Source organism: Shinella sp. GW821-FHT10F02, assembly GCF_058809275.1.
The window spans coordinates 281849-337417 of record NZ_JBXASL010000001.1 but is presented as its reverse complement, the minus strand read 5'-3'; the positions used below and the strand labels follow the sequence as shown (position 1 = coordinate 337417).

Annotated in this window: 57 protein-coding genes (2 of these 57 only partly in view); 31 read left to right on the top strand and 26 right to left on the bottom strand. The window is 64.3% G+C overall.

The window, feature by feature from the left end:
- The 4 genes from AC1RWL_RS01590 to AC1RWL_RS01575 all read right to left on the bottom strand — a co-directional run.
- On the bottom strand, nt 1–824 hold the 5' portion of the coding sequence (locus tag AC1RWL_RS01590) for an NAD(P)-dependent oxidoreductase (RefSeq protein ID WP_493093551.1). The gene continues 109 nt to the left of window position 1, outside the view; the window shows 824 of its 933 coding nt (coding positions 1–824); it begins with the start codon at nt 822–824; its stop codon lies off the left edge, out of view.
- Nucleotides 825–871: 47 nt separating this feature from the next.
- A complete protein-coding gene (gene tcuA, locus AC1RWL_RS01585; protein WP_493093552.1) occupies nt 872–2395 on the bottom strand; it encodes an FAD-dependent tricarballylate dehydrogenase TcuA in 1524 nt (507 codons plus the stop codon).
- A 273-nt stretch (nt 2396–2668) separates the two neighbouring features.
- Nucleotides 2669–3298, bottom strand: coding sequence for a TetR/AcrR family transcriptional regulator (locus AC1RWL_RS01580; RefSeq protein ID WP_493093553.1), 630 nt, complete (start codon nt 3296–3298; stop codon nt 2669–2671).
- 74 nt (nt 3299–3372) lie between these two features.
- A complete protein-coding gene (locus tag AC1RWL_RS01575) occupies nt 3373–4050 on the bottom strand; it encodes an SDR family oxidoreductase (protein WP_493158262.1) in 678 nt (225 codons plus the stop codon).
- On the opposite strand from AC1RWL_RS01575, the gene AC1RWL_RS01570 reads away from it, so the two are divergent.
- The 3 genes from AC1RWL_RS01570 (at nt 3967) to AC1RWL_RS01560 (ending at nt 6639) form a co-directional block, all read left to right on the top strand.
- Nucleotides 3967–4194 carry a hypothetical protein gene (locus AC1RWL_RS01570; protein ID WP_493158268.1) on the top strand — a complete coding sequence of 76 codons (228 nt, stop codon included), beginning with the start codon at nt 3967–3969 and terminating at the stop codon, nt 4192–4194. The genes AC1RWL_RS01575 and AC1RWL_RS01570 overlap by 84 nt on opposite strands.
- A gap of 160 nt (nt 4195–4354) precedes the next feature.
- A complete protein-coding gene (locus AC1RWL_RS01565) occupies nt 4355–6142 on the top strand; it encodes an adenylate cyclase (RefSeq protein WP_493093858.1) in 1788 nt (595 codons plus the stop codon).
- A gap of 35 nt (nt 6143–6177) precedes the next feature.
- Nucleotides 6178–6639 (top strand): hypothetical protein, encoded by a 462-nt coding sequence (locus AC1RWL_RS01560; protein ID WP_493093555.1) that lies wholly within the window; start codon nt 6178–6180, stop codon nt 6637–6639.
- Between the two features lie 13 nt (nt 6640–6652).
- On the opposite strand, the gene AC1RWL_RS01555 is transcribed toward AC1RWL_RS01560, so the two are convergent.
- From AC1RWL_RS01555 to AC1RWL_RS01545, 3 genes are read right to left on the bottom strand one after another with little or no spacing between them, the layout of a single operon-like run.
- Entirely contained in the window at nt 6653–7684 is a 1032-nt protein-coding gene (locus AC1RWL_RS01555) for a DUF2955 domain-containing protein (RefSeq protein ID WP_493093556.1), read from the bottom strand.
- Complete coding sequence (locus AC1RWL_RS01550; protein WP_493093557.1) at nt 7674–8780, bottom strand: HlyD family secretion protein; 1107 nt, start codon at nt 8778–8780, stop codon at nt 7674–7676. Before AC1RWL_RS01550 ends, AC1RWL_RS01555 begins: the two co-directional genes overlap by 11 nt.
- A gap of 35 nt (nt 8781–8815) precedes the next feature.
- Nucleotides 8816–9097, bottom strand: a complete 282-nt coding sequence (locus AC1RWL_RS01545; protein WP_493093558.1) for a hypothetical protein — start codon at nt 9095–9097, stop codon at nt 8816–8818.
- A 396-nt stretch (nt 9098–9493) separates the two neighbouring features.
- On the opposite strand from AC1RWL_RS01545, the gene AC1RWL_RS01540 reads away from it, so the two are divergent.
- From AC1RWL_RS01540 to AC1RWL_RS01530, 3 genes are all read left to right on the top strand, one after another.
- Entirely contained in the window at nt 9494–10738 is a 1245-nt protein-coding gene (locus AC1RWL_RS01540; RefSeq protein ID WP_493093859.1) for an alpha/beta hydrolase, read from the top strand.
- Between the two features lie 47 nt (nt 10739–10785).
- Nucleotides 10786–12936 carry a mechanosensitive ion channel family protein gene (locus AC1RWL_RS01535; protein ID WP_493093559.1) on the top strand — a complete coding sequence of 717 codons (2151 nt, stop codon included), beginning with the start codon at nt 10786–10788 and terminating at the stop codon, nt 12934–12936.
- 69 nt (nt 12937–13005) lie between these two features.
- On the top strand, nt 13006–13653 hold the full coding sequence (locus AC1RWL_RS01530) for a MarC family protein (protein WP_439623602.1): 648 nt from the start codon (nt 13006–13008) through the stop codon (nt 13651–13653).
- 50 nt (nt 13654–13703) lie between these two features.
- Here the strand turns inward: AC1RWL_RS01530 and AC1RWL_RS01525 are convergent, their stop codons facing one another.
- A complete protein-coding gene (locus AC1RWL_RS01525; RefSeq protein WP_435269242.1) occupies nt 13704–13946 on the bottom strand; it encodes a hypothetical protein in 243 nt (80 codons plus the stop codon).
- Between the two features lie 344 nt (nt 13947–14290).
- Between AC1RWL_RS01525 and AC1RWL_RS01520 the strand changes: the two genes are divergently transcribed.
- The 7 genes from AC1RWL_RS01520 (at nt 14291) to AC1RWL_RS01490 (ending at nt 20971) form a co-directional block, all read left to right on the top strand.
- Nucleotides 14291–15910, top strand: a complete 1620-nt coding sequence (locus AC1RWL_RS01520) for an FAD-dependent oxidoreductase (protein ID WP_493093560.1) — start codon at nt 14291–14293, stop codon at nt 15908–15910.
- Nucleotides 15907–16230: a 4Fe-4S binding protein gene (locus AC1RWL_RS01515; RefSeq protein ID WP_493093561.1), complete on the top strand. Its 324-nt coding sequence runs from the start codon at nt 15907–15909 to the stop codon at nt 16228–16230. The genes AC1RWL_RS01520 and AC1RWL_RS01515 overlap by 4 nt, the downstream gene beginning before the upstream one ends.
- A gap of 111 nt (nt 16231–16341) precedes the next feature.
- Entirely contained in the window at nt 16342–17364 is a 1023-nt protein-coding gene (locus tag AC1RWL_RS01510) for an ABC transporter substrate-binding protein (protein WP_493093562.1), read from the top strand.
- Nucleotides 17365–17379: 15 nt separating this feature from the next.
- A complete protein-coding gene (locus AC1RWL_RS01505) occupies nt 17380–18453 on the top strand; it encodes an ABC transporter substrate-binding protein (protein WP_493093563.1) in 1074 nt (357 codons plus the stop codon).
- Between the two features lie 70 nt (nt 18454–18523).
- The gene (locus AC1RWL_RS01500; protein ID WP_493093564.1) at nt 18524–19390 is read left to right on the top strand and encodes an ABC transporter permease; all 867 of its coding nucleotides are present in this window, start codon (nt 18524–18526) and stop codon (nt 19388–19390) included.
- Between the two features lie 10 nt (nt 19391–19400).
- Nucleotides 19401–20198: an ABC transporter permease gene (locus tag AC1RWL_RS01495; protein ID WP_493093565.1), complete on the top strand. Its 798-nt coding sequence runs from the start codon at nt 19401–19403 to the stop codon at nt 20196–20198.
- Nucleotides 20183–20971 (top strand): ABC transporter ATP-binding protein, encoded by a 789-nt coding sequence (locus tag AC1RWL_RS01490; protein WP_439623617.1) that lies wholly within the window; start codon nt 20183–20185, stop codon nt 20969–20971. Before AC1RWL_RS01495 ends, AC1RWL_RS01490 begins: the two co-directional genes overlap by 16 nt.
- Before the next feature lie 11 nt (nt 20972–20982).
- Here AC1RWL_RS01490 and AC1RWL_RS01485 read toward each other — a convergent pair whose 3' ends face one another.
- The 5 genes from AC1RWL_RS01485 to AC1RWL_RS01465 form a co-directional block, all read right to left on the bottom strand.
- The gene (locus AC1RWL_RS01485) at nt 20983–21330 is read right to left on the bottom strand and encodes a hypothetical protein (RefSeq protein WP_493093566.1); all 348 of its coding nucleotides are present in this window, start codon (nt 21328–21330) and stop codon (nt 20983–20985) included.
- A 102-nt stretch (nt 21331–21432) separates the two neighbouring features.
- Nucleotides 21433–23487 (bottom strand): prolyl oligopeptidase family serine peptidase, encoded by a 2055-nt coding sequence (locus tag AC1RWL_RS01480; protein ID WP_493093567.1) that lies wholly within the window; start codon nt 23485–23487, stop codon nt 21433–21435.
- 200 nt (nt 23488–23687) lie between these two features.
- Nucleotides 23688–24269: a TetR/AcrR family transcriptional regulator gene (locus AC1RWL_RS01475; protein WP_493158260.1), complete on the bottom strand. Its 582-nt coding sequence runs from the start codon at nt 24267–24269 to the stop codon at nt 23688–23690.
- A gap of 141 nt (nt 24270–24410) precedes the next feature.
- Nucleotides 24411–24662, bottom strand: a complete 252-nt coding sequence (locus AC1RWL_RS01470) for a DUF1488 family protein (protein WP_435269251.1) — start codon at nt 24660–24662, stop codon at nt 24411–24413.
- A gap of 292 nt (nt 24663–24954) precedes the next feature.
- The gene (locus AC1RWL_RS01465; protein ID WP_493093568.1) at nt 24955–25740 is read right to left on the bottom strand and encodes an ABC transporter permease; all 786 of its coding nucleotides are present in this window, start codon (nt 25738–25740) and stop codon (nt 24955–24957) included.
- 112 nt (nt 25741–25852) lie between these two features.
- On the opposite strand from AC1RWL_RS01465, the gene AC1RWL_RS01460 reads away from it, so the two are divergent.
- A complete protein-coding gene (locus AC1RWL_RS01460) occupies nt 25853–27949 on the top strand; it encodes a 4Fe-4S binding protein (protein ID WP_493093569.1) in 2097 nt (698 codons plus the stop codon).
- Nucleotides 27946–28821, top strand: a complete 876-nt coding sequence (locus tag AC1RWL_RS01455; protein WP_493093570.1) for an FAD:protein FMN transferase — start codon at nt 27946–27948, stop codon at nt 28819–28821. Before AC1RWL_RS01460 ends, AC1RWL_RS01455 begins: the two co-directional genes overlap by 4 nt.
- Nucleotides 28822–28823: 2 nt before the next feature.
- Here AC1RWL_RS01455 and AC1RWL_RS01450 read toward each other — a convergent pair whose 3' ends face one another.
- Nucleotides 28824–29720: a substrate-binding periplasmic protein gene (locus tag AC1RWL_RS01450; RefSeq protein WP_493093571.1), complete on the bottom strand. Its 897-nt coding sequence runs from the start codon at nt 29718–29720 to the stop codon at nt 28824–28826.
- Nucleotides 29721–29726: 6 nt separating this feature from the next.
- Nucleotides 29727–30413 carry a cytochrome c-550 PedF gene (gene pedF, locus AC1RWL_RS01445; protein ID WP_160862047.1) on the bottom strand — a complete coding sequence of 229 codons (687 nt, stop codon included), beginning with the start codon at nt 30411–30413 and terminating at the stop codon, nt 29727–29729.
- Between the two features lie 245 nt (nt 30414–30658).
- Here pedF and AC1RWL_RS01440 point away from each other — a divergent pair, with 245 nt between their 5' ends.
- From AC1RWL_RS01440 to AC1RWL_RS01415, 6 genes are read left to right on the top strand one after another with little or no spacing between them, the layout of a single operon-like run.
- A complete protein-coding gene (locus tag AC1RWL_RS01440) occupies nt 30659–31750 on the top strand; it encodes an ABC transporter substrate-binding protein (protein WP_493093572.1) in 1092 nt (363 codons plus the stop codon).
- A gap of 1 nt (nt 31751) precedes the next feature.
- Nucleotides 31752–32717 (top strand): YVTN family beta-propeller repeat protein, encoded by a 966-nt coding sequence (locus tag AC1RWL_RS01435; protein ID WP_493093573.1) that lies wholly within the window; start codon nt 31752–31754, stop codon nt 32715–32717.
- Nucleotides 32718–32738: 21 nt separating this feature from the next.
- Nucleotides 32739–33197: a cupredoxin domain-containing protein gene (locus AC1RWL_RS01430; RefSeq protein WP_493093574.1), complete on the top strand. Its 459-nt coding sequence runs from the start codon at nt 32739–32741 to the stop codon at nt 33195–33197.
- 7 nt (nt 33198–33204) lie between these two features.
- Nucleotides 33205–33918 (top strand): ABC transporter ATP-binding protein, encoded by a 714-nt coding sequence (locus AC1RWL_RS01425; protein ID WP_493093575.1) that lies wholly within the window; start codon nt 33205–33207, stop codon nt 33916–33918.
- Entirely contained in the window at nt 33915–34757 is an 843-nt protein-coding gene (locus tag AC1RWL_RS01420; protein WP_493093576.1) for an ABC transporter permease, read from the top strand. The genes AC1RWL_RS01425 and AC1RWL_RS01420 overlap by 4 nt, the downstream gene beginning before the upstream one ends.
- Nucleotides 34758–34781: 24 nt before the next feature.
- Complete coding sequence (locus tag AC1RWL_RS01415; RefSeq protein WP_493093577.1) at nt 34782–35330, top strand: tetratricopeptide repeat protein; 549 nt, start codon at nt 34782–34784, stop codon at nt 35328–35330.
- On the opposite strand, the gene AC1RWL_RS01410 is transcribed toward AC1RWL_RS01415, so the two are convergent.
- Both AC1RWL_RS01410 and AC1RWL_RS01405 read right to left on the bottom strand, forming a co-directional pair.
- Nucleotides 35270–35950 carry an ABC transporter ATP-binding protein gene (locus AC1RWL_RS01410; RefSeq protein ID WP_493093578.1) on the bottom strand — a complete coding sequence of 227 codons (681 nt, stop codon included), beginning with the start codon at nt 35948–35950 and terminating at the stop codon, nt 35270–35272. The genes AC1RWL_RS01415 and AC1RWL_RS01410 overlap by 61 nt on opposite strands.
- Nucleotides 35922–36896, bottom strand: a complete 975-nt coding sequence (locus AC1RWL_RS01405) for an ABC transporter substrate-binding protein (protein WP_493093579.1) — start codon at nt 36894–36896, stop codon at nt 35922–35924. Before AC1RWL_RS01405 ends, AC1RWL_RS01410 begins: the two co-directional genes overlap by 29 nt.
- A gap of 191 nt (nt 36897–37087) precedes the next feature.
- Between AC1RWL_RS01405 and AC1RWL_RS01400 the strand changes: the two genes are divergently transcribed.
- The 10 genes from AC1RWL_RS01400 (at nt 37088) to pqqE (ending at nt 46823) form a co-directional block, all read left to right on the top strand.
- Nucleotides 37088–38854: a PQQ-dependent methanol/ethanol family dehydrogenase gene (locus AC1RWL_RS01400; RefSeq protein WP_256115325.1), complete on the top strand. Its 1767-nt coding sequence runs from the start codon at nt 37088–37090 to the stop codon at nt 38852–38854.
- Nucleotides 38855–38968: 114 nt separating this feature from the next.
- A complete protein-coding gene (locus AC1RWL_RS01395) occupies nt 38969–39655 on the top strand; it encodes a response regulator transcription factor (RefSeq protein ID WP_256115326.1) in 687 nt (228 codons plus the stop codon).
- 82 nt (nt 39656–39737) lie between these two features.
- Nucleotides 39738–40889, top strand: a complete 1152-nt coding sequence (locus AC1RWL_RS01390; protein WP_493093580.1) for an FIST N-terminal domain-containing protein — start codon at nt 39738–39740, stop codon at nt 40887–40889.
- Entirely contained in the window at nt 40886–43078 is a 2193-nt protein-coding gene (locus tag AC1RWL_RS01385) for a PAS-domain containing protein (RefSeq protein WP_493093581.1), read from the top strand. The genes AC1RWL_RS01390 and AC1RWL_RS01385 overlap by 4 nt, the downstream gene beginning before the upstream one ends.
- Nucleotides 43079–43154: 76 nt before the next feature.
- On the top strand, nt 43155–43601 hold the full coding sequence (locus AC1RWL_RS01380) for a pseudoazurin (protein ID WP_493093582.1): 447 nt from the start codon (nt 43155–43157) through the stop codon (nt 43599–43601).
- Between the two features lie 98 nt (nt 43602–43699).
- A complete protein-coding gene (gene pqqA / locus AC1RWL_RS01375; RefSeq protein WP_319316463.1) occupies nt 43700–43801 on the top strand; it encodes a pyrroloquinoline quinone precursor peptide PqqA in 102 nt (33 codons plus the stop codon).
- On the top strand, nt 43773–44699 hold the full coding sequence (gene pqqB / locus AC1RWL_RS01370) for a pyrroloquinoline quinone biosynthesis protein PqqB (protein ID WP_493093583.1): 927 nt from the start codon (nt 43773–43775) through the stop codon (nt 44697–44699). The genes pqqA and pqqB overlap by 29 nt, the downstream gene beginning before the upstream one ends.
- On the top strand, nt 44696–45466 hold the full coding sequence (pqqC, locus tag AC1RWL_RS01365; RefSeq protein WP_493093584.1) for a pyrroloquinoline-quinone synthase PqqC: 771 nt from the start codon (nt 44696–44698) through the stop codon (nt 45464–45466). The genes pqqB and pqqC overlap by 4 nt, the downstream gene beginning before the upstream one ends.
- Nucleotides 45463–45735, top strand: a complete 273-nt coding sequence (gene pqqD / locus AC1RWL_RS01360; protein ID WP_493093585.1) for a pyrroloquinoline quinone biosynthesis peptide chaperone PqqD — start codon at nt 45463–45465, stop codon at nt 45733–45735. Before pqqC ends, pqqD begins: the two co-directional genes overlap by 4 nt.
- Nucleotides 45732–46823, top strand: coding sequence for a pyrroloquinoline quinone biosynthesis protein PqqE (pqqE, locus tag AC1RWL_RS01355; protein WP_493093586.1), 1092 nt, complete (start codon nt 45732–45734; stop codon nt 46821–46823). Before pqqD ends, pqqE begins: the two co-directional genes overlap by 4 nt.
- Before the next feature lie 37 nt (nt 46824–46860).
- Here the strand turns inward: pqqE and AC1RWL_RS01350 are convergent, their stop codons facing one another.
- The 9 genes from AC1RWL_RS01350 to AC1RWL_RS01310 all read right to left on the bottom strand — a co-directional run.
- Nucleotides 46861–47964, bottom strand: a complete 1104-nt coding sequence (locus tag AC1RWL_RS01350) for an ABC transporter ATP-binding protein (protein ID WP_493093587.1) — start codon at nt 47962–47964, stop codon at nt 46861–46863.
- A 2-nt stretch (nt 47965–47966) separates the two neighbouring features.
- Nucleotides 47967–49010, bottom strand: a complete 1044-nt coding sequence (locus tag AC1RWL_RS01345) for an NAD(P)-dependent alcohol dehydrogenase (RefSeq protein WP_493093588.1) — start codon at nt 49008–49010, stop codon at nt 47967–47969.
- Between the two features lie 15 nt (nt 49011–49025).
- Nucleotides 49026–49838: a carbohydrate ABC transporter permease gene (locus AC1RWL_RS01340; protein WP_256115338.1), complete on the bottom strand. Its 813-nt coding sequence runs from the start codon at nt 49836–49838 to the stop codon at nt 49026–49028.
- The gene (locus AC1RWL_RS01335; protein ID WP_493093589.1) at nt 49835–50698 is read right to left on the bottom strand and encodes a carbohydrate ABC transporter permease; all 864 of its coding nucleotides are present in this window, start codon (nt 50696–50698) and stop codon (nt 49835–49837) included. Before AC1RWL_RS01335 ends, AC1RWL_RS01340 begins: the two co-directional genes overlap by 4 nt.
- A 65-nt stretch (nt 50699–50763) precedes the next feature.
- On the bottom strand, nt 50764–52041 hold the full coding sequence (locus AC1RWL_RS01330; protein WP_493093590.1) for an ABC transporter substrate-binding protein: 1278 nt from the start codon (nt 52039–52041) through the stop codon (nt 50764–50766).
- Between the two features lie 186 nt (nt 52042–52227).
- On the bottom strand, nt 52228–53205 hold the full coding sequence (locus tag AC1RWL_RS01325) for an AraC family transcriptional regulator (protein WP_493093591.1): 978 nt from the start codon (nt 53203–53205) through the stop codon (nt 52228–52230).
- Nucleotides 53206–53502: 297 nt separating this feature from the next.
- On the bottom strand, nt 53503–54105 hold the full coding sequence (locus AC1RWL_RS01320; protein WP_493093592.1) for an FMN-binding negative transcriptional regulator: 603 nt from the start codon (nt 54103–54105) through the stop codon (nt 53503–53505).
- Nucleotides 54106–54115: 10 nt separating this feature from the next.
- The gene (locus AC1RWL_RS01315) at nt 54116–55243 is read right to left on the bottom strand and encodes a zinc-dependent alcohol dehydrogenase family protein (protein ID WP_493093593.1); all 1128 of its coding nucleotides are present in this window, start codon (nt 55241–55243) and stop codon (nt 54116–54118) included.
- A gap of 116 nt (nt 55244–55359) precedes the next feature.
- Nucleotides 55360–55569, bottom strand: the end of a protein-coding gene (locus tag AC1RWL_RS01310) for an amidohydrolase (protein WP_493093594.1). Its footprint extends 939 nt past the window's final position; the window shows 210 of its 1149 coding nt (coding positions 940–1149); the start codon falls outside the window, past its right edge — the gene reads right to left on this strand; it ends in the stop codon at nt 55360–55362.

Here is a 55569-nt window from a genome sequence, read left to right as displayed (position 1 = left end):
AGCTGAAGGCAGGCATGACCGAGCGTGGCGGGAACCTCGCAGGCATCGGCCACGTCCATGGCGAGCTTCAGGTCCTTGACCATCAGCTCCAGCGCGAAGCCGGAATCATAGGCATTGTTGAGAACATACTGCTTGAATTTGTTTTCCGTGCTGTTGTTTCGCCCCGTGGAGGCGTTCAGCACATCGATGAGAACCTCGCCGTCGACGCCGAAGCGCTGCGCGACGAGGAGCGCTTCGGCCGCCGCCGCGAGACCAGCGGCCGAAACGTAATTGTTGAGAACCTTGACCGCATGGCCCGAGCCCAGTGGCCCGATATGAAAGCGCTTGCCCATCATCGCGAGAAGCGGATCGAGGTGATCGGCCAGCGCACGATCGCCACCCACCATGATCGACAGCTTGGCGGCAATCGCCCCCTTCATGCCGCCGGAGACCGGGGCATCGAGCAGGGCAACGCCGAACGCGTGGAGATCCTCTCCAAGCGCCCGTGTGCCCACCGGTGCCGACGAACTCATGTCGACGATCGTCGTGCCCGCCCGCAAACCGTGCACTAGGCAGTCGCCCCCGGCACCGTCACCGAGGGCGACGTTACGGACGATCCTGCCATCCGGCAGCATCAGCACGACCACGTCCGACCGCTCGCCAAGCTCGGCGAGCGAATGGGCGCTGCCGCATCCGTGCTCCGCCGCGAAGGCATCCGCCTTCTCGCGGTCCACGTCATAGACCGTAAGCTGCCAGCCGCCGGCAATCTGATTGGCCGCCATAGGCCGGCCCATGTTTCCGATGCCGACGAAGCCAACCTTCGTCGTGCCCTTTGAAGCGGTCAACGTTTTCCTCCCTTTCACAAGCTTTTGCCGACGGTTCAGTGCCGGAATTACATGGCCGAGACCTTTGCTGCCCTGATGCTTTCCTTGCTGGCCTGCGCCGCGATGGCGGCGTTGCGCCCGGCGATGCGGCCGAAGACCGCGCCGCTCATGAGGCCCGTCGCGCCGGGATAGTTGAAGTAGAACAGGCCGCCGACCAGCTCGCCCGCCACATAGAGGCCGGGGATCACCTGCTCGCCGCCGTCGATCGCCTGGGCGTCGGTGGAGATGCGCAGGCCGCCGAAGGTGAAGGTGATGCCGCAGGTCACGGCATAGGCTTCGAATGGGCCGGTCTCGATGGGGTTCGCCCAGTTTGACTTGGGAATATCCAGGCCGTCGGTGCGCCGCCCGTCCTTCACGGTCGGGTCGAAGGGCACGTCGCGCGTGATGGATGCATTGTAGTCGCGCACCGTCTTCAGGAAGGTTTCGCGGTCGACATCGCCCATCTTGTCGACCAGTTCCTCCAGCGTATTGGCGACCACGCGGGTGACGCGACGGGTCTTGTATTCCGGCCGCAGGAGATGGACGACGGTGGAATCGAAGATCTGCCAGGCGAACTGCCCGGGCTGTTCGAGAATGACCTTGCCGTATTTCGCATAGGTGTAGTTGCGGATGTCCGCGCCCTCGTCGAGGAAGCGCTTGCCGGTGGCGTTCACCATGATCGACCAGGGATAGCTGTCGCGCTCGTAGTCGCCGGTGACGGAGAGGTCGCCGAAGTCCTCAGCGTAGCGCTCCCAGCCCACGGCATGGCAGCCGGACCAGTTGCCCTTGGGCTGCGCGCCGACTTTCAGCGCCATGTCGAGCCCGTCGCCGGTGTTGAACTTGCTGCCGCGCACCTTGGCGAGATCCCAGCCCGGGCCGAGATATTTGGTGCGCCATTCGCTGTTTGCCTCGAAGCCGCCGCACGCCAGCACCACCGCCTTCGCCCGAACCTGCTGCGTCACGCCGTCGAGCTTGACGACGACGCCCTCGACGCCCGCATCCGAGCTGATGAGCTCGCGGACCCACGCATTGTAGCGCACGTCGATGCCCGCCTTCTTCACCGCCGCATAGAGCGAGTCGACAAGCCCCTGCCCGCCGCCCCAGGCAGCAAGCGTCGCGCCGCCCCAGAACTTGAACTTTCCATCGACCTTGAAGGACTGGCGGCCGAACTGCGGATAGAACTTTACCCCCTGCTTCGCCATCCAGTGCATGGTGGCGTTGCTCTGGCGCACGAGGATTTCGCAGAGATCGGGATCGGTGCGATTGTGCGTGATGCGCGCCATGTCGTCGAAGAACATGTCTTCGGTGTAGCTGCCGAAATCGCTGTCCATTTCCTCGGGCGTCAGGTCCGGGGACAAGGCCCGGATGTCATCCGAACCCGTATAGGCAAAGCGCATCAGGCCTTCGGTATAGGAACTGTTGCCGCCGCGCTCGCCTTCGGGAGCACGTTCCAGAACGAGCACGCTGGCGCCAGTCTCCCGCGCCGACAAAGCCGCGCAAAGCGCCGCGTTGCCCCCTCCCACAACCAAAACGTCATACTCAATCTCACTCATCGGCCGCTCCATGACTCCATCCTCGCGAACTTTCGTGCTGGGTCATTCCTAGCAAAGACGCTGCCGGAATTATCAGACTATCTGGTGCTTCTAGTATTCCGGAGGAGCATAGTGAGAGGAGGAACGGCCAGATTGGCCGAGACAAGCGAAGCTTGACGGAGCGCGCGGATCGGCACTGGCTTGGGACGGCGTATCGAGCGTCACGCGCCGCAGCGTGCCCGGCCTTTTGCCCTGCAAGCTTGAATCAGGCAGATCTCAGATGGATGCCGAACATCAACCGGCCGGCCAAACGAGCATGGCGGCATCGATGATCATGTTGAGCTTCTCGGCGGACGCGCCGTCACGCGCCTGGATCGACAGCCCTTCCAGAACCGTCGTGTAAAAGGCAGCAAGCCGGTCGACGTCGGCGGAAGACGTGAGGTCACCCTCTGCAATACCGCGCGCAATGCGCTCCCTGAGCGTCATTTCTCCGTTCAACCGGTTGTCGGCGAGAAATGCACGCACGCTCTCGTTCTCGGGAGCGCCAAGCAGAGAGGACAAAACGATCATGCAGCCGCGCGGCCCCTCTTCGACGGCATAGGCGCGTGCGTTCGAGCGCAGCATGGTCTCGACAGCCTCGCGGGCCGTGGTGGCTTCGCTGAGGCTTTCTGATGTCGCGCGCCCTTCGAGGCGGTCGTAGAGCTCGACAGCCTCGCGAAAAATCTCCTCCTTGCAGCCGAAGGTCGAATAGAGGCTCGGCTTGTTTACGCCCATGGCGTCGACGAGATCCTGAACCGATGTGCCCTCATAGCCTTGCGCCCAGAAGGTTCGCATGGCGGCAAGCAGGGCCGTATCGCGATCAAATCCCCGCGGGCGCCCGATTGTCGGGGCACCGGCCGAGTTTGGTTTGTTACCAGCAGTCATCTTCAATCATCCGCCCCATAGCGACGCCAATCCGGTCACGTTGATAAACCGTTGCGGGGTTTCTCGATAGCTCGCTATGCCGTGAAGCCGCCATCGATGGCGAGGGATGCGCCCGTGATGAACCGGCTCTCGGAAGCCGCAAGATAGCCGACCGCGGCAGCGATTTCCTCAGGCTGGGCGTAGCGCTTGATCGCCATCAGTTCCAGTTCGGCATCGACCGTCGGACCGTCGGCAGGATTCATATCGGTGTCGGTCGATCCGGGGTCGACGATGTTGACCGTGATGCCGCGCCCGCCAACCTCGCGCGCCAGTCCCTTGGTGAAACCGATGAGCGCGGACTTGCTCATCGCATAGAGCGTCACGCCGCCATAAGGAACCCTATGGGCAAAGCAGGAGCCGATCGAGATGATGCGCCCGCCCGACCCCATATGGGCAAGCGCAGCCTGCGAGGCCACGAAGACCGCCCGCGTGTGGATCGCCAAGGTGTCGTCGATCTCTTCCAGCGTGACGTCCTCGATAGGGCCTGCATAGAACACACCGGCGCTGTTGACGAGGATGTCCAGCCGCCCCAGTTCCCTGGCCACCTGCTCCACCGCACCCCGAATGGCCGCCGGATCGCGGCTATCCGCCCTGATGGCCAGGACCCTGGTCCCGGCTGCATCAAGTTCATGGACGAGATCTTCTGCTGCCTGGTCGGACGCGGCATAGGTAAAGGCAATATCAGCCCCCTCCCGCGCAAGCCGCCGAACGATGGCCGCCCCGATTCCGCGTGTACCACCCGTAACGAGGGCGACCTTGCCTTTGAATTCCATGACGATGATTCCTTTTATACCGATCGTTTAAAAAACGTATGCGAGCCTGTTGCCCCCGTCAAGCATTTCGTACCGATCGGTTAAAAATATATCCAAGGCCCAAGCGAACCGTCGGTACGAACTGCCATCAGGATTCGCTCTATTCACGGTGAAAAATTGGACGTTCTCGCGTTCCGGGTGTAGGCTGGTGCACTCATGCATGCTGACAGTGAGTACTCCAGGGGGATTGGGGACGGCCATGCATATGACGAGTTCCACGACCGCGGAGCCTGCGGCGGGGTTGCCCGGTATCGAGGAGATCCGGACGGAACTGGACCGCATCCTCTCCAGCCGGGAGTTTCCCGGCACGGGGCGGGCCGCCGCATTTCTGCGCTATGTCGTCGAAGAGACGCTTGCCGGACGTGCCAACCGCATCAAGGGCTATTCCATCGCGATCGAAGTGTTCGGCCGCGACGAGACCTTCACGCAGGACGATCCCGTCGTGCGCATCGAGGCGGGGCGCCTGCGGCGTTCCCTCGAACGATACTATCTAGTCGAAGGCGACAAGGACCCTGTCCGGATCGACATTCCGAAGGGTGGATATGCACCGGCGTTTTCATGGAACGCCATGGCCGCTGCAACGCCGATGGAGCCTTTACCCGTTCCATCGCGGCCGAACCTCACTGCCGGGCCGGGATGGCGTGCGCGGGGCGCTGTGCTTGCCGGGGTCGCAGCGGTTCTGGCGGCATCGGCCTACTGGATCGCGGGTGGGTTTGCTTCGGGACCACCGAGCCTGCTCGACGATGCCGTCCGGGACATGCCGACCCTCGTCGTCGCCCCGTTCGCCAATCTTGATGGCGGTCCGGATGCGCAACTTTATTCTGTTGGGCTCACTGAAGAGCTGCTGACCGCCCTGCCCCGGTTCAAGGAAATCAAGGTCTTTGGCCGCGAGACATCCAAATCCCTCTCTTCGGACGTCGACGCGTCGAAAGTCCGCGAGGCGCTCGGCGCGCGCTACCTGCTTGCCGGCGGCGTGAGAACCTCGCCCGGCCGCCTGCGCGTGACGGCCCGCCTGCTCGACACCGCGGACGGCGAGATCCTCTGGTCGAGGGATTATGACAAGGACCTCGCTTCGGGCGATCTTTTCGCCATCCAGACCGATGTCGCGCGGCGGGTCGCGACGGCGATCGCCCAACCCTATGGCGTCATGGCGCAGGTCGATGCGGCAAATCCTCCGCCCGACGACCTTGGCGCCTATGAATGCACGCTGCGTTTTTACGCATATCGTTCGGAGCTGAGCGCCGAGGCGCATGCCGGCGCCCGGACCTGTCTTGAGACCACCGTCGAGCGGTATCCGACCTATTCGACCGCATGGGCGATGCTGTCGATCATGTATCTCGACGAGGACCGCTTCAACTTCAACCCCGAAGCCGGGGTGGAGCCGCCGCTGCAACGGGCGCTCAAGGCCGCTAGACGCGCGACGCAGCTCGACGGCAACAACACCCGCGGGCTCCAGGCCTTGATGATGGCTTTGTTCTTCAACAAGGAATTGGCCGAGGCGATGCGCGTGGGCGAGCAGGCGCTCGCCACCAATCCGAACGACACGGAGCTGATGGGCGAACTCGGCACGCGGATGGCATTGGCCGGCGAGTGGCAGCGCGGCGCGGCCCTGCTCGACCAGGCAATCGCGCTCAACCCGGCGGGCGGCGGCTTCTATCACGGCACGCGCGCGCTTGCAGCCTATATGCTGAAGGACAACGAGACCGCCGTGCGGGAGATCACCAAGGCGAACATGCAGAAGTTCCCGCTCTTCCATGCCGTCGCCGCGGTCATCTACGCGGAAGCCGGCATGATGGAGGCCGCCCGGCGCGAGGGAGAAATCTTCGCCGTGATGCAGCCTGACTTCCTCCAGAACATCATCGCGGAGCTGACGGTGAGGAATGTCCGGCCCGAAGATCGTTCCCGGCTGATGGCCGGGCTGCGGAAGGCCGGGCTGACGCTTCCCCAGGAGGCCGCGGACGCGGTCGGCACGTCGGAGCTTCAGCCACGCTGACATCCTGAGCCGCCGCCATGTGAGGACACCGACCGATGAACCGGAGATCAAGCGGGGTCGCCTATGGACTGTTGCTTGCAGGGCAGACGGCGGCGGCATCGGCCCTGTTCTGGATCGTCTTTCCGTGGTTTCGCCAGGTGATCAACCATATCGGTGAGCAGCACGAGCTGACGCTCTCGCAGCATGTCGCCATCATGACCTTCGCCGCGTTTTTGCATGGTTTCTACTGGACGCGGTTGAGATGGGTGCCCGTCGTCGCGCCGTTCCGCAACGTTTTCGTGGCGCATCTGTGTTCGTTCTGGAGCCGCGTGAGTTTCTTCTTCGGCGGCGCGCTGTTTTCCACCCTGTTCTTCCGGCACCTGCCGGAGCTCGAAACGCTTCCGTCCCTTGGCCGGATCGCGCTGGGCGTGTTCGAGATCGTGACCGTGCTGTTTGCCCTGTTTTGCTACTCGCGGGACCTGGAGCGCCTCGCCAAGGCCCTTGAAGAGCCACAGTGACCGCCGCTTGAAATCACCGCCCGGCGAGCGCTTTCGTGCCCGTACCTCGCGGCCACAGGACGGCGGCGAGCAGCAGGGCATAGAGCAGTGCCGCCCCGACATAGAGGATGCGGGTGGAGAAGGATTCGGCGGCACTTCCCGGCAGCGGCGAGACGCCCAGCCCGAAGAGGATCAGGAAGATCGTCAGGGCGCCGGCGAACACGGGAGCGTCCGCCGACCGGGCGGCCGCTCTGCCGCCGAGAACGAGGGCGACAACGAGAACGATGATGAAGATCGAGAGGAGGTTCGGCCGCAGCATGAGCACGCAATAGGCGACGGAGGCGAGGAGCCCGCCGAAGAGATTGACGAGCACGAGCCCGAACGCCGCCCGAGCACCGGCGGTCACGTCGAGCTGCCCGAGCAGCGAGGCCACCGTTATGGGAATGACCGCAGCGGCGGTCAGGTTGTCGCTCGTCAGGCAGATCACGACGGAGGCAAGCAGGATGGCTGTATTGGCAAGCGCGCGGAGCATGGCCGGCGGCCGCCCGGCCGCGGGCGCGTCTTCACCGTCAGGCGTGGGTGGCTCCGGCAGGATTGCATGGGCGAGCCACATCAGCGCCGTACCGGACAGGACCCCGGTGACCAGGATCGACAGGATGGAGCCCGCCAGCCCCTTGTTTAGAATGCCGAGCAGCGGCACGATGATCGCGACGACCAGCACGAGAAACACCGCCGGGCCGCCCTTTCCGGTCGATTGCGCGGCGAAGCAGGCAAAATAGACCAGTCCCAGCAGAAGCAGGAAGGGCGCCGGCCGATCACCGAGCCAAGTGGTCAAGAGCAGCATCGCGATGCCGGTGACGAGGATCACCAGTGCTGCACCGATCGTCTTGCCGGGCGGCATCGGCCGCGTGCTTGCCAGCAGGAACTGCGCGGCGAAGAGCGGGCCGAGGAACGGCACGATCGCGCCGGAAAAAACGGCAGCCGTGAAGCCGATGGAGACCGCGAAGGCGACCCGCAGTCCCTTGCGCTTCTGCAGGCGGAGCGTGGATGCCGGGTCAATTGACATAGCTCAGGACCGACATGATGCGGATCCACAGCGATCCCCATGCATTGGTGACAGGATTGTCGCCGGTATAGATGACGACGGTCGCCTGCGAGCCGTAGCGCACGCCGCCCTTCGGCAGGTCAGCCTCCTCCATGGTGAGGCGCACCGGAAAACGCTGCGCCTCCCTGATCCAGCCGCTGTCGTTGCGGATCGTCGGCAATCCGGTGCTCGGGTCCGTGCTGCCTTGCGAAACGCCGAAGCCGACGCTCTCGACCGTCGCCGGGAAGACCCGCCCGGGAAGCGCATCGAAAAGGACCTCCGCCCTGTTGCCGACGGCGACCTTTTCCAGGCTGTTCTCCTTGAACGCCGCGTTGATCCAGATGGTGCCGGCATCGATGAAAGTCATGGCCGGCTGCCCAGCCGAGACGACCTTTCCGATCGTCAGCTGGAGGTTTGTGACGACGCCGGCAGAAGGGGCGCGCACGGTCGTGCGCACCAGGTCGAGCCGGGCCTTTTCCAGCCCGGCGAGCGCTGCGCGCAGCTGCGGATTGTCGTTACCGGATGGCCCGAGCAGTTCCTTGGCCTTGGCAAGCTCCGCCTCGGCCCCGGAGACGGCGGCTTCCGCCTGGTCATAGGCGGATTTGGCCGTGTCGTAGCGCGTCTTCGAATAGACGCCGCGTTTCACCAGCTCGGAGGCCCTGGCATATTGGTCGCGCAGATTGTCCCGGTCCGTCCGGATCTGCACGAGCTTGGCCTGCGCCGCATCGACCGTCGCGGTGGACGCGCCGATCGACTGGCCGGCGCTGGAAAGCGCCGCCTCGGCTTCGCTGACGGCAAGCGCGTAGCGTTGGGCATCGATGCGGAAGAGAACCTGGTCCGCTTCTACCCGCGCGTTGTCGGCAATGCCCACCTCCACGATGCGGCCCGTGACTTCGGCCGCGATGCCGACAATATAGGCCTGGACCTGGGCCTGCGCGGTCGAGGGCGTCCGCCGTTCCATGAAAACCGACAGCACGAAGAGGACCAGCGCCAGCAGGACGACAATCACGGCGATCCTGCGCAGGGGATTGCGGGGCGCCGGGGAGATTGCCGGCTCGTCTACGATCTCGGAATCCACTGTGTCACCCCCTTCGGATTTTCAGCTATCGGCGATCAACGGGAACGCTGGGCGGGCGGATGGTGAAGTGGGACCACCTTGGCCTTGTCCAGGGTGTCTTCGATTTCCTTGCCCAGCCCCGCGATCAATTCCCTGTATTCGGCGCATCGCGCGTCCCTCTGCGGGTCCGACGATGCCTGCCATTTGGCCAATTCCGCCTCGGCCTCGGCAAAATCCCGGCAGATCTCGCAGAAGACGCTGTCCCATGACGCGCGTTCGTCGATGGCCTCCGCCCTGTCGGGAAACAGCAGCCTGACCGCAGCGATACCGTCATCCATGGTCCACTCCCTTCAGACGAGAAACAGCGCCGGAAGTCCGATGTTCGACCATGATGCGGGGTTCGTGCAGTATGTTACCGTAACATACGGGCAAGCCGCAGCCCGGCCGGGCCCGGAACACGGGCTTCCAATGGCCTTGATCGCCGTCCGGTCACCCCATTCCCGGAAGCATCGACAGGCCGATACAGCGCTTTGCGGCCGGCGTTCCCGCCGACGCGGCCCGTAACATACCCGATGTTACGGGCCAGCCTTCCGTCCTTCGCATAGATTTTCCCCGGACCTGCCGATCGCTGCCACGGGCGGCGGGCAAGGAACAGGGCGAAGGCGACAGTGGTGAAAAGAGCGCAGGACATTGCGGGACAGACAGGCGAACGCTTTTCCAGCGGCCTGAAATCGATGCTCGTCTGCACACTGCTCACCGGCTGTGGCGGCCATCTCAAGAACGTGATGACCCCGGTTGCGGACACCGCAGCGCAATCCACCAAGGTCGAGATGCTGGTGACCACGACGCGCAGCCGCTCGACCATCGAAGGCGAGATGTTCACCGGCGAGCGCGCAATGGAACCCGCCTTTGCCAAGATCACCGTTTCCATACCGCCTTCAACTGTCCGAAAGGTCGGGGACGTCGCCTGGCCGCGAAAACTTCCCTCCGATCCGGCAACCGACTTTGCGACGCTGAAGGCCGAGGAAATCGGCCGCGACGATGCCAAGAACTGGCTTGCCACCGCGGTCAGGAAGAACGGCGACGGCAGCGTGCTGGTCTTCATCCACGGCTTCAACAACCGTTTCGAAGACTCCGTCTACCGCTTCGCGCAGATCGTCGAGGATTCCGGCGTGCACAGCGCGCCCATCCTGGTGACGTGGCCCTCGCGTGGCAGCTTGCTCGCCTATGGCTATGACAGGGAAAGCACCAATTACACGCGCAACGCCCTGGAGATGCTTTTCCAGTATCTCGCGCGGGAACCGAACGTGAAGGAAGTCTCCATCCTCGCCCATTCCATGGGCAACTGGCTGGCGCTGGAGGCGCTTCGCCAGATGGCCATCCGCAACGGCCGGCTTCCCGCCAAGTTTGAGAACGTGATGCTGGCCTCGCCGGATGTCGATGTCGACGTCTTCCGCCAGCAGATCGCCGACATGGGCGAACAGCATCCGAATTTCACCCTGTTCGTCTCCCGCGACGACCGGGCGCTCGCTGTATCGCGCCGGGTCTGGGGCGACGTCGCGCGGCTCGGCGCCATCGATCCCGAAGCGTCTCCGTTCAAGCAGGAACTGGCCGAAAGCGAGATCACGGTGATCGACCTCACCAAGGTGAAGGCCGGCGACAGGCTCAACCACGGCAAGTTCGCGGAATCGCCGGAGGTCGTACGGCTCATCGGCGCGCGGATTTCCGAGGGGCAGGCGCTCACCGACAGCAAGGTCGGCCTCGGCGACAAGCTTCTGGCTGCCACGACGGGTACGGCAGCGGCAGCCGGCAGCGTTGCGGGCCTGATCCTCGCCGCTCCGGTCGCCGTCATCGATGCGGATACGCGCGACAACTATGCGGGCCAGGTCAGCGGCCTCACCGGCTCGGCCGGCATGAAGCGGATGTCACCGGACTGCGAGGCGAGCGCGAGCGGGCAGAAGGCATGCGATCGCCGATAACCATAAGCAAGACGGCGACCGCCGATTTCATCAGCTAGGAACAGACAATGGCAGTGCTTTACAAAATCGCCTCCATCGGCACGCTGGTTACGGCCGTGGCACTCGCGATTGCCATTTTCGCGGGCGCGACCGCGGCGCAGGAAGCGAAGGCACAGCCCGAAAACGTCCAGCAGTTCATCGGCCTGCTGGCCGATCCCAACGTGCAGGCCTGGCTGCTACAGCAACGACAGGCCGCCGGGACCGAACCTGAACAAGCGCAGCCGACGGCAGGCAACGCCACGTCCTTCGCCGACTTCACGCTGCAGTTTCGCAGCCGGATCGCCACCCTGCTCACCGCCGCGCACGCCTTCCCGTCGGAAATGATGCGCGGCGCAGCGGTCGTCAACCGGGACGTCCAGGCGAATGGTGGAACGCGGCCGGTTTTCCTGGTCGCGGCCTTCGTCGCCGCCGGGCTCGCCGCGCAGTGGCTATTCTGGCGGGCCAGCGCCGGGTGGCGCGCCCGGATGGCGAGCGCATCCTTCGCAACGGTGCGGGAGAGACTGATTGCCGTGGCCGCGCGGTTGCTGTGGGGCGCCGGCTACGTGCTGTCGTTCGGTCTCGGCAGCATCGCCTTCTTCCTTCTGTTCCAATGGCCGCCGCTCATCCGCGAAATCGTCGTCGCCTATCTTTTCGCCATCGTCGTCTTCCGTCTGGCAAGCGCCCTCTTCGACGTGTTCCTCGCCCCCTCTCGCCCGCATGACAACCAGTTCCGCCCCGTGCCGGTTTCGGACGCGGCGGCGCGGTTCTGGTCAAGACGCCTTGGTTATGCGGTCGGCTGGTTCGCCTTCGGCTGGGTGACCATCCGCCTGCTCGATGCCATCGGCTTTTCCGATGGCGCCCGGCAGCTCGTGGCCTATTGCCTCGGCCTCGTGCTGCTGGGTATCGGCATCGAAGCCGTCTGGCGAGCGCCACGGGATGTGTCCTCCACCGAAGCGGGCCGGATCGGCCTTAGGGTGCGCCGCGCGCTCTGGACCGGCTATTTCATCGGCATCTGGCTGCTGTGGGTGATCGGCACGATGAAACTGTTCTGGATCGCCGTGGCCTGCGCCGCACTACCGGCCGCGATCATGCTCACCAAGGCAACCGTCGATAACATCCTGCGCTCGCCGGCGGCTGAAGAGGATGGCCAGGGGAAGGGCACGATCGTCTCGGTGATCGTCGAGCGCGGCATAAGGGCGGCGCTGATCGTCGGGGCGATCGTCTTTCTTGCCGATGTGCTGGAGGTTCGGCTCACCCAGATGACGATGCAGGATTCGCCTGCGCTCCGCCTCGTGCGGGGCCTGCTCAGCGCCGGCATCATCCTCCTGGTCGTCGATCTTGCTTGGAACATCGTCAAGGTGCTGATCGACCGCACGATCGGTGACAATCAGGTCGCCTTCGAGATCGGCAGCGAGCAGGAGCGACGCCGCGCGCGGATCAGGACGCTGCTGCCCATCCTGCGCAACCTCCTGATGATCCTGTTCGTGGCGATCGCCGTCATGATGGCGCTGTCCTCGCTCGGCATCGAGATCGGCCCGCTGATCGCCGGTGCCGGCGTCGTCGGCGTCGCCATCGGTTTTGGCGCGCAGACGGTGGTGAAGGACATCATCAGCGGCATGTTCTATCTGCTCGACGATGCCTTCCGGGTCGGCGAATACATCCAGAGCGGCAGCTACAAGGGCACCGTCGAGGCGTTCAGCCTGCGCTCCGTCAAGCTCAGGCACCATAGAGGCCCGATCTACATCGTCCCGTTCAGTGAGCTGGGCGCCGTGCAGAACATGAGCCGCGATTGGTCGGTCGTGAAATTCTTCCTGTCCGTCGCCCACGATTCCGACGTGCCGCAGGTCAAGAGCATCACGAAAGCCGTCGGCAAGGCCATGCGCGAGGATCCGGAGTTCAACCCGCTGATCATCGAGAACCTCAAGATGAAGGGCGTCGAGGAGATCAACGACTACGGCATCAAGCTCAGCTTCGGCATGACGATGAAACCCACGCATCTGCAATCGGCCATCCGCCGGAGGGCCTATGCCATGCTTCGCGAGGCCTTCAACAAGAACGGCATCAAGATCGCCGTGCCGACCGTGCAGGTTTCGGGCGGCAAGGACGACGACGTCGCCGCGGCGGCGCAGAAGACGCTTGCAGCGCAGAAAGCGGCCGCCGTCCCAACACCTGCCGCATGAGCACGCCGCACCTTGCGCGTGAAACGACACAGGACATCGCTTTCGTCACCATTTGAGAGGAACCGTTCCATGGATTTCACAGTCATCGATGCCGCCCTCATCGGGAAGCTTCTCCTCCTGCTCCTGATCGGCATGGGGCCGAAGATCGCCCTCGTGCCGTTTCTGGAAAAGACCCACGCCTTCGACACCGAGACCAAGGTTCGCATCGGCCGCAAGATGGTCCTGACGGCGCTGGTCACAGCCCTCATTCTCTTTGCCACCGGCGCCCTGCTGATGCGGCTCCTCCACATCACCGGCGGCGCCGTGGCCGTGGCCGGCGGCATCATTCTTGCGTTGATCGCCATCAAAATGGCGGCCGGGCCGACGGAAAAGCCGCATGACGAGCTGACCGCGCCGGTCGATCCCGACAAGCTCGCGGTGTTTCCGCTCGCCGTGCCATACCTGCTCAATCCTGTCGGCATCACGGTCATCGTGCTCGCCTCCGGCGAAGTCGTCTCGGTTGCCAGCGCCGCCGTCGTCACCGCCTTGATCCTGGTCGTCGGCGCGTTCGACTATCTCGTGTTCACCAATATCGACACGCTCGCCAAGCGCATGAAGCCGGCCAGCATGGTGGTCTCGGAAGTCGTCTTCGGCATCCTGCTGACCGCCGTGGCAATCCAGCTGATTGTCACCGGGCTTGGGAACCTCGGCATCATTGCGCCGGCCGCTGCACATTGAAAAAGCGGAAAGTCGTTGGGTCGAAAAGACCCGAAAAGGCTCGGTAATGCTTATCCCAGCCAGACCGTTCGATCCCAAACCGGAACCGTCCCGGCGATTTCCACGATGATCGTGCGGATGCGCAGAACCACGCTGGGCGGAATTCGCCCCTGAATGATGATGGCCTGCGGCTCGAATTTGATTTCGGGCCTATATTGGGCGCAGAGCTCGTCATATGCGACCGCGGCGTTTATCGAGGCGCGCAAGCCGTAGGCCTGCGCGCCGAAGCCGCCGCCGAGAGATGCCTGAAACATCTCACCCTCCCTTGTTTTCGATATTTATGGGAAACAAAGATACGGTCGCGATGTTCCGCAAAGGCAGGACTTCGGCCTATTATATTTTAAGGGTCCGCGTTGAGCCCGTTTGCAAGGCTTGCAAAGCCGTGACTGCTAAAACCCGCAAGGCAAATTCCGGCTTCGCCTGAGCCGGTCTCCTTGAGGAACATTTTCCCCGCCCCGCGCGTGCAACGCACCATAATATCTTTATTCTATAGATTTAGTAGATAATATCGGCGTCGATCAATTGCCGATACTCACGGCGTCATCCCTGGGTTCGCAAGCTCGATAACCTGCTTCAAGCGCCGATAGGAGACAGACATATGGCATTTCCGTACACCGTCGCGACAAACGTTCCCACCGCATCACTCGAGCTCGACGCCGATGTTCTCGTGATCGGCGGCGGCCCGGCAGGAACGTGGGCTGCCATCGCGGCCGCATCGAAAGGCGCCCGGGTCGTTCTCGTCGACAAGGGTTTCTGTGGTTCCTCCGGCGCCACCGCCCCGTCGGGCACGGGTGTCTGGTATGTGCCGCCGGACCCCGCCCGCCGCGCGAAGGCGATGAACAGCCGCTGGGATCTCGGCGGCCGCCTTGCGGACCCGGCCTGGATGCGCCGCGTGCTGGACCGGACCTACGACAACGTCAATCAGCTCGCGCAATGGGGTTATCCGTTCAGCGACGACGGCGAAGGCCGATCGATCAGAACCAGTCTTGATGGTCCGGACTATATGCGCCTGATGCGCAAGCGCACGAAATCCGCAGGCGTCAAGATTCTCGACCACAGCCCAGCACTTGAATTGCTGCGCGACGAAAGCGGCGCCGTGGCGGGAGCGGCGGGTATCCGCCGGCAAAAGGGCGACAGCTGGCTGGTCCGGGCCGGCGCCGTGGTCATTGCGACCGGCGGTTGCGCCTTCCTCAGCAAGGCGCTCGGGTGCAACGTTCTGACCGGCGACGGACTGCTCCTGGCAGCCGAGCTCGGCGCCGAGCTTTCGGGAATGGAATTCTCCACTGCCTATGCAATGGCGCTCGAAGGCGGCTCGGTCACCAAGACACGCTTCTACGATTGGGCGACCTTCACCTTCGAGGACGGCTCGCCAATTCCCGGCGCTGCCTCGAAAGGCGGCCGCTCCGTGATCGCGCGCGTGCTCCAGTCGCAGCGCGTCTTTGCGCAGCTCGACAAGGCGGACGCGGAGACCGAGCAGGCGATGCGCTACGCCCAGCCGAACTTCTTCCTGCCGCTCGACCGGGTGGGTATCGATCCCTTCAAGCAACGTTTCCCCGTCACCTTGCTGCTGGAAGGCACGGTCCGCGGCACCGGCGGCCTGAGGATCGTCGACCATAGCTGTGCGACGACGGTTGCAGGTCTCTACGCAGCAGGCGATGCGGCGACGCGCGAGCTCGTTTGCGGCGCCTTCACGGGCGGCGGCAGCCACAATGCCGCTTGGGCGATGTCCTCCGGCTTCTGGGCCGGCAGCGCTGCCGGAGATCATGGCCGCCACCTGCAAGGCCGCAACCGCAAATTCGTACGGGCCGGCGGCGTCGGCATCGTCGACGGGTCGAGCAGGGCGATCGATGCGGCTGCCCTAACGCGCACGGTGCAGGACGAGGTCTGGCCCTATGACCGCAACTATCTCCGTTCCGGCGAACGGCTGATGGACTCGCTTGGCCGGCTCGATGGTCTGTGGTCCGGCATCCGCACGGCGCAGTCCGCCACGATCGACGAGGCGCAGCGGACCCGAGAAGGCGTCGCGATGCTGGCCACCGCACGCTGGATGTATCGCAGCGCCCTGTCGCGGACGGAAAGCCGCGGCATGCACAAGCGGGAGGACTTCCCCCAGAAGGACGACGGCCAACTTCATTACACGACGACCGGCGGTCTCGACGAAGTCTGGATCGGACGCGAGCGCGCGCCCTCGCCGGAGCTGGAGGTTCTGGCGGCATGATCGAGGTCATCAGTGAGGATCGTTGCACCGGCTGCAACATTTGCGTCAACGTCTGTCCGACCAATGTCTTCGATCCGGCTCCCGGCGGCATTCCGACGATTGCCCGCCAGGACGATTGCCAGACGTGCTTCATGTGCGAGGTCTACTGCCCCGAAGATGCGCTCTACGTGGCGCCGCTGACGACGGCTGTCACCGGCATCACCTCCGCGGAGCTGGAGGCGAAGGACATCTTCGGCAGCTATCGCAAGTCGATCGGCTGGATCAGGGGCGGCCGACCCCGGCCGACGCCGGAGATCATGAAACGTCTCGATCATCATTGACGAGCGAACCGGCCGCCGGTCGCGGCGGCTCGGCCCCGTAAAAGTTTGAACAGGATTTTGGCGATGCAACCGACACGCAGGACTTTTCTGGGATTGGCTGCGGCAGCGGCCGTGTTTCCCACCACATTCTCCATCACCCGCGCGCAATCCAAGCCGGATGTCATCCGGCTCGCGGGTCCGGGCAATGCGGCCGGCAGGCCCTATGGCAACGGCTCGATCGGCGTGCTGCGCGGGCTTGAGCTGCTTGAGAAGGAATTCGAGCCCGACGGCATCCGCATCGAATGGCAGTTCCCGCGCGGCACCGGCCCCGCGATCAACGAGGCCTTCGCCAACCGCCAGCTCGAATTCGCGAGCTACGGCGGCCTGCCGAACGTCGTCGGCCGCGGCGCGGGCGTGCGCACCACGGTGCTCGCCGCCTCCGGCATCTCGCCGACCTATGTCGGCGTGCGCCCCGCGGCCGGAATCAAGACGCTTGCCGATCTCAAGGGCAAGAAGGTCGCCTTCCAGCGCGGCACGATCTTCGAACTCTCGCTCTCGCTCATCCTGGCTGGCGTGGGCCTCAAGAACGAGGACGTCCAGATCTTCGACCTCCAGGGCGCAGACCAGACCGCCGCGATCCAGTCGGGCGACGTGGACGCGCTGCTCGGCCAGGGCAACCAGGTGCTGGCGCTGGTGAAGAGCGGGCTCGTCGAGGTTCTCTACAGCACCAAGGGCAGCCCTGCCCCGGGCTCCACCTTCGGCTCCTTCACTGTCCTCGACAGCTTTGCCGAGGCCAATCCCGAGATCGTCGCGCGGGTCCTGCGTGGCTACGTCCAGGCCTCGCATTTCGCGAGCCTCGATGAGAACCGGGAGAAACTCTACGACATCTTCGCGCTCACCGGCTCCCCACGCGAGAGCTATGTCGCCGATTACGCGGGCGATGATCTGCGCGACCGCAACAGCCCGCTGCTCGACGATTTCTACCGCGCGAACATCAAGGCCGGGCTCGACTTCACGCTGGAGCAGAAGCTGGTGCGCAAGCCGTTCGACGTCGACGAATGGATCAAGGACGGCCTGCTGACCAGGACGCTTGCCGATCTCGGCTACGAGGCCTTCTGGACCCCGCGCGCGGCCGACGGCAAGACCCCAGTCTGAAAAGGAGAGGACAAGATGAGACGCAGAACCTTCGCAAGCCTCGCCGCGCTCGCCGCCATCGCGGTATCAATCCTCGGGACCGGGCCGGTGGCGGCCCAGGAAAAACCGCAGGTCATTCGCCTGGCCTCCTTCGGCAACGCTGCCGGCAAGCCCTATGGCACCGGCGCCATCGGCGTCGTGCGTGCCCAGGAACTCCTGGAGAAGGAATTCGCGGCGGACGGCATCACGATCGACTGGCAGTTTCCCCGCGGCACCGGTCCGGCGATCAACGAGGCCATCGCCAATGGCCAGCTCGATTTTGCCTATTACGGCGGCCTGCCGAACATTGTCGGCCGCGGCGCGGGGCTGGAGACCAAGGTCGTGGCGTCCTACGGCGTCAGCCCGAGCTATGTGGTTGCGCGTCCGGATTCAGGGATCAAATCCCTTGCCGACCTGAAAGGCAAGAAGGTCTCCACCTCGCGCGGCACGATCAACGAGCTCAGCCTTTTCCGCATCCTGCAGCAGGTTGACCTCACGCCGCAGGACATCCAGTTCTTCGACCTGCAGACGGCGGACCAGATTTCGGCGATCACCTCCGGGGATATCGACGCCGTCATCGGCGGCGGCAGCAGCGTGCTGCAACTGGTGGACCAGGGCATTGCCGAGGTGATCTACACCACCAAGGGCAGCCCGGCGCCGGGCAGCAATTTCGGCTCCTTCATCGTGACCGATGCCTTCGCCGAGGCTTATCCGGAGATCACCCAGCGCGTGGTCAACAAATTCATCGAGGCCTCGTATTTCGCCTCGGACGAGAAGAACCGCGAGGCGCTGTTCGACATCTGGGCGCTGACCGGCGCGCCCCGCGCCACCTTCGAGAAGGACTACGCCGACGAAGTGCTGAAGGATCGCCAGAGCCCGCTACTCGACGACTTCTACCGCGCCAACGTCACGGCCGGCATAGACTTCGCCGTCGAGCAGAAACTCATCCGCAAGGCCTTCGACGTCAACGAATGGGTGGATGATTCCTACCTCAAGACGGCCTTGAAGGAACTCGGCTACGAGAACGCCTGGACGCCGCGTGACAAGGACGGCAAGGCGGTCCAGTTCTGACGAACCCGTTCACCCAGTTCCCCGGCCTTGACGCTTCGCCCGGCCTTGCCGGCGGAAGGAAGGAGATAGAATGTCCGATGTGACTTTCAAAACCGCAGGATCGATCGCCGTAGCACCTTTCGACAGGGCGGCCGGCAAAGCTTCCTCGCATCCTGCCGCAGCCTTCCGGCTGCCGCGATGGGCCAAGCTGTTTCTGCTGGGGATCGTGCCGCCGATAGCACTTCTGGGGCTCTGGTCCTATGCCGTGCATCAGGAATGGCTGGCCGAGCAGATCCTTCCCGATCCACGGCTCGTCTACGAAACCACGCTCGACCTTCTGGTGACGGGACAGCTCCCGGCCGAGCTGCTCGTCAGCCTAGGGCGCGTCGCAGCCGGACTGGCGCTCGGAGGCGGGCTCGGCCTGCTCTTCGGGCTCGGCTTCGGACTTTTCCGCACGCTGGATATCTATGTGGCCCCGACGGTGCGGGCCATCTGCCTGGTGCCATCGCTCGGCTGGCTTCCCTTCTTCATGCTGGTTTTCGGCATCGGCGAAGGGCTGAAGATCGTTCTCATCGCCAAGACATGTTTCCTGCCTTTGATGGTGGGTGCCTATGAGGGGATCCGCAACCGCCCGCGCAAATACGATGACGTCTCCCGCGCGCTGGAATTCTCCTGGTTTGCCCGCGTGCGGCTGGTTGTGTGGCCCTCCATCCTGCCGTCGATCCTCACCGGTGTGCGCCAGGCGATGAGCCGCGGCTGGAAGGTGCTGATCCTTGTCGAGATGATCTCTTCCGCTGCAGGCCTCGGTTATCTGATGATGTGGGGGCGCAAGGCCTTCCAGCTCGACGTGGTCTTCGCCACCATGATCGTCATCGGTCTCGTCGGCTGGGCGCTCGATCATGCCCTGACACGTTTCCAGCATCGCACGACGCTCTGGTCGTTCAAGGCAGCGGTCTAGGAACATGGCGATGACGACGTCCACCCCCACCATTTCGCGCCCGGGACTGATCTGGCGGGCGCTCGTGCTGCCGGTGGCCCTCATCGTTCTCTGGAACCTGCTCGATGCCTTCGGCGCATTGAACAGCGATATCCTCGTCTCGCCCGGCAAGGTCCTCGTCACGGCTTACGAAGGTTTTGCCGACGGCTCTCTTCCGGGCGCCGCGTTTGCGACGCTGCTCCGCGCACTCACCGGCTGGGTGATCGGCGCGACGCTCGGGCTGGCTGCCGGCGTGCTGCTCGGATTGTCCGGCGTCGCACGCGGCCTTTTCGATCCGTCGATTTCCAGCCTGCGGCAGATCGCGCTCTTCGCCTGGATCCCGCTGCTCAGCGCTTGGCTCGGCAACGGCGAGGCCATGAAGATCACGCTGATCGCCCTCGGCGCGTTTTTCCCGATGGCGCTCGGCGCACAGGCGGGCTGCCAGAACGTGCCGGCGCCCTACCGCGAGGTGGGGCGCGTGGTGGAGCTCGACCGCCGCGCGATGTTGACCAAGATCATCTTCCCCGCCGCCGTGCCCTCCATTCTTGCCGGAACGGAGCTCTCGCTCAACATCGCATGGCTCGGCACGTTCGGCGCCGAATATCTGATCGGCACGGGCTATATCAACGGCATGGGAGACGGCCTCGGCGCCTATCTCGCTGCCGCGCGCGAATATGCGCGCATGGACCAGGTCCTGCTCGGGGTACTTTTCCTTGCCCTTATCGGGATTGCTCTCGACCGGTTCGTCCTCGGCCTCTCAAGGAGACTCGTACCATGGCGGATGCCCTGACCCTTTCGCGACCCAAGGCGGCACAGGCCGGCTCGGTCAATATCCTGGATGTCTCGAAGACGTTCCATGTCGATGACCGCACTGTGCATGCGCTGGACAATGTGTCGCTTGCCATCGAACCCGGCGAGTTCATCAGCATCGTCGGACCCAGCGGCTGCGGCAAGTCCACGCTCCTGCGCTTCCTGGCCGGCCTCGACCTGCCGGACAGCGGCCGCATATTGGTCGATGGCGAAAAGATCGACCGGCCGAGCCTCAAACGCGGCATCGTCTTCCAGGACCATCGCCTGCTGCCCTGGTTCGACGTGGAGACGAACATCGCCGTCAGCCTTCACAGCGTCGCAGGCCCGGAGGCGGAAAAGCGGAAGCGCGTGCAGTATCTGATCGATCTCGTCGGCCTCACCGGCTTCGAGAAAGCCCTACCCCATGAACTGTCGGGCGGCATGTCGCAGCGCGCGGCGATCGCCCGCGGGCTGGCGCCACGGCCGCCGCTGATGCTGCTGGACGAACCTCTCGGCGCCCTCGATTCCCTGACACGCAGCCATCTGCAAGACGAGCTTCTCGCCATATGGGAGCGCGAAAAGAGCACTGTCGTCATGGTGACGCATGACGTGGAAGAAGCGATCTACCTGTCCGATCGCGTGGTGGTGATGGAGCCACGTCCCGGGCGCATCGCCAGTATCTTCGACATCACCAGCGAGCGGCCGCGCCATCGCGACGATCCCGATTTCGTCGCCGTCCGGCGCGAGATCACGAACCTCCTCGCGAAACGCTAGGCGAGATTGCCCTAAGGAAGCTCGCGCGGATAGGGCTCGATATCGACCCCCCAATAGTGTTTCGCGATATTCTGGCTGTTTCGGATGACGTCGACTGCGATGCGAGGATCGCCGCCTTCAAGAGTATCCGGATTTGCGCCGCACATCACACAATACATGTGTTGATGCAGAACGGCGGCGAAATACTCATAGGGCGGCGCGTGTTCCGGAGATCCCACGCGCTGCATCTCTTCGACCGCCTGTGTCGTGGCAGCCTCCAGGGCTTTGAGAACCGTATCGGTCATGGACTGCTTGGCGCGTTCGATGATATCGACGACTTGCCGTTCGGCAGGCGTCAGGACGGGGCAACTCTTCGTCATGCGACGTCTCTCCTTAAGTTCTCACGGCGCGCCTCTCCAGCGACCACCTGAGGTCCCTGGAGAGGTCAGCATTGCTCTTCGGCCGAATTCTGTCGAAACCGGTTACGTCCGCGTCTCTATTTCAAGTCCTGTCCATCGGGCCGCGAAGGCCCACATGTCGGCAAATTCCTCGATCATCTTGTCGGTTGGTTTTCCGGCGCCGTGGCCGGCGCGGGTATCGACGCGCAACAGGCGCGGACGAGCGCCGAGATCGGCCGCCTGCAAGGCTGCGACATATTTGAAGCTGTGACCCGGGACGACGCGGTCGTCGGTATCTGCCGTCGTCACGAGGATTGCCGGATACGCTCCGGTCGCGTGGATCGTGTGATAGGGCGAGTAGGACAGGAGATTGCGGAAATCGCTCTCCTTCGCCGGGTCTCCGAAGTCCTGCATCCACAACTGCCCGCCGGTGAAGCGGTGGAAGCGCAGCATGTCCATCACGCCGACGCCGGGAAGGGCGGCCGCGAAGAGGTCCGGCCGCTGGTTGACCACGGCGCCGACCAGAAGACCGCCATTCGACTCGCCCTGGATGGCGAGACCGTCAGGCGATGTTATGCCTTCAGCCTTCAGATATTCGCCGGCCGCGATGAAATCGTCGAAGACGTTCTGCTTGTTCTCGCGACGCCCCGCATCGTGCCAGGACTTGCCGTACTCCCCACCACCCCGGATGCTGGCGACGGCGAAGACGCCGCCTTGCTCCACCCAGGCCAACGAGGCAGGCGAGTAGAAGGGAATCATGCTGATGGCAAAACCCCCATAGCCATACAGCAGGGTCGGCGCGGGACCGGTGACGTCTTTGCGTCGGACGATGAACATGGGCACCTTCGTGCCGTCCTTCGAGGCATAGAAGCGCTGCTCGACGACGATGCGATCGAGGTCGATTGCCACCTTCGGCTCCGCCCAAGCAGACTTTGTATTCGTGGCCACGTCGTAGCGGTAGATCGTGGTGGGCGCGTTGTGGCTGGTGAAGACGAAGAAGGCTTCGTCATCCGCCGCACGTCCATGAAACCCTCCGGCGCTGCCAATGCCGGGAAGGTCGATGACGCCATCCGGCGTTCCGTCGAGCTTGAAACGCTCGATCTTCGTCTTGGCATCGACGAAATAGCAGACGATGAGCCGGCCGCCGAGCAGGGATGCGCTGCTCAGGACCGCATCGTTCTCCGCGACAATGTCGGTAAAGTCGGGCTGTGCGTCACCGAGGTCCAGCGCCACGATCTTCCCGCGCTCCGCGCCCTTCTGCGTGGTGAGAAAGAGCTTCGTCCCGACATTTCCGACAACGGACCAGTAGTGCTCGAAATCCTCGACGATAGCGTGGGGCTTCCAATCCTCGCCCGTCAGGTCCAACACCGTCAGCGCGCTGCCGCCGGAGCCGGGCGAGGAGTAGATGATGACATAGCGGCCATCCTCGGTGACGCCGGCAAAATGAAGGAGATGTGGCTGCTCGGGCGTAGCGTAGACGAGCCGGTCGTGGGACTGGGGCGTTCCGAGCGCGTGGAAATAGACCGCATGCCCTGCGACGGTCGCCTCGAAAACCTTTCCCGTTTCCGGTTCGGGAAAGCGGGAGTAGAAGAAGCCCGTTCCGTCCGTCGCCCAGGAAATGGACGTAAACCGAACCCACGCGACCTCGTCCTCCAGCACCGCGCCGGTTTCGACGTCCAGGACGCGGATGGTTCGCCAGTCCGTTCCGCCCTCCTGCGTCGCGAAGGCGACCCGCGCGCCGTCCTCCGACGCCGACCACTCCGCCAGCGCGTTTGCGCCATCCTCCGACCAGCTATTGGGATCGATCAGCACACGGTCCTGCCCGTCCAAGCCTTCGCGCACGACAAGGGTCTCCTGGTTGGCGAGGCCGGAATTGCGGGTAAAGAAATAGCGGTTGCCTTTCTTGTCGGGAGCGGTGAGGCGCTCGAAATCGAACAGTTCGGTCAGCCGCGCATGAAAAACCTCCCGTCCGGGCAGGTCCGCAAGATGCGACCGGGTGATGCGGTTCTGTGCATCGATCCAGGCGGCGACGTCCGGATCGCGGCGGACGTCATTCTCCAGCCAGCGGTAGGGATCGGCTATTGTCGTGCCGAAGTGATTGTCGATGACATCGACGCGTTTGGTTTCGGGGTAGGTCAAAAGCGTATCCTCGTTAGCAAATGCAGAGCAGATCGATGGAGTCCACGGAAGTGTGGGCGGTCTTGCGTCTAAGTTTCGTTCAGGCAGCCGGAAGCGAGCCCGAAATGCCGGGCTTGATGGATCTTCAGCGTTGTTTCTCCGTTTTTCGGTGGTCTCGCGTCAGCCGTGGCGATACGAAACGGGTAAGCGCGCCAGGTGCCTCACTCGACGGGGTCGCAGATCGGCAGCGTGCTGGCCGCACGGATGGCAGAAGCGATCCTTTCGGTCACTTCGTCCAGTTCGAATTTCTGGCCCTTGTTGACTGCGGCCGAACTGATGTCTTCATCGACCAGCCGCATGGCCGCCATGGCAGTGGCCGCGCAGAGCTTCACCTCGAAGTCCTCGGGCGATCGGCCGATGCGCCTGGCGACGATCTGCGCAAACTCCACTTCCGCTTGGCTGCACGCCATCAACCAGGCCGATCTCAGCGCCGGCTCCTTTGGAAGCAGCGCGACGATCCGGGCTGCGGCAACGCCGTCGCGAACGGCCTGTTCGCCCTCGATAAACGACTTCATCGCAGCATAGAGGAAGGTCTCTATCGAAACGTCGCGCGGCCACTCCCGGAACAACGCGACAAATCGCAATTCCGTCACCAGAAGCAGCGGCTCGACGCAGGCTTCCTTCGAGCGGAAATAGCGCCACACCGTGCGTTTCGACACGCCTGAGGCTGCAGCGATGTCATCCCCGCTCGTGCCGTCCACACCGTGCCGCCAGAAAAGATCCGCCGCATGGCGTGAGACCAGTAACCGAGCTTCTTCCGTTTTCGAACGTTCGATCGCCGTCCCCCTGTCACTTAGTGCCAGATCGTTATGTCACTAAGTGACAGATCGCGCAAGAGAGGGGCGGGCTTTTTTATGCATGCCCGGCGGCGAACTGGTCGGCCATCAGCTGAAATCGGCGCGTGTCAGGACATAGATCGGCTTGCGAGCGCCGGAATAGGCGCGCCGCGCCGCCTGGTAGATGGAGACGCGGGCATCGTCGAAAGCCCTCAGGCAACCGGCTTCGGAGGTCGCGCCCGGAAAAAGGTCGGACCCGGCGAAAAACGAAATTTCGAACATGCCGTCGTGACCGATGAAGCGGATGCGCTTGCCGGCCTCTTCGTAGCTACGGCTTTGGTTTGGAAAACTGAGACTCATGAAAGCTCCTTGCGATAGGTGAATGGGCCATCTCCTCGACACGCAGTTTGCGCGTCGATCTGCGAAGAGGCTCCCAATCACCAAGTTGAGGGAAAGCGAAAAATCCGGATTTCTTATCGGACACAAAGAAATCGGCGAGTATTTTGGAGATCGATGGAAAAAATGAAGCTCAGAATTGCAGAATCCCATCGATACCGTGCGGCATCCGGAGCTTTAAAACCGAATTCAGCATATCACGGAAACGAAAATCCTGATTTTTATTTTTGAGAAAAGGATCCAGGCGGCAACCGCATCAAGGGCGTTGTCCTGCTTCACTTTTCCAGGCGACCGACCGCGCTTCCCACGGCTGAACGAGCGCGTGCTCCACGATCAGCATGACACCCACGAAGGCAAGGGAATAGGCGATCACATGCGCGGTCTGGAACTGCTGGAAATAGAGATGGATACGAAAGCCGATGCCGTTGGACCGGCCGAGGAATTCGACGACGAGGACGATCTTCCAGATGACGGCGATCCCGTTGCGCGCGGCGACGGCCAGCCACGGTGCGAGCTGCGGCAGGATGAGATGCCGAAGCCGCTCCCGGGGCGAAAGACGAGCGACGAATGCCAGGTCGTCGAGGGCCGGATCGAAGGACTTCACGCCCTGGCGCACGGTGACCATGACCATTGCCGTCTTGTTGAGGGTCACCGCAACGATCGCCGCTAGCTCGTTGAGGCCGATCCACAGATAGCAGAGCACGATCAGAACCAGCGCAGGCAGGTTCATGAAGATCGTCACCCACGGATCGGCCCAGCGATTGAGCGCCCTGTAGCGGCCGAGCAGGAAACCCAGCAGCGAGCCCGCCGCCATGGCAAGTCCGAAGGAGACGGCCACGCGCAAAAGCGTCGCCAGCAGTTCTTTCGGCAGCCGCCCGGCAACGATTTCCGACCAGAAGACCCGCGCCACCGCGACAGGCCCCGGCAGGACGGTCGGATCGGCTTTCAGCGCGGCGAGTGCTGCCCAGAAAAGACCGAACAGGCCGAGGGAAAGAAGGAACACGCTCCCCTGCAAGCGATCGTCGAGGCTCTTCTCAGACATGCGAATTCTCCCGGCCCGAATATAGCCGCCGAGGCCCTCGCCGGATCCGCGACCTTGGTCGTATGGCGGCCTTTCGCCTGGCGCGTAGAGATCGGGCTGGGAGGATCGCGCGATGAGACGACGCTTTGCCCTGCTGAGCTTTCTCGTTTTCAGCTTGCTCGCCTGCGCCGGGATGGCCAGCGCGGCACCGCTCGATCGTGACGCGCTTGCAGGCCTGATCGTGCCGCCCTACGCGCTCGGCGAGCCGGTGAATGAAAAGGGCGTCTGGACGCTGCTGAATTCCGGTGGCGCGGAGGCGGGTTACGTTTTCGAGACCGGTCCGCTGGCGCCGCTTCCGGGCTTTTCCGGCGCGCCCATCAACATGCTCGTGACGATCGACCGCGACGGCCGCTTTCTCGATGTACGTCTCATCGCGCACAACGAGCCGATCTTCGTTTCCGGCCTGGGGGAAGCCCCGCTGCGCGCGTTCCTCGAACAATATCGCGGCCATTCGATCCGGGAAGCGCTCGTCGTCGGCACACCGTATGGCGAGGCCGGGGGCGGCTCCGACCTCGTCTATCTCGATGGGGTGACGAAGGCCACGGCCTCCGTTCGCATCGCACACGAATCGATCCTCGCCGCAACGCTCGCCGTCGCGCGCGAGAAGATGCAGGGCGTAGCAAGCGGTCCGCCGGTACACCCCGATCCATCGATAGACGAAACGCTCGACTGGGCGGAACTGGTCAAGCGAGGGCTGGCCCGCAACCTGAAGGTAACCAACGCCGAACTCGACGACGGCTTCAAGGCGACGATCTGGGCGCGCGACGATCCCGAGGCGGCGAACGACCCGCAAGGCCTGTTCCTCGATCTGTGGGTGGTCGATATCGGTCCGCCGTCCATCGCCCGGGCCGTCCTGAGCGAGGAGAGTTTCGCCGATCTTCAACGCCTGCTGCGCGTATCGCCGGACGACGAGCCCATGCTCATCATCGATGGCGGCCGCCACGGGCTGGTGTCGGCGGACTTCGTGCGCAACACCGCGCCGGACCGGCTTGCGGCCGTGCAGGACGGCCTGCCGGTCGCCCTTCGCGATGCCGACATGATGGTGGAGACGCGGCGGGATGTGCCGCAGGGCACGACGATGATCCTGAGGATCGACCGGCGCCTCGGTTTCGACCCCACCCGCGACTGGACGCTCTCCGCCCAGGCCGTGCGCGCCCACGGCATGCTGAAGCCGGAAATGGGCTCGGTCCATTTTCCGCTCGCCTTGAAGGCTGACCCCGCTTTCTTCCTGCGCCCGGAAACGTCAAAGGCGCTGCCGCCCTGGCAGGCCGCGATCGTCGATCGAAAATGGGATGTTGCGGGGCTCGGCATCCTGCTTGCGGGATTGCTCGGCGCAGTCGGCCCCGGCATGCACCGGCTCGCCGCGCCGACGGTGCTGCGCCCGGCACGGCTGGCCTTTCTGGGCCTGATGATCGGCTTCGTGGGCTGGTGGGGCCAGGGCCAGCTTTCGATCGTCACGCCGCTCGCGGCACTCCGGGCCGCAAACGGCGGCGGCAGCCTGGCGGTCCTGCTTTACGATCCCTTCTCCCTGATGATCTGGGGCGCCGCCATACTCGGATTTGTCCTGTGGGGACGCGGCCTCTTCTGCGGATGGCTCTGCCCGTTCGGCGCCATGCAGGAATTCGCCCACCATGCCGGCCGCCTGCTTCGACTACCACAATGGAACCCCTCACCGCTCTGGGACAGGCGGCTGAAGGCTGGAGCATGGATTTCGCTCGCCGGCCTGGTCGCCGTCACCTTTCTCGCACCCGAAAAAATTGAAACCGCAGCCGAGATCGAGCCCTTCAAGACGGCGGTGACCACGCTCTTCCAGCGCGAATGGTACTACGTCGCCTATGCCGTCTTCTGGCTGCTTCTCGCGGCAACGACCTTCAAGGGCTTCTGCCGTTATGTCTGCCCTCTCGGCGCGGTCATGGCGCTCGGCGGCCTGTTGCGCACCCGCTCCTGGATACCCCGCCGCGCCGAATGCGGTTCGCCCTGTCAGCTCTGCCGGGTGCGCTGCCCCTACGGCGCCATCCGCAAGACGGGCGAGATCGCCTACAGCGAGTGTTTCCAGTGTCTCGACTGCGTTTCGATCCACGATGACGCGCGGCAATGCGTACCGTTGGTGCTGGCGCAACGAAAGCGCCCGCCAATTCAGGCGCTTGCCCAGGTGAAGGCATCAGCATGAAGCGACGGCGGTTCCTCTTCATCGCCGCGGCGGCTGCGTTTTCCAGCGCCGCGCGCGCTGAAAACACGACCTGGCAGGCAGACATGCTTGGCGGCACGGTACGGGTGGATCTGCGCGGTCCGCGCGGCCTTGCGCAGCATATCGCCGGACGGATCGGCAGCACGATTGCCGAGGTCGAGGCAGCGGCCAGCCTGTTCAAAACCAGTTCCGCCCTGAGCAGGCTGAATGCCGCGGGCCATCTGGACGATCCGCCGCCTGCGCTTCTCGATCTCCTCCGCCTGGCCAACCAGGTCCATGAGGCAACGGCCGGTCGTTTCGACCCGACGGTGCAGCCCCTCTGGCGTGCGCTTGCCGAGGGGCGCGATACCACCGAAGCACAGGCCGCGATCGGTTGGGAGCGGGTGCGCATCGGACCATCCGTCCAGCTTGCTCCCGGCCAAGCGCTGACCTTGAACGGCATCGCGCAGGGCTACGCGGCTGATCGGGTCCGCCGCCTGCTGCTGGCGGAAGCCTATGCGCAGGCCCTCGTGGACATGGGGGAGTTTGCCGCCATTGGCGGCCCGTTCAGCGTAGCCGTGGAAGATCCGGCCCTGGGCCAGATCGCCACACGTCGCCTCGCCGGCAACGCCATCGCGACATCAAGCCCTTCGGCCATGATGCTTGGCACGGGCTTCCACATTCTCGGACCCCATGGTGAGCGACCCTGCTGGTCGACCATCTCGGTGGAGGCAGAAAGTGCCGCCATGGCGGACGGCTTTTCGACCGCCTTCTGCCTGATGACACGCGATGAGATCCGCGCGACCCTGCGCGGTGTTCACGGCATTACGCGCGTCACCGCCGTCGATGAGGCGGACGATGTTTTAACCTTCTGAGACTATCGTTCCGGCGGCGTGAAGGTCAGGCCATGCGCCGCGAAAACCCGCGCGATTTCCCCGTCGGCAAGCGCCTTTTCGATCGCCTCGTCGACGGCATAGGCGAGGTCCTTGTGCTGGAAATTCACACCCACGCCGATCGTCCAGCTTCCACGCGCAAAGCCGACAAGCGGCGGAGAATGGACCTTCAGCCCGGCATGCGGATGGCGCACGAGACCGGCTTCCAGCTCCGCGCGAGGCCCCATCGCCGCCTTGGTGTCGCCGTCCGCCAAGCCGTCCATCGCCGCTGCGGTCGAGCGATAGCGATGGATCTTGTCCACCGGGCCGATCAGGGACGTGAGGTAAAAGTCCGAGATGGCGTCGTTTTCGACCGCCACCGCGTCGAACCGGAAGAAGGGCGGGGTCGGCGCCTTCTCTTCGTAGTCGGACGCACGATAGGCGATGGCGATGCTTTCCCTGGCGTATTTCCCGGTAAAGCTCACCTGCTCGATGCGGCAGACGAGCGCGCTGTCATAGGGCACATGCAGCATTACGTCGCTGACGCGACCACCAACGGCGGCGCCCTTCCAGACATAGTTCAGCAGATCGGCTTCGAGATTCTCGCCGGCCGCAACAAGGCGGAATTTCGCCTCGACGCCGAGGGCCTTCGCAACCAGCCGGCCGATCTCGATATCCACGCCGACAGCCTTGCCCTTCTCTTCATAGGACCAGGGGGCATAGTTCTCGTATACGGCGAACTCGATCCAGCCGTCCTCGATGATCCGGTCGAATTCGCGCCCGACATCCTGCGCGAAGGTGTTCTGCGGCTTGGCCTGGGGCACGTAGTCCTCGCAACGCGCGAAAGCGCCGCCCGGAAGGGCGACGCCGAGGACCATGGCCAGAAGTGTACGGCGCAGCATGGCGTGTTACTGCGTGGCCGAAAGGCCGACCGTCAGAACCTCGGCCGCCTTCTTCCAGCTTTCCGGCTTGTCCGAGAGGATGCGCGCGGCCTCATAGGTGACGCTGTCGGCAACCGGCGCGCCGGAGGCCGTCTTCACTTCGGTCGCGATCGTCTCCAGTTCCTTCTTGATCGCGCCCGTATCGGCCACCTTGCCGCTGCCGAGTTCGTCGCGGATTTCATGGAGGCGCTTGGCGTGGGCGTCGAGCGCGCCGTCCTCCGGCCGTGTCTCTACATAGGTGCGGATCGCCCAGGCGGCCTTCTGGCCGAGAATGTCGCCGAAGGCCGGCATCTTGGTCGTGCCGTCCTGCGTATAACCGTGCCGGAAGCGCTCCACGAACCACTCGTCGCCGACTTCCTCCGCTTCCAGAAAGCGCAGGTCCGGCGCAAGCCCGCCGGACACCGCACCCAAGCCATGACAGCGCGCGCAGTTCTGCGTATAGCCGGAGGCACCGATCTCGACGGCCTTCAACCAAGCCTCATGGCCGATCTTCGCCTCGCGATAGGGGTTTTCGGTCAGCCACTCCTCGCCCACCTCGGGCAGCGCATCGGTATTGACCGGTTGCGGCGCGACATCGCCATGCGCAATCACCAGGCTCGTCGTCGCCATGAGAATGAATGCGGCGACCCCGCCGCGAATGATGTTGGCCGACATGCCGTCCTCCTTCGCATTTCCAACTGCGCATTTTGTAAGGCAGCACGGACGCGGCGCGATATGCGACCTAGGTCGCGGCGGCGCATGGCACCAAGGTCGTATTTCTAGCTTTTCCCCATAGCGACATGGTTGCTGCGGGAGGATGCGACATGCGGGAATGCTTCAAAGCGAGCCGGAAGGGCTTGTGGCTTGCGGCCGCGGCTTTCTGCTGGGCATCCCCTGCCGCAGCCGACATTGCCATATCGATGACCTATCTCCGCCAGGAGATGCAGGCGCCGCCGGTGCTTTCCAATCTCGACCCCATTCCGGAGGATCGCGGCATTGCCGGCGCCGAGGTGGCGCTGACCGACACCAAGACCACCGGCAGCTTCATGGGCCACGACTACAGCCTCGCATTGCTCTCGGTCGAATCCGATGGCGACTTCCTCGACGCTGCCCGCAAGGCGCTTGCCACGTCGAAAATCCTGTTCATCGACGCGCCGCCCGAAGGCATTCTCGCCGTGGCCGACCTGCCGGAAGCCAAGGATGCGCTGCTCTTCAACGTCTCTTCCGGCGCGCGGCGGCTGCGGGACGCCGACTGCCGCGCGAATGTGCTGCACACCATGGCGGAGGATGCCATGCGCACGGACGCGCTGATGCAGATGCTGAAGGCGCGGCGCTGGACCCGCACGGTGCTGATCGTCGGACCGAAGCCGGAGGACCGCGCCTTCGCCGACACGCTGCGCGCCTCCGCGCAAAAATTCGGCGTCGAAATCCTTGCCGCGAAGGACTGGACATTCGACACGGACCTGCGGCGGGCCGCCGGCCAGGAAATCCCCCTCTTCACCCAGGATTTTCCCGACCACGACATCCTGCTGATCGCCGACGAGGCCGATGATTTCGCGCGTTACGTTCAGGACAATACCTGGCTGCCGCGTCCGGTCGCGGGCTCGGATGGCCTGCGCGGCGAGGGCTGGGCGCCGGTGCTGGAACAATGGGCCGCCGTGCAGCTCCAGAACCGCTTCGAAAAGGCGGCCGGCCGCGAGATGGGCTCGCGCGATTACGCCGCCTGGACGGCGCTGCGCACCATCGGCGAGGCCGTCACACGAACCAATTCCGCCGATCCCGCCGTGCTGCGCACCTTCATCCTGTCCGAAAAATTCGCCCTCGACGGCTTCAAGGGCCGCAGCCTCACCTATCGCGACTGGGACGGCCAGTTGCGCCAGCCTATGGCGGTGGTCAATGCGCGCGCGCTGGTCGAACTCGCACCGCTCGACGGCTACCTGCACCAGACCAATGAAATGGACACGCTGGGCCTTGACCGGCCCGAAAGCACCTGCACCGCCTTTGGAGGATGAGATGAACATTCCGGCCCTGCTGATCGCGCCCATGCTGGCCGCCATGCCGCTTCCGGCAATGGCCGGCGAGATCTGGGTGACCAACGAGAAGGACGACACCATCTCCGTGATCGATACGCAGACGCTGGAAATGGTGCGCACCATCAAGACCGGCGAGCGGCCGCGCGGCATCACCTTCAATTCCGATCATAGCCGCGTCTATATCTGCGCCTCCGACAGCGACACGGTGCAGGTGATGGACCCCGCGACCGGCGAGATCCTGCACGACCTGCCCTCCGGCGAGGATCCCGAGCAGTTCGTGCTCGCTCCGGACGACAAGCATTTATGGATCGCCAACGAGGACGATGCCGTGACGACGGTCGTCGACGTCGAGACCCGGCAGGTCGTGGCGCAGGTCAATGTCGGCATCGAGCCGGAAGGCATGGCGGTCTCGCCGGATGGCAAGATCGTCATCACCACGTCGGAAACGACGAACATGGCGCACTGGATCGACACCGGCACCAAAAAGATCTTCGCCAACACGCTCGTCGATTCCCGTCCGCGCCATGCGGAGTTTGCCAAGGGCGGAACAGAGCTCTGGGTCTCGTCCGAAATCGGCGGCACGATCACCGTCTTCGACGTGGCCACGCAGGCGGAAAAAGCCAAGATCCGCTTCGAGATCACCGGCGTCAATGCCGACCTCGTCCAGCCCGTCGGCTTCGAGTTCACGCCGGACGGCAAGACCGCCTTCGTCGCCCTCGGCCCTGCCAACCATGTCGCGGTGATCGATGCCGATACGTTCGCGGTCAAGTCCTACGTGCTTGTCGGCCGGCGGGTCTGGCACCTCGCCTTCTCGCCGGACCACACGAAGCTTTTCACCACCAACGGCGTCTCGGGCGACGTGACCGTCATCGACGTCGCTTCGCTGGAACCCGTGAAATCCATCAAGGTCGGCCGCTTCCCCTGGGGCGCGGCGAGCCGGCCATAACAGTCGAAGAGGGAGGACATCATGAAAAGAGCAATCCTGGCCGCCATCGCGCTTATCGCCGTGCCGTTCGTGGCGCTGGCGGATGACGATGACGACAACAAGGCCGAAGCCAGCATGGGGCTTGCCGGCATCCTGTCCAAATCCAATCGCGAAACGCTGCCCGAACTCACCCTGTCGGCAGGCCAGCCGGTTGCCAAGGGGGCGCTGACGCTGAAATCCGGGAAATATTACACGCTGGAAATAAAGGCGGACGGCAGCCAGGAACTGGCGCTGGAGGGGGCCGGCTTCTTCCGCGCCGTCTGGGTCAACGAGATCGTCATCGAGGGCATCGAGATCCGGCCGCTCGGCGTCGATTCCATCGAATTCGACGAGGCGGGCGAAGCGGAGATCAGCTTCATCGCGATCAAGCCGGGCAGCTATCACCTCAAGGTGCCCGGCAGCACGGGCGATACGCAACAGGTCTCGATCACCATAGAATGAGCAGGACATGAGCGGCTTGACGGTAGAGGATATTAGCCACGACTGGGGCGCCCGGCGCGCCCTCGACGGCGTGTCCTTTACCGTCGAACGCGGCCGTTTCTGCGCCCTGCTCGGGCCGAACGGCGCCGGGAAATCGACGCTGTTCGGCATGCTCACGCGGCTCTTCACGCCACGCACGGGCCGCATCGCCATCGCCGGCCATGACATGGCCCGCGCGCCGCGCGCAGCCCTTGCCCGCATGGGCGTCGTGTTTCAGGCCTCGACGCTCGATCCGGACCTGACCGTCAGGCGCAACCTGCTTTACTTCGCAGCCCTGCACGGGCTTTCCGGGCGGGAGGCGGAGACGCGCGCCATGGCGGCGCTGGAAAGGCTCGGCATGGCGGAACGCGCGGAGGAGAAGGCCGCAAGGCTGAACGGCGGCCACCGCCGTCGCATGGAAATCGCGCGTGCCCTCATCCACCGGCCCGACGTGCTGCTGCTGGACGAGCCAACCGTCGGACTGGATGCAGCCTCGCGCGCCGGCATCACGCAGCATGTGCACGATCTGGCAGCAGGGGGGCTGACGGTGCTGTGGGCGACCCATCTGGTGGACGAGGTTCGTCCGCAGGACCGGCTCGTCATCCTTCACCACGGCCGGGTGCTGGCCGATGGCGAAGCCGGAGACATTGGCGGCACGGATTTGACCGGCCGATTTCTTGCGCTCACGGGAGATCGGCCATGACGGCGGAGGCATTTCCAACCGTGGCTTCTGCACCCACCGGCTTCTTCAGATCGCACCCTTTCATTGCGCTACGCGCGATCATCCATCGCGAGGCCCTGCGGTTTCTCGGTCAGCGCGGGCGGTTGATCGCAGCGCTTGTGCGGCCGCTGGTCTGGCTCTTCGTCTTCGCGGCCGGCTTCCGCGCAGCGCTCGGTCTCTCGATCACGCCACCCTACCAGACCTACATCACCTATGAGATCTATATCGTGCCCGGGCTGGTGGGCATGATCCTGCTGTTCAGCGGCATGCAATCCTCGTTAAGCCTTGTCTATGATCGCGAAATGGGATCGATGCGGCTGTTGCTGACGGCGCCGTTGCCGCGCTGGTGGCTGCTGTTCTGCCGGCTTCTCGCCGGCAGCCTGATCGCCATGCTGCAGGCCTATGCCTTCCTGGCGATCGCCGCACTCTATGGCATCCGTTTTCCCTGGCTCGGCTACCTGGCCGCAGCGCCCGCGATGGCTGCCAGCGCGATGATGCTGGGCGCGCTCGGGCTGCTCCTCTCCTCCTTCATTCGGCAGCTGGAAAACTTTGCCGGCGTGATGAACTTTGTCATCTTCCCGATGTTCTTCCTCTCCTCCGCGCTCTATCCGCTGTGGAAAATGGCCGAAGCCTCTCCAAGGCTGAGAGACCTGTGTGCGCTGAACCCTTTCACCCACGCCGTCGAGCTCATCCGCTTCGCGCTCTATGCGAAGGGCAACCTGACGGCGCTTGCCGTCACGCTCGCCGCTTTCGCCGTCTTCGGCCTCGTCGCCGTCTGGGGCTACGATCCAGCCCGCGGGCTTACCGCGCGCAAGGCCTGACCAGGGCCGCAAAGGAGAACTGCCATGCGCCTTGCCACCTTCGCCGCCGGCCTTCTGCTGATATGCGCCAACACCGCCCTGTCCCAGACGGAGACCGATGCGGGCGGCACGCTCAATCCGGAAGAACTGACGCTCAACCGCGTCATGAAGGACGTGGCGGAAGGGCGGACGAGCATGACCATCTGCGCGACCGGCTATTACGTCACCAAGTCGGGCCGCCACGAAATGGCGCGCGAACTTTTCGAGCGTTGCGCCGCAGCCGGCTGGACGCACGCCATGACCTGGATGTCCCAGCTCGACGACAACGGCCTTGGCGGCCCGGAAGACCCCGACACTGCGGCCGAGTGGGACCGCCGGGCAGCGGAGGCCGGCGATCCGATCGGCAAGCTGAACTACGGGCTCGACCTGATGCGCGGCCGCGGCGTCGCGGAAAACCGGGCGCTCGGCCGCCAGTATATCGACGAGGCGGCCCGCAGCGGTCTTCCCACCGCAAAGCGCCTGCGCGCCGCCGACTACGACCTCGATGTCGTGACGCCGGATGCCGACAACTGGAAATACGCCCCGGCCTTCTGATCCTCCTCGACGATCCGCGCGGGACGTCCCTCAAGCCGAAGGATGCGTCCGGCGAGCCGCTCCGCCTCCGCGCGGACATGGGTGACGAGCAGGGTCGCGCAGGGCCGCTTCGCGATCAGCCGCTCGAAAAGGCCCATCATTTCGCCGGCAAGCGCCGGGTCCAGGCTGACAAACGGCTCGTCCATCAGGAGAAGATCGGGCGCAGAGGCGAAGGCGCGCGCCAGCGACAGGCGCCGCTGCTGGCCAAGGGAAAGCATGCCGGGAAAGCGTTCGCCGAGACCTCGGAGTTCCACGGCCTCAAGCCAATGCCGCGCCTCTTCAGGGGAGATGCGCGCGACGATGGTGAGGTTTTCGATCGCGGTCCGCCAGGGCAGCAGCACCGGTTCCTGGAACACCATGGCAAGCCGCGCCGTGGCCTCCCGTCGCCCGCGAAAACCGCGATCGAGACCCGCGACAACGCGCAGCAGCGAGGTTTTCCCGACACCGGAAGGCCCGGTCAATGCCACCGTTTCGCCCGGTGCCAGCGAAAGCCTCATCGGGCCAAGCACACCACCCGGCCCGCCGCCTTGAAGGTCGAGCGTGAGGACGGGCTCAACTGCCGGGGTGGTGGAAGACGCCATCGGGCAGCTCTTTCAGGTCGCCGACCAGATCGGCACCGCCGAGCTCGGTCATGATGGCCAGCATGCGTGCGGCCGCTTTTTCATCCACCGCGCGCCTTTCCGGTGTGCCCGCGAGGAAGCCCGCCTTCAGCGCCTCGAATTCCGCATCGGTCTCCGCCCGCATCATCGGCCGGATACGCTCCCAGGCGGCCGGATCGGCGGCAAGCTTGTCCTTCGCCTGGCGCGAGGCGGTGGCGATCGCTTCGCCCAGTCCGGGATGGCTTTTCAGGATGTCGCCCCGCACCACATAGCCGATCAGCGGTGTTTCCGGATCGAGGCCGAGGGCTCGCGCGGCCTCGTCGACGCCGACCAGCGTGCGCATGCCCGCCGCCTGCATGCGTGCGCCAAAATTCCAGAAGTTCAGGGCGCCCTGCACCTCGCCGTCGAGGGCGGCCTTGTAGATCAGCGGCGGCGCGCCGAAGACCTGCTCGGTCGTGCCGGAAAGATCGAAATGCTCCACCTTCTGCGCATAGGCGCGCAGGATGAGCCAGCTCTTGTCGATCGGGCTGCCGGCGACGCCGATCTTCTGGCCCTTCAGGTCGGAAAGGCTTTTCGCCGTGCTGTCCGCCGGCACCATCAGGCCGCCGACCGCACGCGAATAGGGAATGAACACGACGTCGCGGCCGGCGGCCCGCTCCCGCGCCACCCAAAGCCAGTCGGAGACAATGACGTCCACCTCGCCTCCGGCAAGTGCAATCTGGGCCGCCGGAGCGCCGGCAATGTCCATCACCTCCATGGTAAAGCCGTTCGCCGTGTCGAAACCGTAGTGACGGATCGTATCGACTTCCCAGTTCACGGTGCCCGAAAGCTGGAGCGCGGCGCGCACGACGATCGGCTCTGCAAGCGCCGGCAGGCTGGACAGAACCGCGGCAAATGCTGCCGCGACGAGCGATTTCAGGACTGTCATGAGCTCTCCTCCCCTGCTTCCGCGATGCTATCCGCCTCCACCACGGCCCGATATACGACCTATTGGGGGTCCCCAAGGACACCCGGGTCCCGGCATTACGACCAAGGTCCAATTCATCCGTTGCAAGAGTAAGCAGATGATCCACGCCATGAAGCCCGCATCGATCTGCGGGCAGGGAGTGGGAGGATGCCATGAGGAGTCTCGTTCTGGCCGCGGTTGCGGCCATTGCCTGTGCGGGTGCCGTGCAGGCCGGCGTAACGGAGGAGGATCTCGCAAAGGACGCCGAAACCGCCGCCGACGTGCTGACCAACGGCATGGGGCGCGGCCTGCAGCGCTTCTCGCCGATGGAGACGCTGAACACGAAGAACGTCAAGAACCTGCTGCCGGCCTGGGCATTCTCGCTCGGTGGCGAGAAGCAGCGCGGCCAGGAAAGCCAGCCAATCATCTATGACGGCATGATGTACATTACCGGCTCCTACAGCCGCCTCTACGCCATCGACATCAAGACCGGCAAGGAAGTCTGGCAGTACGATGCCCGCCTGCCGGAAGGCATCCTGCCCTGTTGCGACGTGGTCAATCGCGGCGCGGCGATCTTCGGCGACAACATCTTTTTCGGCACGCTCGATGCCCGCCTCGTAGCGCTCAATCGCAAGACCGGCGATGTCGTCTGGAACAAGAAGATCGCCGATTACAAGGAGGGTTACAGCTACACCGCAGCCCCGCTGATCGTGAACGGCCTCGTCGTCACGGGCAATTCCGGCGGCGAATTCGGTGTCGTCGGCGAGGTGCAGGCGCGCAATGCCGAGACCGGCGAGCTTGTCTGGACCCGGCCCGTGATCGAAGGCCACATGGGTACCTTCAAGGGCAAGGAAAGCACGATGACCGGGACGCTGAACGCGACCTGGCCCGGCGATATGTGGAAGACCGGCGGCGGCGCGACCTGGCTCGGCGGCTCCTATGACGAAGACACGAAGACGCTCGTCTTCGGTGCCGGCAACCCCTCGCCCTGGAACAGCCACCTGCGCGGTGCCGGCAAGCCGGTGGACGGCAACAAGGGCGACAACCTCTATGCCGCCTCGCGTATCGGCATCGATCCGGAAAACGGCGAGATCAAGTGGCACTTCCAGACCACGCCGCGCGAAGGCTGGGATTTCGACGGCGTCAACGAAGTCGTGCCCTTCGTCGACAAGGACGGCAACAAGCGCTTCGCGACGGCCGACCGCAACGGCTTCTTCTACGTGCTGAACCGCGAGGACGGCAAGTTCGTCTCCGCCCATCCCTTCGTGAAGAACATCAGCTGGGCGAAGGGCATCGATGAGACGGGCCGCCCGATCTACAACGAGGACAACCGTCCGGGTGATGCCGCTGCTGCCGCCGATGGCGCAAAGGGCCAGCAGGTCTTCGCCGTTCCGTCGTTCCTCGGCGGCAAGAACTGGATGCCGATGGCCTACAGCCCGAAGACCGGCCTGTTCTACGTCCCCTCCAACGAATGGGGCATGGACATCTGGAACGAGCCGATCAGCTACAAGAAGGGTGCCGCCTATCTCGGCGCTGGCTTCACCATCAAGCCGCTCTTCGAGGACCATATCGGCAGCCTGAAGGCGATCGACCCCAATACGGGCGAGATCAAGTGGGAATACAAGAACGGCGCGCCTCTCTGGGGCGGCGCGATGACCACCGCCGGCGGCCTCGTCTTCTTCGGCACGCCCGAAGGCGATTTCGTCGCCCTCAACAACGAGACCGGCGAGGAACTCTGGAAGTTCCAGACCGGCTCCGGGATCGTCGGACAGCCGGTGACCTGGGAACAGGACGGCGAGCAATATGTCTCGGTGATTTCCGGCTGGGGCGGCGCGGTTCCGCTCTGGGGCGGCGAAGTGGCCAAGAAGGTCAACTATCTCAACCAGGGCGGCATGGTCTGGACCTTCCGCCTGCCAAAACAGCTCGCAGCGCTGGACTGAGACGACAAGCCGGGCGGAAACGCCCGGCTTCCTGCTTTCTGCGCGGGCCAACAAGGCCGATGAAGACGGACGAAATCAATGCTAAGCTATCGCCAGCCCTTTCGGGAATTTCGCATGATGCCAGTCCCAGCCCCCGAGAAACCCGTGCGCACGCTGAAATCGGCGCTGATCGTCGATGATCACCCGCTGTTTTGCGATGCGCTGGCGATGACCCTGACAGGTCCGGTCGGCATTCCGGACGTCGAGGCCGTCGGTGCGCTTGAGGCGGCGCTTGCGAGGCTGGAGACCGGCCCGCTGCCCGACGTGGTGGTGCTGGACCTCAACCTTCCCGACGTCAACGGGCTCGACGGGGTGGTGCGCCTGCGCCGCGCCTTGCCGGACACGCCGATCGTCGTCGTCTCGTCGCTCGACGAGATCCGCGTCGTGCGGGCGGCGCTGAAAGCCGGCGTCAATGCCTTCGTGCCGAAGCATGCCTCTCGCGAGGAATTCCGTGAGGCGTTCGCCGTCATTGCGCGCGGCGAAATCCATGCGAGCCGCATGGCGCTCGAAGCCTCGGCCCCGACGCCGTCCGAAGAGGCGGTAAAGCGGCTGGCATTGCTGACCCGGCAGCAGGCCCGCATCCTGCAACTCGTCTGCGCCGGGCGCATGAACAAGCACATCGCCTATGAGCTTTCCATCGCGGAAACCACCGTGAAGGCCCATGTCACCGCCATCATGCGCAAGCTCGGCGTGCAGACGCGCATGCAGGCCGTGCTTTTCGCCCAGGAGGCAAGTTTCAACGTCATGGCGACCGATATCTGACAACGAACTGCGTGCTGGCGTCCGGTCATCATGGATGCTCTAAGCTTTAAGGCGGGGGAAACGGCGGAGGAGGCCATCACCCGTGGAGGAACAGTTCATCACGCGTGCGCTCGCATCGGCGCATGACGCCCATGCGGTCGAGAGGCTGGCGTCAAGCCTCGGTCCCGGCCCGTTTTCGCTCGTCCTGTTGTTCGTCTCGCCGGAGGCCGACGTGCCCGGCATCGTCTCGGGCGCCGCAAGGGCCTGGCCGGATGCGCGCATCGCCGGCTGTACCACCGCCGGAGAAATCTCCGGCGCCGGCTATGAGGACGGAAGCATCGTCGCCATCGGTTTCCGTGCACGCCATTTCGCGGCCGAAACGCTGCTCATTCCTGATCTGTCGCAGCTCGCGGCAAGCGAGCTTTCGGAGGCACTGCTGCATGTAAGGCAATCGCTCGCCCGCGATCACGGACACCTGCCGGAAGAGTTCGCGCTGCTGTTTGTCGATGGGTTGTCGGCGCGCGAGGATGAACTTGCTTCGGTGCTCGCCGCCGGCACGGGCGCCATGCCGCTCATCGGCGGATCGGCCGGTGACGGCACGAATTTCCGCGAAACCCTCGTCTTCGACGGCAGGCGGCTTCTGGCGAATGCCGCGGTGATTTCCGTCATGCGCGGCGCCTGCCCGCTGCGGGCCTTCAAGATGGACCATATCAGGCCGACGGAGCGGCGCATGGTCGTGACGGAAGCCGACCCTGCCGCCCGCATCGTGCGAAAGATCAACGCCGAACCCGCCGTGCAGGAATATGCCCGTCTCATCGGCATGCAGCCGGAAAGCGTCGATACCCTCACCTTTGCGATTCATCCGCTTACCGTGCGCATGGGCGAGCGGCACCATGTACGCGCCATCCAACGCGTTCTGCCGTCCGGCGAACTCCTGTTCTTTTCGGCGATCGACGAGGGAATGGTTCTCACCATCGCCGAACCGCACGATCTCGTGGATCACCTGGCGGGCGAATTGCAGGCCCTGAAGCAGCCGGGAACCCCCGTCGCCGTGCTTGCCTTCGACTGCATCCTGCGGCGCGTCGAGGCGCAGGAAAAACAGATGACCGGCCGCGTTTCGGAACTTCTGCGGCATCATGGCGTGATCGGCTTTTCGACCTATGGCGAGCAGATCGGCCCGATGCACATCAACCATACCATGACCGGTTTTGCCTTCTACCCGCCCGGCACGATCCTTTCGGGAAGCGATCCATGAACACACGCTTGTCCGAAGGATTGCTCGACGCCACCGATGGCGAGACGAAAAACCTCGAAAAGATGCTCGTCATCGCCGATGCCCTCATCCGCCATGTCGAGCAGAATTCCGGCGACAGGGGTGCTGCCTTCGAGCAGTTCCGCCGCGCCGCCGTTCTGGAGGACCGGGTGCGCCAGCGCACGCGCGATCTCGAAACCACACTCAAGCAGCTCAACGACGCCAACAGCGCCGCCGAGCGGGCGAGACGCGACCTGTCCCAGGCGATCGAGGCGGTCGATGAGGGTTTCGCCCTTTTCGACCCTGCCGACATCCTCGTGCTCTGCAATTCCCGCTTCTGTCGCGACCTCACCGACGTTCGCCCAAAACTCTTTCCCGGCATTGCCTTTGCCGACTATGTGGAAATCGTCAGCCGTTCCACGATGCTGGCCTTTCCCAAAGGCGTGACGGTCAAGGCCTGGGCTGCGGAACGCATGCGCCTGCATCGGACCCGGCAGGTCTTCAATGTCGGGCTGACCGGCGACCGCTGGCTTCAGGTCAGCGAGCAACGCACCGCCGATGGCGGCACCGTCATCCTCCAGACGGATATCACCGACATCATCCGCATGGAGCGCTCGGAACGCGGCAAGCTGCTGGACGACCAGGCCCGTATGATCCGCGCGACGCTGGAACATATCAACCAGGGCGTCGGCATCTTCGACGCAAACCGCCGACTGGCCGGCTGGAACGGCCGTGTCGCGCAGCTTCTCGACATCCCGCCACGACTGTTGCGGCGGGGAACGCCGTTCGAGCTGCTGGCCGACCGCATTGCCCGCTCGATTACCCTCAGCGACGGTTTTTCCGCCGACATGCTGCGCCAATGGATCGACGGCCGCCTGCCGCGCGAACCCCTGTCCTTCGAACTCCAGCACGTCTCGGGCATCATCCTCGATGTCTTTGCGCAGGAGATGCCGGGGCGCGGCTTTGTCATGTCGTTTGCCGACGTGACGCGTGAACGCCTTGCCATCCACGCCATGATCCGGGCCAACAGCTCGCTGGAAGCGCGCGTTGCGGCGCGCACCGGGGATCTCGCGACAGCGCTTGCCGAGGCCGAGCGCGCCAATTCCGCCCGCGTCCGCTTCGTCGCGGCGGCGAGCCACGATCTGCTGCAACCGCTGTCGGCAGCAAAACTGTTCGTCGCGGCCGCGCGTGACGATGCGGGCGCAACCCCGATGTGCGGGACGCTGGAAAAGGCACACAATGCCCTCGTCAGCGTGGAGGGGATTCTCGGCGCATTGCTCGACATCTCGCGCCTGGAAGCCGGCGGCGCTGCGGTCGATATCGGCCCGGTTCCCCTTTCCGTTTTGCTCAACCAGCTGACCGACGAATTCGCCCCCATCGCCGCCCGCAAGGGCCTACGGCTCGACATTCTGCACTGCGGCCTCACCGTATCGAGCGATCCGACCTACCTGCGCCGCATCCTGCAGAACCTGATCAGCAACGCCATCCGCTACACGAGCAGCGGGCGCGTCCTCGTCGGGCCGCGGCGGGTGAAAGGGCATGTGCGCATTGAGGTGCATGACACCGGGCCGGGCATCGCAGCCGACCAGCAGCAGTCGATCTTCCGCGAATTCCACCGCATCCAGGGTTCCGCCTCGGCATCCGAAGGCATGGGGCTGGGCCTTGCGATCGTGGAAAGGGCCTGCGGCCTGCTTGGCCACCGGCTGGCGCTTCACTCGGAACCGGGGCGCGGCACCTGTTTCGCCGTCGATCTGGCCGTTGTCCCACACCACGCCAAACCGGCCTACCGGGAGACCGCGCCAGCGATACCCGAGGAGCCCGGCGACAATTCCGATCGCATCGCGCTTCTCGTGGAGAACGACGAGGACCTGCGCCGCGCCATCTCCCTGCTGCTGGAGCGGCGCGGGGTCAGCGTGCTCGAGGCGGCAAGCGGCGAAGAGGCGCTCTCCCTGCTGGAAGAAATCGGCATCGTGCCCGACCTTTACCTGATCGACCAGCAGCTCGACGGCACGCTCACCGGCATCGAAACCGTGCTGGCGCTGCACGCGGAATATGGCGAGCGCCCCACCCGCCTGCTCACCGCCAACCGTACGCCGCAGACGCGGCTTGCCGCGGACGCCGCGGGCATCGAGGTCATGTACAAGCCGATCGCCGCGGACGCGCTGGAGGCCTTCGTGCTGCACGCCAGCTGACCCGGCACCAAGGTCGCATTGCGACACTGCTTGCCAGATGGGACATCCCTTCCACCCGAATTGGAGGAGGAAGGACATGAAGAAGCTACTCGCGGCAACCGCCCTGATGATCCTTGCAAGCGGTGCGGCACAGGCGGCCGAGCACGCCGTCAAGATGATGAACAAGGGTGAAAGCGGCGCCATGGTCTTCGAACCGGCCGCCATCGCGGCGGCACCCGGCGACACGATCCGCTTCATCCCGACGGACAAGAGCCACAATGTCGAGGGCATCAAGGGCATGCTTCCCGAGGGCGTACAACCCTTCAAGAGCAAGGTGAACCAGGAATATGTCCTGACGGTCAGCGAGCCCGGCTTCTACGGCGTGAAGTGCTCGCCGCACTACAGCATGGGCATGGTCGCCCTCATCCGGGTCGGCGACGGTTCCCCCAATCTTGACGCTGCGAAAGCGGTGAAGCTGCCGAAGAAGGCGTCGGAGCGCATGACGGCTGCCTTCGATGCGCTGGCGGCAGCAGCGGTGAACTGACCCGGTCTGAGAGACCCGAGACCTTGGTCGCATTGTGAAGCCGGACGGACGGGCGCAGCCTGACAGTGTGAACTGTCCACATTCTGGAGGAGAAACAAATGGCCTGGAAGAAACCCGTCGTCAAAGACATTGCCTGCGGCATGGAAATCAACATGTACGGCCCGTCGGAAGATGATCCGCGTCCCGACCATCCGTTCTGAACGGGGCGCTGTGCGTATCATCGTTCTCGGGGCAGGCGCCGGTGGCGGCCTGCCCCAATGGAACTGCGGCTGTGTGCAATGTGCCGCGGCGCGCGAGGGTCTGATCCCCGCGATGACGCAGAGCACGCTGGCCGTCAGCATCGACGGTGTCGACTGGGTGCTGCTCAACGCCTCTCCGGACCTGCGCCAGCAGCTTGCTGCCTGCACATCGCTGCACCCGACGAGCCTGCGCGGCAGCCCCGTCAAGGCGGTGGTGCTGACCAACGGCGATGTCGATCACATCACCGGCCTTCTCACGCTGCGGGAAAAAACCGCCCTGGCCGTCTACGCGACCGAAGCCACGCATCGGGTTCTCTCGGAGAACACGGTCTTCGGCGTTCTCGATCCGGCGCTGGTCGAGCGGAAAACCATCGTCCTCGATCGGCCCTTCAATCCGCTGCCGGGTTTGACCATCACGGCCTATGCGGTGCCCGGAAAGATCCCGCTTTATCTTGAAGGCGAGGCGCCGGACCTGGAAATGATGGGAGAACAGACCGTAGGCCTGCGCTTACAATCGGAAGGACACGACGTGCATTACGTTCCGGGCTGCGCGGTCCTGCGTGACTGGCTCGTCGCGCGGCTGGAGCCAGCCGACGTCGTGCTGTTCGACGGGACGATCTGGAGCGACGACGAAATGCCGGCCTCCGGCACCGGCTCCAAGACCGGAGCGCGCATGGGGCATGTGGCGATGACCGGACCGGACGGCTCGCTCGAACGCCTCTCCCGGCTTCGGGGACGGCGCATCTACACGCATGTGAACAATACCAATCCGGCGCTGATGCCCGAAAGCGATGCCCGCGCGGCGATCACCGCCGCCGGATGGGAGATTGCGAAGGATGGCATGGAGATAATCCTGTGAACATCAGCCCGAGACCCGACGACTGGCCCTTGAGCCGCGCGGAATTCGAGGCGCGCTTGCGCCAGGTCGGCGAGGCGCGCTATCACGACAAGCACCGGTTCCATGATCGCCTGCATGGCGGCCAATGCACGATGGACGAGGTGCAGGCCTGGGTGATCAATCGCTGGCAGTACCAGTCCTCCATCCCCATGAAGGACGCCGCTTTCCTGTCGCGCTGTCGCGACCCTGATCTGCGCCGCATCTGGCGATCGCGCATCCAGGACCATGACGGCGCGGTCGAAAACGGCGGCGGCATTCGCCGCTGGCTGCGGCTCGCGCAGGGTGTCGGGCTCGATCCCGCCTACGTCGCATCAGGCCGCGGCGTGATGCCGGCCACGCGCTTCATCGTCGATGCCTATATCCGCTTCGTGCGCGACGAGCCGCTCATCGCCGCCATGGCAAGCTCGCTGACCGAGATGTTCGCGCCCGCCATCCACACACAGCGCATCGCCGGCCTGCTGGCGCATTACGACTTCGCCGATCCGGAAACGATCGCTTATTTCGGCCACCGCCTGACGGAAGCGCCAAAGGATGTGCAGTTCACGCTCGACTGGGTGCTGACCCATGCCGTGACCCGTGCGGACCAGGAAGCGGCAATCGCCGCCCTGACATTCAAGACGGACGTGCTCTGGGCGCAGCTCGACGCGCTCTGGAGCGGCTATGTCGAAGGCCACATACCGCCGGGCGCCTGGAAGCCCGGCGAAGGACAGAGGACGGATCGTCCATGAACACCGATCCCGTTCCCCTCCTGCCGCGCGGCACGCGCCTGCATCACGACCGGGTCCGCGACACCATGGTGCTGCTTGTGCCGGAGCGCGCACTGCTGCTCGACGAGATCGGCACCGCCATCCTCCAGGAGGTGGACGGCCGATCGACGCTTACGGCGATATCCGCCCGGCTGGCGGAGCGCTATGGCGCGCCGGAGCCGGATGTGGCAGCCGACATCCGCGCCTTTCTCGACGGGCTGGTCGCCCAACGTCTGGTGGACTACCAATGACCGAGCGCCCCGGCCCGCCGATCGCCATGCTTGCGGAACTCACGCATCGCTGTCCGCTGTCCTGCTCCTACTGCTCCAATCCGCTCGAATTGACGGCACGCGAAAAGGAGCTTCCGACGGACGTCTGGGCGCGCGTGTTCCGCGAGGCTGCCGATCTCGGCGTGCTGCAACTGCATCTTTCCGGCGGAGAACCCGCATCGCGGCGTGATCTCCAGGACCTCGTCAAGGCGGCCCGCGACGCGAACCTCTATGTGAACCTGATCACCTCCGGCATCGGCCTGACGCCGGCACGGCTCGACGCGCTAGAGGCAGCCGGGCTCGATCATGTGCAGCTCTCGCTGCAAGCGATTGACGCCGAAAAGGCCGACTGGATCGGCGGCTACAGTGGCGGCTTTGCCCGCAAGCTCGCTTTCGCGGGCGAGGTTCGCCAACGCGGCATTCCCCTCACGGTCAATGCCGTCATGCACCGCCATACGATCGACGACATCAATGCGGCGATTGCCTATGCCGCCGATCTCGGAGCGCGCCGGATCGAGGTTGCCTGTGTTCAGTTCTATGGCTGGGCATTGGCGAACCGAGCCGCATTGCTACCCTCCCGTGACCAGGTCACGCGCGCGAAAAGCGCGGTGGCCGCGGCACGGCGAGCCTACGCCGGTCGCATGACGATCGACTTCGTTCCGCCGGATTATTACGCGGACTATCCCAAGGCCTGCATGGGCGGCTGGGGTTCAACCGGCCTCAACATTGCCCCCGACGGCACCGCCCTGCCCTGCCACGCCGCCGCGACGATACCGGGCCTTCGGTTCGACCGGGTGACGGACCGCAGCCTCGCCGAGATCTGGTATGACGGCGCGGCCTTCAACGCGTTTCGCGGCCACGAATGGATGCAGGAGCCCTGCCGCAGCTGCGCGCGCCGCGACCGGGACCATGGCGGATGCCGCTGCCAGGCCATGGCCCTGGCCTCCGATCCCAACGCCGCGGACCCGGTCTGCCACCACGCACCGGCACGCCCCATCGTGGATCACATCATTTCCGAGCAAGCCGCGGCATCGCCACCGTTTATTTATCGCACCCACAAGCACCAATGAACCGCCAAAGCATCCCCGGCTCGGAAGCGATCATCCGTCAAGCCTGCGATTCCGCCCGCAACATCGAAAGGCCCGTTGCGCGATCGAAAAGGTGCAGGCTCTCGACGCTGGCTGAAAAGGCAACAGGTGCCCCGGTTTTCGGCCGGCTGCTTGCGGGAACGAGGGCGCCGATTTCCTTGCCGCCGACGAGGAAGGAAACAAGCGCGCTGTCACCGTGGAACTCCACGAGATCGGTGATGCCCGCGAGCGTGTTCTCCCTGTTGTCTTGCAAAGGTGCGGCCGACAGCGACGATGGCCGCACGCCGAGCGTATAGGCATGCCCCTCCTTCAGAGCGAAGCGATTGCGGTCGACCCTGAAGCGCAGGCCATCGCCTTCGAGCAGCCAGCCTTGGCCTTCGGAACGGGCTGTGACGTCAAGGAAATTCATATTGGGCGTGCCGATGAAGCCGGCGACGAAGAGCGTGCGCGGACGATCGTAGATTTCCGCCGGCGTACCGACCTGCTCGATCGCACCACCTTTCATCAGAACGATACGGTCGGCCAGCGTCATGGCTTCGAGCTGGTCGTGCGTGACGTAGATCGTGGTGGTCTTGAGGTTCTGGTGCAGGCGGGCGATCTCGACACGCATGTGGTTGCGCAGCTTGGCATCGAGGTTGGAAAGCGGCTCGTCGAAGAGGAAGACGCGCGGCGTCTTGATCATGGCGCGGGCGATGGCCACGCGCTGCTGCTGGCCGCCGGACAATTCGGTAGGCTTGCGAGAAAGATATGGCTCCAGTCCAAGCGTCGCAGCGACGGTCTTTATGCGGCTGTCGATCTCCGCCTTGTCGACCTTCATGCGCTTCAGGCCGAAGGCGATGTTGTCGTAGATCGTCATATGCGGATAGAGCGCATAGTTCTGGAAGACCATCGCGACGCCGCGGTCGCGCGGCTCAAGATCGTTGACGGTGCGTCCTGCAATCGACACTTCACCGCCGGAAATGTCTTCCAGTCCCGCGATCATGCGCAGGAGCGTGGACTTTCCGCAGCCCGACGGGCCGAGGAAGACGACGAATTCGTGGTCGTCGATCTCCAGGTTGAAGTCCTTGATGACATTGACGGCCCCGTAGGCCTTGTCGACATGGGAGCAGACGATGTGGGCCATGGTCAGTTCTCCTCCTGCACACGGATCTGGAGTTTCACGTCGGTCGCTCGCGCCTCGACGGCGCGCTCAAAGGCGGTGATGCTTTCGCCAAAGGCATAGGTGCCGGTGATCAACGGTTTCAGGTCGACCTTGCCGGAGGCGATGAGTTCGAGCGCACGGTCGAAGACATTGGCGTAGCGGAAGACCGTCTCGATGCGCACTTCCTTGGAAATGGCGCCCGGCACGTCGAAGCGCACGGCATCGACCGGCAGGCCGACCAGCACAACGGCGCCGCCCGGCCGCACGAGATCGAAGAGGCCGTCAAAGGCTTTCGCACTGCCGCTCGCCTCGAAGACCACGTCGGCGCCCCAGCCTTCCGTCGCCTTGGCGATGGCGGCGGCGAAAGTGGTCTCGGTGAGTTTCACCGGCTCGATGCCGGGATAGGCGGCGGCAATTGCCAGCTTCTCCGCGGAGAAATCCGAGATGAGCACACGGCTGCACCCGCCGGCAAGCGCGGCCAGCGCCACCATGATGCCGATGGGTCCCGCGCCGATCACCGCAGCGACGTCGCCCGGCACGATGCGGGCCCGCGCCGCCGCCTGCATGCCGATGGCGAAGGGTTCGACCATCGCACCCTCGGCGAACGAGACATTGTCTGGCAGGCGATAGGTGAAGGCGGCGGGATGAACCGCATAGGGCGCAAGAATGCCGTGCACCGGCGGCGTCGCCCAGAAGCGGACAGCCGGATCGACATTGTAGAGGCCGAGCTTGGAGGCGCGGGAGGAAGGATCAGGAATGCCGGGCTCCATGCAAACCCGGTCGCCGACCGAGAGGGAGCGTACATTCTCGCCGACCTCGACAACCGTGCCCGCCGCCTCGTGGCCGAGCACCATCGGCGCGCGCACCACATAGGGACCGATTGCGCCATGCGTATAGTAGTGCACGTCGCTGCCGCAGATGCCGACGGTGTGGATGGCGATCTTCACGTCATCCGGCCCGACAGCCAGCGGAAGGTCGATGTCGCGCAGGGCAAGCACACCCTTTTCTTCAAGAACCAAGGCTTGCATGAAATTTTCCTGTCATCACTTGCTGTTGCGCCGGAACGCATTGTTGAGGAGGCCGCTCAGAATGCCGACGAGCAGGAGCGGTGGAATGGAGAGCAGCACCACCGAGGCATTGAGGATGCCCCAGGGCACGTCGCGGCCGAGCTGGGTGAGTTCCGAAGCGACGATCGGCAGCGTCTTGGCATCCGAGGTCGTCAGCATCAGCGCGATCAGGAACTCGTTCCAGACCAGCACGAAGGCGAAGGCGACGGCGCCGATGAGAGAGCGCGCGGCGATCGGAAGTGCGACGCGCAGGAAGACGGCATAGGGGCCGTAACCATCGACGCGCGCGGCCTCTTCGACCTCCTTCGGTACCTGGGCAAAGGCGGGTACGCCGAGCCAGATGACGGTTGCGAGCGTCAACAAAGTATAGGTCAGGATCAGCGACAGACGCGTGTCGTAGAAGCCGAGATCGAGCCAGATGACCATGAGCGGGATCGCAACCGCGACCGGCGGCAGGAAGCGCAAGGACAGAACGAAGAACTGGATGTCCGCCGACCAGCGGTTCGGGTAGCGGGCGATGGCATAGGCCGCCGGCAGGCCCAGCAGCGCGCCGATCAGCACCGAGCCGCCGGCGGCGATCAGCGAGTTGACGAGGCCGGTCGCCACGCTCTCCCGACCCAGCACATAGGCAAAGTTATCGAGCGTCGGCGTGAAGATGAAGAGCGGCGTGGGGGTGACGATATCCACCCGGTTCTTGAAGGCGTTGATGACGGTCCACACCATGGGGAAGACCGCGGAAAAGGCCGCGAGATAGAGCACGGACCTGCCGAGGAAACGGGAGACACTCATGGCTTCACCCTCTTCCAGATCACCGTAAAGATCACGGTCGTCGCCAGCATCATCAGCACCGCCATGCCGGACGCGTAGGAGATGCGGCCCGATTCGATGAAGCCCTGCGAAAAGGCGTACATGTCGAGCGTTTCCGTCGCGATGCCGGGGCCGCCGCGGGTCATGACATAGATGAGATCGAAGGCGCGCAGGGACTCGATCATCTTGATGAAGGCAAGCGAGATGAGCGGCGCCTTGAGCATGGGCAGCGCGACATAGGCATAGACTTCCCAGGGGCGCGCATGGTCGAGCCTTGCGGCCTCGAAGGGTTGCGGCGGCAGGGTTTCGAGCAGCTTCAGCACGATGACCGCGAAGAACAGGCCCCATTGCCAGACATCGACCAGTGCCACCGTCATCAGCGCCGTGGCGGGGCTTGAAAGCAGATCCAGCGTCTGGCCGGTGATCGCCTTGTAGGGATAGGTGACGATGCCATAGAGCGGATGGAAGGCGAACTTCCAGACGAAGGCGGCCGAGACGCGCGGCAAGATGACCGGCACCAGAAAGAGCAACGTCAGGACGGCCCGCATGCGTGGCGACGCGAACTCGAAAAGCAGGATCCCGAGAGCGATCGCGACGAGAAGCGTCAGCGTGACGGTGACGACCTCCCAGGTCAGCGACACGCCGACCGCATTGATGAAGCGGCGATCGGAAAACAGGTCGAGATAGTTCTGGAGCCCGACGAAGCTGCCATCCGGACGGCTGAGTTCGCGGTTGTGGAAGGAAATATAGATGGCATAGGCCGTCGGCACGAAGGCGAGCACCGCGAGGATGGCAAGCGGCGGCGCCAGGAAGACGGCGGGCAGGCTGGTTCTGGATTTCATGGATTTTTCCTCAAGATCGCGCGGCCGCCGTCTCGGGAGGCGAAGCGGCCGCGCGGCTCAAAGGCTCACTGGTTGCGGGCGACGAGGTCCTTGGCAAAGCCTTCGAGTTCGTTCAGGCCATCCTTGATGTCCGTGCGCGAACCGGCGATCAGCTCTTCCAGGATGATGCCCCAGCGGTCGCCGAGATCGGGCCAGAGCGGGCTCTGCCAGAAGTTGACGGCCGTGACCTTGCCGGTATCGGCCAACGCCTGGCCGAGATCAGGACCGTAGAGTTTGGCGAAGGTCTCGCTGGTCATGATGCTGGTGCGGTTGAGCTCGCTGAACTGGTTTGCTTCCAAGCGACGCTGTTCATTCTCCTTGGACGTCGCCCAGGCAATGAAGAGGCCGGCGCAGGCTTTCGACGCATCGTCGGCGTTGGCCTTGGTGCCGATGGCAAGGCCATGGCCATAACCGCCGCCGGTCAGCGGCGTCGGCGGCGGCAGGTAGCCGACCTTGCCGGCAACCTGCGACGACTTCGGGTCGATCGCCATGCCGACGAGCGGGGTGGATTCCACCAGCATCGCCACCTGGCCGGAGGTGAATGCGCCGACCGACTCGTCCCACCCGCCGGTTTGCGTGCCCGGGGCGGAATATTTGAACAGCTCGAGATAGGTCTCTGTAGCCTTGACAGCCGCCTCGCTGTTGAACTTGGGCGTGTCGCCATCGAACCATTCGCCGCCAAAGCCCTTGAAATAGGGCATCCAGCGCCAGACATTCGCGCCCGAGCCGCGCTGGCCGCGCAGCGCAATGCCGTAAATGCCCTTGTCCGGCTGGTGCAGCTTCTGGACCGCCTCCTTCATCTCGTCGAGCGTCGTCGGCGGCTTGACGCCGGCAGCCTCCAGGAGATCCTTGCGGTAGACCAGAAGGTCGCCACCACCGGTCAGCGGCGCGAACCAGACCTTGCCGTCATAGGTCGCGACTTTCTGGCGACCGGGGTCGAAATCGGCGTAGTCGTATTCTTCAGGATAGTAGTCCATGAGCGGCGAGACCCAGCCCGCGGACGCAAAAAGCGCAACGTTCGCCTCGTCGATATAGTACACATTGTACTTGCCGATGGTGGAGGCGTCCGCCTTGGTCTTGGCACGCCGGTCGTTCTCGTTGAGATAGTCGATCTCGAACGATGCGCCGCCGGAAAGCGTTGCGAATTCGTCCTTGTAATTTTCCAGAAGCGTCAGGCCTTCGCGTGGCTGGGCAAGCACGCGGATCGTGCCGGAGCATTCGGCGGCCAGCGCAATCGACGAGACCGAGCTGGAAAGAAGGCATGCGTAGGCGATGCTCGAAACGAGCGTCTTCACGGATGTCATGGATGAACCTCCCCTAAGGATCCGATGGTCGGCGCGGCACGACCTCCTCGTGGCCTACGCCAATCTGTCAGCGAATATCTTCGCTAACACTGATACTAGCGGAGGAAATTTCGGGAGCTAGCGCGCCTGATGCGGAGATTCTGTACTTTAATGCGCATTATTATGCTGCATTGCGAAAAAATGGTTCTACCCGCGCAAGGTTTCATCGGGCGGTGACAGGTCATCGCGCTGGGGGCGGCGCTGCGGCGTCAGCCGGCGATAGGCCGAGGGCGTCATGCGGTGATGGCGCAGGAAGGTCCGATTGAAATTGGAGATGTTCAGGTAGCCGACCTCGAAGCAGATGTCGGTGATCGGCATGTCGCTTTCCGCCAGAAGTTTGCAGGCCTGCCAGATGCGCAGCTTGTTGACGTGGTCGGTAAAGGTGTTGCCGGTGTTCTTCTTGAAGAAGCGCGAAAAGGCGCTCTCGCTCATGCCGGCAAGATCGGCGACGTCGGACAGGCGAATGTCGGTCGCGAAATTTCGATAGATGAAGACGAGCGCGCGCTGGAGGGCATCGAGCGTTTCGGCATCGAGCTTCGGCGAGTATTCCGGCGAGGAGAGGATCTCGTATTCCGCAGAGCGGGCGAGCAGATCGAGCAATTGCAGGAAGAGCGCAAGCCGCGCCATGCCTTTCTCTGTTCCCATGCGTTCGACAAGGTCCGCGCCCTTCACCAGCGTCTCGCCGTTGAACACCAGACCCCGCTGCGCACGCGCAAAAAAGTCCTCCAGTTGCGCGAATTCCGGCAGCAGCCGCGTCGCCTCGCGGATGCGGTCCGGATGGAACTGCACGACGACCTCCCGTCCTTCGATCACCTCGCCCGGCGCGGTCATCGTCACCCAGTCATGCGGCAGGTCGCTGCCGATCACGGTGAGATAGGTGGCGGAAAAAGCGCCGATATAGTCGCCGACAAAGGCAACGCCCTCGCCCTTGCGGATCAGATGGATCTCGAACTCCGGATGGAAGTTCCAGACATTGCGCTCCCAGGGATAATCGTCGAGCCGCCAGAGAAAGCTCTCGTCAATGCCTGTGATGATGTGCTCGAAGGTCGGCGGGCTTGAGGCGAACGGACCGGGCCTCAGCTCTATGCCGCCCTTGGCTTCACGCATCTTGGTAAGAGTAGCCACGTCCTGCTCCTGCGGATCAAATTCCAAGGAAAGCGCATGCCACCCGCACGCCCCCAGACGTCCCGCATCCTGCCTTCCAATTGCATTGTGACGCCAAATGCCGGCCCGGACAACCGGCCGAATATCGTCACAAGGCGAGAGGAAATTTGACTAAGCAGATAAGCCGTGTGGTCGATAGGGCGCCTCGAAAACTTACGCCAACCCGATCCGGCAGAATCGATCACCAGGGGCCGGTCATAGTCGCCCGTGGTTGCCCCGATCACGCGCTAAAGCACTTCCAGCCAAGGCTGCACCGCTTCAGCGGGAGATACCGTCGTTCATGCGCCGCATCCAGTAGACCAAGGCCTCGTCCTCCAGACTTTCGACGATATGAGCGAAGGTTCCGCGCTGCTCATCCTGGCCGAGCTTGAAACGCGCGGAAATGGTACGGATAGGCGCGCGAAACCCGATGACGGCTGTCCGGAGCGCCTGGTAGCGCGCGCCGAGGCTTTCCCGGGTCCAGGGCGCCGTGCGTCCACGCTCCATATGCGCCACGGTGCGGTCCAGTGCCTCGTCGGTGATCGCGTCGTCCGGCACGATATCGGCCACGACGCGCACCACGACGAAGTTCCACGTCGGCGCCCAATCGGTCTTGCCGGTGATCGATGGCGAGATATAGCCGCTCGGGCCGCGAAACAGGAACATGCAGCGGGGATTGCCGGTCAGCACGTCGGCTATCGGCGCTTGGCGCGGCAGGTGTCCCGTCAGGCTTTTCGGCCGACCCTCGCCGTCGCAGTCGAGAAGAACGGGCATCTCGATCGTGGAGAGCACATCACCTTCGGGAATGATCGAGGCCATCGGATAGCTGTCGATCACGTCCCGGATGTCGCGATCGTTCCATGTGTCGAATTTGCCGCTCATGCGCCTGCCCTCACGCGAACTGAATGATCTGGCGCACGGTCGCGCCGTCGGCCAGGAGGTCGAACCCCGCATTGATGTCGTCGAGGCCGATGCGGGTGCTTAGCAGCCTGTCGATCGGCAGCTTGCCGCGCCGGTAGAGGCCGAGGAAACGGGGGATGTCCCGCGACGGCACGCTCGATCCGATATAGCTTCCCTTCAACGTGCGCTCTTCCGCCGTCAGGGTGACGGCCGGCACGCGCAGCATCGCCTTGGCATTCGGCAATCCGCCGGTGATGGTGGTGCCGCCGCGGCGCGTGATGGCGTAGCCAAGCTCCAGGGCGCTTGCGGAACCGGCGAATTCCAGCGCGACGGCGACGCCGCCCTTGGTGATCTCGCCTACCTTTTCCGCGATATCCGGGTCGTCGGCATGGAGCGCATGGGTCGCGCCCAGCGACAGCGCGAAGTCGAGCTTGGACTGGAGCCGGTCGATGGCGATGATCGTTTCGGAGCCGGCCGCGACAGCGCCGAGGAGCGCGGCAAGCCCCACCCCGCCGAGGCCGATCACGGCGAGCGAACCGCCCGGCCGGATCTCGCTGGAATTGAACACAGTTCCCGCGCCGGTGATGACCGCGCAGCCCATCAGCCCGGCAATGTCGAGCGGAATGTCGGGATCGATCTTGACGAGCGAGCGGCGCGAGGCCGTCGCATATTCGGCGAAGGAGGAGACGCCGCAATGGTGGTGCATCGGCACGCCATGGCGGCGAAGGCGCGTCGCGCCGGTCGTCAGGTCGCCCTTGGCGTTGTGCGCGGCACCCGGTTCGCAAAGGGCGGGGCGACCCTCCGCGCAGGGGCTGCAATGGCCGCAGCTCGGCACGAAGACGAAGACCACATGGTCGCCGCGCTTAAGATCATGCACGAATTCGCCCACCTCCTCGACGACGCCCGCCGCCTCGTGCCCCAGCACGATGGGAAGCGGTCGCGGCCGGTTGCCCTCGATGACGGAGAGGTCGGAGTGACAGAGGCCCGCGGCGCCCATGCGAACGAGCACCTCGCCCGGCCCCGGCCCTTCCAGATCGACGAGCTGCACCTTCAGCGGCAGGCTTTTCGCATAGGGGCGCTGGAGGCCCATCTCTTCGAGGACGGCGGCTTTGATCTTCATGACGGTGGATTCTTTCGGCTTTCGAACGACTACGCTGCCAAGCCTACAGCGCCGCGCGCGGCCCTGCCGCTGAAGGCAGGTCAAAGATTATCGCATTAGGGCCGGATCCGCCGGGTTCAACCCAGCATATCGCGCACCACCCGCATGAAGATGCGGGCGCCGACCTCGATGAGATCGTCCGGGAAATCGTAATCCGGGCTATGCAGCGCCGGGCAGGCCGGGCCGGCACCGAGGAAGAACATCGCGGCCGGTGCGACGGTGCGGAAGCGTCCGAAATCCTCCGAGCCGAGCATCGGAAGATCGCCTCGGTCGAAAGGCACGCCCTC

Excerpts from the sequence above, each read along its gene's own strand:
- tcuA (WP_493093552.1), bottom strand. The coding sequence starts at position 2,395 with ATGAGTGAGATTGAGTATGACGTTTTGGTTGTGGGAGGGGGCAACGCG.
- AC1RWL_RS01580 (WP_493093553.1), bottom strand. The coding sequence starts at position 3,298 with ATGACTGCTGGTAACAAACCAAACTCGGCCGGTGCCCCGACAATCGGG.
- AC1RWL_RS01570 (WP_493158268.1), top strand. The coding sequence starts at position 3,967 with ATGGACGAGATCTTCTGCTGCCTGGTCGGACGCGGCATAGGTAAAGGC.
- AC1RWL_RS01565 (WP_493093858.1), top strand. The coding sequence starts at position 4,355 with ATGACGAGTTCCACGACCGCGGAGCCTGCGGCGGGGTTGCCCGGTATC.
- AC1RWL_RS01560 (WP_493093555.1), top strand. The coding sequence starts at position 6,178 with ATGAACCGGAGATCAAGCGGGGTCGCCTATGGACTGTTGCTTGCAGGG.
- AC1RWL_RS01555 (WP_493093556.1), bottom strand. The coding sequence starts at position 7,684 with ATGTCAATTGACCCGGCATCCACGCTCCGCCTGCAGAAGCGCAAGGGA.
- AC1RWL_RS01545 (WP_493093558.1), bottom strand. The coding sequence starts at position 9,097 with ATGGATGACGGTATCGCTGCGGTCAGGCTGCTGTTTCCCGACAGGGCG.
- AC1RWL_RS01540 (WP_493093859.1), top strand. The coding sequence starts at position 9,494 with ATGCTCGTCTGCACACTGCTCACCGGCTGTGGCGGCCATCTCAAGAAC.
- AC1RWL_RS01535 (WP_493093559.1), top strand. The coding sequence starts at position 10,786 with ATGGCAGTGCTTTACAAAATCGCCTCCATCGGCACGCTGGTTACGGCC.
- AC1RWL_RS01530 (WP_439623602.1), top strand. The coding sequence starts at position 13,006 with ATGGATTTCACAGTCATCGATGCCGCCCTCATCGGGAAGCTTCTCCTC.
- AC1RWL_RS01525 (WP_435269242.1), bottom strand. The coding sequence starts at position 13,946 with ATGTTTCAGGCATCTCTCGGCGGCGGCTTCGGCGCGCAGGCCTACGGC.
- AC1RWL_RS01520 (WP_493093560.1), top strand. The coding sequence starts at position 14,291 with ATGGCATTTCCGTACACCGTCGCGACAAACGTTCCCACCGCATCACTC.
- AC1RWL_RS01515 (WP_493093561.1), top strand. The coding sequence starts at position 15,907 with ATGATCGAGGTCATCAGTGAGGATCGTTGCACCGGCTGCAACATTTGC.
- AC1RWL_RS01505 (WP_493093563.1), top strand. The coding sequence starts at position 17,380 with ATGAGACGCAGAACCTTCGCAAGCCTCGCCGCGCTCGCCGCCATCGCG.
- AC1RWL_RS01500 (WP_493093564.1), top strand. The coding sequence starts at position 18,524 with ATGTCCGATGTGACTTTCAAAACCGCAGGATCGATCGCCGTAGCACCT.
- AC1RWL_RS01495 (WP_493093565.1), top strand. The coding sequence starts at position 19,401 with ATGACGACGTCCACCCCCACCATTTCGCGCCCGGGACTGATCTGGCGG.
- AC1RWL_RS01490 (WP_439623617.1), top strand. The coding sequence starts at position 20,183 with ATGGCGGATGCCCTGACCCTTTCGCGACCCAAGGCGGCACAGGCCGGC.
- AC1RWL_RS01485 (WP_493093566.1), bottom strand. The coding sequence starts at position 21,330 with ATGACGAAGAGTTGCCCCGTCCTGACGCCTGCCGAACGGCAAGTCGTC.
- AC1RWL_RS01470 (WP_435269251.1), bottom strand. The coding sequence starts at position 24,662 with ATGAGTCTCAGTTTTCCAAACCAAAGCCGTAGCTACGAAGAGGCCGGC.
- AC1RWL_RS01465 (WP_493093568.1), bottom strand. The coding sequence starts at position 25,740 with ATGTCTGAGAAGAGCCTCGACGATCGCTTGCAGGGGAGCGTGTTCCTT.
- AC1RWL_RS01460 (WP_493093569.1), top strand. The coding sequence starts at position 25,853 with ATGAGACGACGCTTTGCCCTGCTGAGCTTTCTCGTTTTCAGCTTGCTC.
- AC1RWL_RS01455 (WP_493093570.1), top strand. The coding sequence starts at position 27,946 with ATGAAGCGACGGCGGTTCCTCTTCATCGCCGCGGCGGCTGCGTTTTCC.
- AC1RWL_RS01450 (WP_493093571.1), bottom strand. The coding sequence starts at position 29,720 with ATGCTGCGCCGTACACTTCTGGCCATGGTCCTCGGCGTCGCCCTTCCG.
- pedF (WP_160862047.1), bottom strand. The coding sequence starts at position 30,413 with ATGTCGGCCAACATCATTCGCGGCGGGGTCGCCGCATTCATTCTCATG.
- AC1RWL_RS01440 (WP_493093572.1), top strand. The coding sequence starts at position 30,659 with ATGACCTATCTCCGCCAGGAGATGCAGGCGCCGCCGGTGCTTTCCAAT.
- AC1RWL_RS01435 (WP_493093573.1), top strand. The coding sequence starts at position 31,752 with ATGAACATTCCGGCCCTGCTGATCGCGCCCATGCTGGCCGCCATGCCG.
- AC1RWL_RS01430 (WP_493093574.1), top strand. The coding sequence starts at position 32,739 with ATGAAAAGAGCAATCCTGGCCGCCATCGCGCTTATCGCCGTGCCGTTC.
- AC1RWL_RS01425 (WP_493093575.1), top strand. The coding sequence starts at position 33,205 with ATGAGCGGCTTGACGGTAGAGGATATTAGCCACGACTGGGGCGCCCGG.
- AC1RWL_RS01420 (WP_493093576.1), top strand. The coding sequence starts at position 33,915 with ATGACGGCGGAGGCATTTCCAACCGTGGCTTCTGCACCCACCGGCTTC.
- AC1RWL_RS01415 (WP_493093577.1), top strand. The coding sequence starts at position 34,782 with ATGCGCCTTGCCACCTTCGCCGCCGGCCTTCTGCTGATATGCGCCAAC.
- AC1RWL_RS01410 (WP_493093578.1), bottom strand. The coding sequence starts at position 35,950 with ATGGCGTCTTCCACCACCCCGGCAGTTGAGCCCGTCCTCACGCTCGAC.
- AC1RWL_RS01405 (WP_493093579.1), bottom strand. The coding sequence starts at position 36,896 with ATGACAGTCCTGAAATCGCTCGTCGCGGCAGCATTTGCCGCGGTTCTG.
- AC1RWL_RS01400 (WP_256115325.1), top strand. The coding sequence starts at position 37,088 with ATGAGGAGTCTCGTTCTGGCCGCGGTTGCGGCCATTGCCTGTGCGGGT.
- AC1RWL_RS01395 (WP_256115326.1), top strand. The coding sequence starts at position 38,969 with ATGATGCCAGTCCCAGCCCCCGAGAAACCCGTGCGCACGCTGAAATCG.
- AC1RWL_RS01385 (WP_493093581.1), top strand. The coding sequence starts at position 40,886 with ATGAACACACGCTTGTCCGAAGGATTGCTCGACGCCACCGATGGCGAG.
- AC1RWL_RS01380 (WP_493093582.1), top strand. The coding sequence starts at position 43,155 with ATGAAGAAGCTACTCGCGGCAACCGCCCTGATGATCCTTGCAAGCGGT.
- pqqA (WP_319316463.1), top strand. The coding sequence starts at position 43,700 with ATGGCCTGGAAGAAACCCGTCGTCAAAGACATTGCCTGCGGCATGGAA.
- pqqB (WP_493093583.1), top strand. The coding sequence starts at position 43,773 with ATGATCCGCGTCCCGACCATCCGTTCTGAACGGGGCGCTGTGCGTATC.
- pqqD (WP_493093585.1), top strand. The coding sequence starts at position 45,463 with ATGAACACCGATCCCGTTCCCCTCCTGCCGCGCGGCACGCGCCTGCAT.
- pqqE (WP_493093586.1), top strand. The coding sequence starts at position 45,732 with ATGACCGAGCGCCCCGGCCCGCCGATCGCCATGCTTGCGGAACTCACG.
- AC1RWL_RS01350 (WP_493093587.1), bottom strand. The coding sequence starts at position 47,964 with ATGGCCCACATCGTCTGCTCCCATGTCGACAAGGCCTACGGGGCCGTC.
- AC1RWL_RS01345 (WP_493093588.1), bottom strand. The coding sequence starts at position 49,010 with ATGCAAGCCTTGGTTCTTGAAGAAAAGGGTGTGCTTGCCCTGCGCGAC.
- AC1RWL_RS01340 (WP_256115338.1), bottom strand. The coding sequence starts at position 49,838 with ATGAGTGTCTCCCGTTTCCTCGGCAGGTCCGTGCTCTATCTCGCGGCC.
- AC1RWL_RS01335 (WP_493093589.1), bottom strand. The coding sequence starts at position 50,698 with ATGAAATCCAGAACCAGCCTGCCCGCCGTCTTCCTGGCGCCGCCGCTT.
- AC1RWL_RS01330 (WP_493093590.1), bottom strand. The coding sequence starts at position 52,041 with ATGACATCCGTGAAGACGCTCGTTTCGAGCATCGCCTACGCATGCCTT.
- AC1RWL_RS01320 (WP_493093592.1), bottom strand. The coding sequence starts at position 54,105 with ATGAGCGGCAAATTCGACACATGGAACGATCGCGACATCCGGGACGTG.
- AC1RWL_RS01315 (WP_493093593.1), bottom strand. The coding sequence starts at position 55,243 with ATGAAGATCAAAGCCGCCGTCCTCGAAGAGATGGGCCTCCAGCGCCCC.